Below are 55647 nucleotides of genomic sequence, written 5' to 3' on the forward strand. Positions count from 1 at the left end.
GGACGCGGGTGACAGAGTCATGCGGGGTGGAGTCCCACCGGCAGCCGTCCCCGTCCCTGGGGAAAACCACGGTGTCGAACCAGTTCACGCCCCGGAACCTGGGATAGCCGGGCTTCTCCCCGGCCTTCACCCGCCGGAAGAACGCGGCGAACGCCTTGTCCAGACGCCGCAAGGTCGCCTGCTGCGACGAGAACGACCACCGGCCCTGACACCCGGGGTCGAATGCCCGGATCTCCTTGAGCTGAGCGGACTGCTGCCTGTACGTGATGCTCGTCTTCGAGACGTGCCGGTAGGCGTCACGGCGTTCCTGCAATGCCCCGTTGTAGAGGGCGCAGTGATCCCGCAGCATCTCGCCGAGAGCTTGCGCCTGGCGGACGGTGGGGCGGAGGAGGAACTTATACGCCCGGTGCACGGTCGGCCCCCTCCTTCTGCTGTTTCTTCGTCCAGGGGCGTTCCCACTGGGTGTTGCTGTACTTCTCCACCGTGTCCGCCGAGACGGCGCCGGCTGAGGCGACGAAGAACCACGACGACCACAGCATGGGCATCCGGCTCTTGAGGTGCGGGAACTCCGAGCGGAGCACGCACGAGGTGAAGCCTTTGAACTGGTTCGCACGTGATCGGGCGTCACCTCTAGGGTAATGATCTCCCACCTCTTTTCCGCCGCCTTCACCTCGGTCAGCTCACGCAGCCGCACCGCGACCCGGCCACCGAGTACACGACGGCGGTACTGCTCACTACGGTTGCCAAGGAGCCGCCACTATGCCGACCATCGAGTACGAGGCCAAGGTTCTGGAGATCGACACCAGCGCCATGGCCGCCACGATTGAGCGCCTCGGCGGCAAGCACCTCGGCACCCGCCGGATGCGCCGCTACGTCTACGACCTCATCCCCCCGGTCGCCGGGCAGTGGATCAGGCTGCGCACGGACGGCGACACAACAACGCTCTGTGTCAAGGAGATCCAGTCCGACGCCGTTGACGGCACCCACGAGACCGAGACCGCTGTCACGGACTTCGACGGCACCCATGCCGTGCTGCTCGCGATGGGTTTCGCGGCCAGGGGCTACCAGGAAAACCTGCGCAGCTCCTACCTGCTGGCCGGCGCCCGGCTGGAGATCGACACCTGGCCGCTGATCCCGCCGTACCTGGAGATCGAAGGAGACAGCGAGGACCACGTGCTCTCCACGGCACAGCACCTCGGCATCAGCGTGGAGTCGCTGGTCTACCTCAACACCCAGGACGTCTATCGCCACTACGGCCATGACCTGAAGGCGATCAAGGAGCTGCGCCTCCCCGACTGATACCTCTGCACAGGAGGACTCATGGACCTGCCCCGGGACGGTCTCCCCCGCACCGTCCTGCCCGATCGCACCCTGCGCGTCAAGATCCTCGACCATTGCGGCCTGGCCTGCACCTTCTGCCACAACGAGGGAACGCCCGTCGCGGCGGACAGCCCGGACCGGCCCGGTGTCGTCACCAGCGGCCGGGTATCGATCTACGCCCATACCAACGGCGTCACCTTCCAGCCGGCCCGAATCGAACCGGGTCCCGATTTCGCCCTCGCTCTGGCGGCGGTGCGCGGCACGGTCGCAACCGACGAGGCACACTTCACCGGCGGAGAGCCCACGCTTCATCCCCGGTTGCCCGCGCTCATCGCCGATGCCAGGCGGGTGGGCCTCACGGTTGGCCTCACCTCCAACGGCGAGAACGGCGCCGCCGTGCTGCCCGCCTGTGCGGAAGCCGGGCTGGACCGGGTGAACTTCAGCATCTTCGGCACCACCGCCCGTGAACTGGCGGCGGTACAGGGCGGGAAATACCGCTCCGCCAAACTGGCGGAACGCAAACTGCGCGCGTTGGACGAGTCGATCCGGACGGCGGCGTCGTGCGGCATCGGTGTTTCGGCGAACATCGTCGTGCCCGGCCGTGATCACGTGGCGAGGGTCCTGCGGCTGGTGGCCCGACACGGCAGTACCGCGACCATCCGGCTGCTCACCTCGCTGGCGGATGGCCAGCGCTCCTCACTGGACGCGATCGCCCTCGTTCTCAAGGAACTGGATGCACAACCGGAGGAACACATCCTCACCGCCGGCGCCTCCGACTGGCGTACGCGCTACCGGCTTCCGGACGGCTCGCCGCTGTACGTCAAGCGCATCCGGCCGGTCCGGCTCCCGCAGACCTGCCGGAGCTGTCGCTTCAACAATGACACCGACTGCGAGGAGGGCTACTACGGAATCCGTCTCTACCGGGCCCGCAGCGGTCCGTTCATGGTCGGCGTGTGCATCCGGCGCATGGATCTGACGCTGCCGCTGGGCGAGTTCGTGATGAGCCAGGTGGGCCGAGAGATCAGCGGACTGCGAGAGGACGAAACGGCCGGCAGGCTGTCTGTCGACCCTGGGTAGACCGGCTGCGAGCAGCCCGCAGGCTAGAGGTTGTCGAAGTCCCCGAGCGCGATGCCGCCCTTGAAGGCAGCCCATTCGCCGGCCGTGAAGCAGAGGTGAGGACGGTCGGGGTTCTTCGAGTCCCGGACCGCCACGCCACCGTCCGGCAGTGGCGCCAGCTCGAAGCAGTCGCCGTTGTTCGCGGTGAGGCTGCTCTTCTGCCAGCTGAGCGAAGAGGTCTCTATCGCGTACAGGTCTGGCTTCTCCATCGTTAGTCTTCCCTGTTCTTGATGCGTGCGATCAGATCGCGTGACTGCCCGACGTTGAGGGCCGTGCCCGCAAGGTTCCGGAAGAGGCGGTGCAGACGGCGGAGGTCTCGGGGGTCCTCAAGGGCCACGTTACCCGCGACCGAGTCGGTGAACGCCATGTCCGGAAGTTCGTCGGGGAACTGGAAGATTTTGAAGGCGGAGATGTGACAGCCGTCCTCTCCTGTCTCGAAGGGCAGAATCTGGAGCGTCACACTGTCGTGGTGGGACAGTTCGAGCAGATGATCAAGCTGCTCCGCGTGCGCCTCCCGCCCGCCGATGTGGAACTCCAACGCTGCTTGAGTTATCACGTAGTGGCAGGTCAGCGGGCGTTTGGTCCCCAGAAGACGGTGCTTCTGCCGCGCCATTCTGACCTCTACCAGGCCATCCACCTGGTCCTCGCCAAGGGAGGCGAAGCCGACCGAGGTGACGGCCCGCGCGTACCTTTCTGTCTGAAGCAGACCGGGAACCATGCCCAGTTGGTACTCCAGCGTGCGGTCTGCCGCGTCCTCGAAGCCGATGAAGCGGTCGTAGCTCGCGGTCACCACCTCGCTGTACTTCGACCACCACGGCTGGCGCCGCCGTCGTGAGTCGGCATGGAGCTTCGCGAGTTCGTTTCGCTGCTCCTCCTCGACCTGGTACAGGTCCATCAACTGCGTGAACATCTCGTGCGAGCACAGCCGCTTGCCCAGTTCGATGCGGCTCAGCAGGGAGACATCACAGTCCAGTTTCTGAGCGACCTGGGTGAGCGTCAGCCCGTTCTCCTCGTCGCGGAGCCTTCGCAAGGCTCTTCCGAACGACAGCCGGTCCATGAGCAGGGTGTTCGTGAGGTTGACCATCTCAGCCCTCCAAGGGGCGTGGCGTTCGCCGGCGTTGCCCGAATCCCGAACGAGTGCCGGTGTGCGGAAGTTACGGCCATCGTTGTGTCAGGCCCACGAAAGTGTCAATGGACATGAGATGGGCTTGCTCTGGCCATCGGCATGGGTGCACTCTCCTTGTGTGACCTAGCGCACTCGATGCGTGACGGGCCGTTGCCTTCGTGCGCCCACGTGGCGCCGGAACGGGAGGTGTCAGGTGGACGCGGTATGCATCACCGCCGATCAGCACACGGTGGTCTGGAATCTCGCGGCCCGGCCGCAGGTGATCCGGCGCTGGCGGGACACCGCCTCGGCCGCCGTGGTGGAGCTGGGGGCGGGCGAACCCGTCGTGCAGGTGGTGCGGTTGGGGGTGTCGGAACTCCTGACGAACGTCGCGCGCCACGTGGAGGACCCGAACTGCCGGCTGGAGATCAGCAAGGTCGGCCCGGTGCTGTACGTACAGGTCAGCGACCGCTCGTTCGAGTTCCCCCGGATCGCGCGGGTCGCGCCCGGGTGGGACACGGAGGGCGGTCGGGGGCTGTGGCTGTTGCGAAGCCAGGTCAGTGCCCTGGGGTGCACACGCACGGCGGTCGGCAAGAACGTGTGGTTCCGCTGCGACCGGGCCGCGCGGTGGTGAGGGAGAGCAGGCCCGGTGTGGACGGGTTTCTCACCGGGCGCTGGGTGGACGGGCCGTGCTGGTTCTGGTGCGGCTTTCAGCGCACCCAGGTGGTGTGGGTCGGTGATGTCAGTAGCCCGGCCGGCGGGAACGCCCCGCAGTACGCCTGCCGACGCTGTGTTCTGCGTCTGCACGACATGGTGTGGGATTACCGCGACGCCGTACAGGACGTTCCTCCGCACCGGGACGGGCGCCGTACGCCCCTCTACCCGGTCCACGGTGCCCCCGCCCCCGGCCTCGCACCTTCTGTCCGGCAACCGCGTACCCGGTTCGGGCGGCGGCTGCGGGCAGGGGCTGAGTCCGTGCCCGTTCCCGGGCCGGGGATCGTGTTCGCTCAGACCTTCCTCGCCGTCCTCACCGTGGCCGGGCTGCTCGCCGTGCTCGGATACGCGGCCCTCGTGCCATCCGACAGATAAGGACGCCGGGGCCCGGCCCCCGGTCCGTTCCGGCGGCCCCGGCCGTCCCGTCCGCGTCCGGCCGTCTCACCCGAATGGCCGGGCGGCGGTGGCCCGGGGGCCGTTCGGGTGGCGCCATGGGAGGCATGCACCTTCCGCAGCGCACGGTCGTCCTCGCCCCCCTCGCCTCGATCGCCGCCCTCGGGCTGCTCGCCGGGGCCGCCCTGCCGCCCGGCGCTCCCGGCAGCGCCGGGGGCAGCACGGGCCACGGCACCCATGCCGCGACCGTCAGCGCCGGGGACGGCGCGCTGGACGAGGACCGGCTGCGCTCCGCACTGCTCGACCACACCGACTTCCCGCAGGGCTGGGCCGGTGACAGCAGCGAACAGGCCGAACGGCGCGGCATCGGCGTCCCCCGGCCCACCGAGGACGGCTGCCGTGAACTGTTCGAGCCCGCCGGGGACGGCAGCGGCACCGCGCGGGCCGGGTTCGCCCGTACCCACGCCGGACCCTTCGTGGTGACGGTCGCCGCCGCGCACGGCGACGAGGCCGGTGCCCGCGCCGCCATGGAGGGGTTCGCGCGCGCCGCCCGCGAGTGCGCCACCTTCCACGCCGAGGAGGGCGCCGAGCGGAACCCCACCACCGTCTCGTACACCGCCGACGGCGACGGCAGCAGCCCCGAAGGGCTCGGCGAGGAGGCCGCCGCGCTGCGTTTTACGCGCGAGAGCGAGGCCCGCGGGGAAGCAGCCGTCGTCGCCGAGGTGGTGATCGCCCGGGTCGGCGCCCACACCGTACGCATCGCCCAGGCAGGGCGGGATGACGCCGCGGCGGGCGGGCTGGCCGGCCTCGCCGAACGCGCCGTGGAGAAACTCCAGCAGGTCACCGAGGGCCACACCCCGCAGCCCCTGCCGGATCAGCCCGGGGCGACGGAGTTGTAGGGGGTGTACCGGCCGGGTCGCCCGGCACCCGGCGCCGCCGGACGGGCCGCACCGGGGGCCGCGCACAGCCCGTAAGCTCCTGGGTATGAGTGACGCCGAGGACCGCAAGATCATCACCCTGGCGCGCAGTGCCCGCGCCCGCAGCGGAGTGCCGCAGGGCGCGGCGGTACGGGACGAGACCGGTCGTACCTACGTCGCGACCGCCGTCGAGCTGCCGTCGCTGCGGCTGAGCGCGCTGCGCACGGCGGTGGCGATGGCCGCCTCCAGCGGTGCCACCTCCCTGGAGGCGGCGGCCCTGGTCACCGACGCGGACACCACCGAGGTGGCGGCCGAGGATCTGGCGGCCGTGCGCGACCTGGGCGGGGCGGGTACCCCCGTCCTGCTGGCTGGCCCCGAGGGCGACCTTCGTGCGACGATCGCGGCCTCATGAGTGACTCCCTTTCCCCGATGTCCGCGATGTTCGGCTCTGTGCCGCAGGGCCACCGTTCGGGCTTCGCCTGCTTCGTCGGCCGCCCCAACGCCGGCAAGTCGACCCTGACCAACGCGCTGGTCGGCACGAAGATCGCCATCACCTCCAGCCGCCCGCAGACCACCCGGCACTCGGTGCGCGGCATCGTCCACCGCGACGACGCCCAGCTGGTGCTGGTGGACACCCCCGGGCTGCACAAGCCCCGCACCCTGCTGGGCCAGCGGCTCAACGACGTGGTGCGCACCACCTGGGCCGAGGTGGACGTCATCGGGTTCTGTCTGCCCGCCGACCAGAAGATCGGCCCCGGCGACCGGTACATCGCCAAGGAACTGGCGGAGATCAAGCGCACCCCCAAGGTCGCCGTCGTCACCAAGACCGACCTGGTGGAGCCGCAGGTGCTCGCCGAGCGGCTGCTGGACGTCCAGCGGCTCGGCGCCGAACTCGGCCTGGAGTGGGCCGAGATCGTTCCCGTCTCGGCGGTCGGCGACTCCCAGGTCGGGCTGCTCGCCGATCTGCTGGTGCCGCTGCTGCCCGAGGGCCCGCCGCTGTACCCCGAGGGCGATCTCACCGACGAGCCCGAGCAGACGATGATCGCCGAGCTGATCCGCGAGGCCGCCCTCGAAGGGGTGCGCGACGAACTGCCGCACTCGATCGCCGTGGTGGTCGAGGAGATGCTGCCCCGTGAGGACCGCCCGGCCGACCGGCCGCTGCTCGACATCCACGCCAACGTCTTCATCGAGCGGCCCAGCCAGAAGGGCATCGTCATCGGCCCCAAGGGCAGCCGGCTCAAGGATGTGGGCACCAAGGCCCGCACCCAGATCGAGGCGCTGCTGGGCACCCCGGTCTTCCTCGATCTGCATGTGAAGGTCGCCAAGGACTGGCAGCGCGACCCCAAGCAGCTGCGCCGCCTCGGTTTCTGACGCGCTCGGGCCCCCGCTGTGGCGGGGGCCGCGCGGCCGGTCAGCCGGCCCCGCCCGCGTTCCCGTACGTGTACGGGACGGTGGTGCCCAGCACCTCGAAGCCCAGCCGGCGCAGGATCGGGCGGCTGTCGTCGGAGGCGTCCACCTGGAGGTAGCGCACCCCGTGCGCGGCGGCGATCGCGGTCCGCGCCGCGACCAGTGCCCGGTAGATGCCCCGGCCGCGCCACTCGGGCGCGGTGCCGCCGCCCCACAGCCCGGCGAAGTCGGTGCCCGGATGGCGCTCCAGCCGCGCCGCGCTCACCGGTTCGCCGTCACCGGCCACCGCCACCAGGACGTCGATCAGCTCCGGGGTGCTCGCCAGCTGCCCGCGCACCATGGCGCCCAGCCCCGCCGGGTCGGTGCCGAAGGCCCGCCGGTGCGCGCGCAGCATCAGCTCCACCCCCGCGTCGTCCGTCACCCGGTGCAGCGTGACCCCGTCCGGCAGTACGGGGACGGTGGGCAGCGCGGCCACCTCGGCGGCCATCAGGGTTTCCGGCGGACCGGGGACGAAACCGGCTGCCGCCAGCCGCTCGCCCAGATCGGCAGGCGCGTCGTGCGCGTACCACTTCCACTCGAAGCCGCGCCCCAGTTCCGTGAAGTACCCGGTCTGCGCGGCGATCGCGGCGTCCGCCGTCGCCTCGGTGAGGCCGGACCACACCACTCCGTCCCAGCCGCCGCGCTCCCGCGTCACCCGCACCACCGGGCCCGAGCGCTCGCCGCCGGCCGCGTGTTCCCTGAGCTGCTCGTCGAAGCGGGCCCGTACCGTTTCCGTGTCCATCCGGCCAGCAGATCACCGCCGCCCGGGCGCGGCCACCGGTTTTGCGCGGTCTCGCATAGTGATACGGGTCCGGCGGGCCGCCCGGCGCCCGGGTTAGGCTGGGCGGGCGATGCGTCACGGGAACCTTCTTCTCCTTAGCCGCCGCGGCGAGGGTCTGTAGTCGTACGGGCCGACCCCCTCCCCGCGGAGTTCGGCGCTGCCGTCGGCCGTTTCCCCACGATTCCCGTCGATCACTCGCATCATCCAGGAGCCCTCGTGCCCAAGCCGACGCCCATCACCGCCGCCACCGCCCCGCAGCGCGCCTCCGGCATGCCCGTCCACCGCTACGCGCCGTACGATGCGGTGGACCTGCCCGACCGCACCTGGCCCGGCAAGCGGATCACCGCCGCGCCGCGCTGGCTCTCCACCGACCTGCGGGACGGCAACCAGGCGCTGATCGACCCGATGTCGCCGGCCCGCAAACGCGCCATGTTCGACCTGCTGGTGAAGATGGGCTATAAGGAGATCGAGATCGGCTTCCCGGCGTCCGGGCAGACCGACTTCGACTTCGTGCGCTCCGTCATCGAGGAGGGCGCGATCCCGGAGGACGTGACGATCTCCGTCCTGACCCAGGCCCGCGAGGAGCTGATCGCCCGCACCGTGGAGTCGCTGGTGGGCGCGCCGCGCGCCACCGTCCACCTGTACAACGCCACCGCCCCCACCTTCCGCCGGGTCGTCTTCCGCGGCGGGCGGGACGATGTGCGGCGGATCGCGGTGGACGGCACCCGGCTGGTGATGGAGTACGCCGAGAAGCTGCTGGACGACCGGACCGTCTTCGGCTACCAGTACAGCCCGGAGATCTTCACCGACACCGAGCTGGACTTCGCGCTGGAGGTCTGCGAGTCGGTGATGGAGGTGTGGCAGCCGGAGGACGGCCGCGAGATCATCCTGAACCTGCCCGCGACGGTGGAGCGCTCCGTCCCCTCCACCTACGCGGACCGCTTCGAGTGGATGTCCCGGCACCTGTCGCACCGCGAGCACGTGTGTCTGTCCGCGCACCCGCACAACGACCGGGGGACGGCGGTGGCCGCCGCCGAGCTGGCGGTGATGGCCGGGGCGGACCGGGTGGAGGGCTGCCTGTTCGGGCAGGGCGAGCGCACCGGCAACGTCGATCTGGTGACGCTGGGCATGAACCTGTTCTCGCAGGGCGTGGACCCGCAGATCGACTTCTCGCAGATCGACGAGATCCGCCGCACCTACGAGTACTGCAACCAGATGGAGGTCCCGCCGCGCCACCCGTACGCCGGTGACCTGGTGTACACCTCCTTCTCCGGCTCGCACCAGGACGCCATCAAGAAGGGCTTCGAGGCGATGGCGGCCGAGGCCGCCCGCCGCGGCGTCGCGGTGGACGAGCTGGGCTGGGACGTGCCGTACCTGCCGATCGACCCCAAGGACGTGGGCCGCACCTACGAGGCGGTCATCCGGGTCAACTCGCAGTCCGGCAAGGGCGGCATCGCCTACGTGCTCCAGACCGACCACAAGCTGGACCTGCCGCGCCGCATGCAGGTGGAGTTCTCGCGGATCATCCAGGAGAAGACCGACGCGGAGGGCGGCGAGATCACGCCGGCCGAGATCTGGCGGGTCTTCGCGGACGAGTACCTGCCGGCCGAGGGCGGGGCGCCGGGCTGGGGCCGGATCGCGCTGCGCGACGCCCAGACCACCACCAGCGGCGGCGGCGTGGACGCGCTGACCGTCGAGGCGGTCGTCGACGGCGCCGACACGGTGCTGACGGGCGAGGGGAACGGCCCGCTGGCGGCGTTCTTCGACGCCCTGTCGCGGGCCGGGGTGATCGGCCAGGAGGTACGGCTGCTGGACTACGTCGAGCACACCATGAGCGAGGGCGCCGGCTCCCAGGCGGCGGCGTACATCGAGTGCGCCGTCGGCGACCGGGTGCTGTGGGGCATCGGCATCGACGCCAACATCGTGCGGGCCTCGCTGAAGGCGGTCGTCTCCGCCGTCAACCGGGCCGCCCGCTGATCCCCTGAACGTGCGCGGCCGGGCCGGCCCGCGCCCCCGGTGCGGGTGCGGGCCGGTTCCGGCCGTGCTTTTGGCCGGTCCGACTACTGCCGCGTGCGCCGGAGTGTGGTTAACATCACGTCTCACACTCGCAGTGTTGCGGGCGTGTTACGGAGGTCGGGCGTGCCGAGGGTGGCAGGGACAGGTATCCGAACGGCGTGGCGTGTCACCGACGACGGGGACTTCTTCTGCCCCGAGTGCGGTGGCGACCGCTGCTACCAGCGGCTGGCCGGACGGCGCCGGCTGACGGTCCTGGGCGTGCCGCTGCTGCCGCTCGGCGCGGCGGGGCCGGTCGTCGCCTGCGTGCTGTGCGGCACCCACCACCCGGTCGCCGCCCTGGACCATCCGACGACCACCGGGCTCGCCCTGCTGCTGCGGGACGCGTACCGGACGGTGGCGCTGGCCCTGCTGGCGCCGGGGGACCCCGCCGCCCGGGCGGCGGCCGAGGACTCGCTGCGCGAGGCCGGCTTCCCGCAGACGCCGGGGGACGTGCTGGTGGGCGCGCCGTCGGAGGCGGAGGTCCGGGAGGCGCTGGAGCCACTGGCCCCGCACCTGGCCGTGCCGGGCCGGGAGAGCCTGCTGCTGCACGGCGCGCGCATCGCGCTCGCGGACGGCCCGTACACGGAGGCGGAACGGGTCACGCTCACGCTCGTCGGCATGTCGCTCGGCCTGGCGGCGGCGGACCGCGAACGGCTGCTGGCGGCGGCGTAACGTTCCCGGGCCGGACTGGACCGGGCCGGACCGGAGCGGCGCCGGGCCCTGGCGCCGGGGCCCGCGCGGTCCTCACTCGTCCGGGCTCCGCCCGGCGCCTCACAGGGCGGCGAACGCCCCGTCCACCGCCGCGCAGGTGGCGGCCACCTCGTCCTCGGTCACCGCCGCCGCCACGAACCAGCACGCCGCCCCGTACGCGTTGACGTGCACCCCGCGCCGCAGCAACTCGTGCCGGAACACGTCGTAGCGGCCCCGGTCGGCGGCCAGCAACTCCCGGTAGTTCCGGGTCGGCGCACCGTCCGGAGTGAACACCACCTGGAACATCGCGCCGACCCCCTGCACGGCGCACGGCACGCCCCGGTCATGGGCGGCCCGCCGCACGGCCGCCATGATCCGGCGGCCCGCCTCCTCCATCCACCCGGTGGTGGCCGGGTCGGCCAGCGCCCGCAGCGTGGTGAGCGCGGCCGTGGCGCACAGCGGTGAGGCGTTGTACGTGCCGCCGTGTTTGACGCGGCCCTCCGCCAGCGGCTCCATCAGCGCGCGCCGCCCGGCGAACGCGGCGATCGGCACCCCGCCGCCCAGCGCCTTGGCGAACACCGCCAGATCCGGCACCACCTGGTACAGGCCCTGCGCGCCGCCGGGGCCGGTCCGGAACCCGGTGCACACCTCGTCGAAGATCAGCGGCACCCCGTACGCCGTGCACAGCTCGCGCAGCAGCTCCAGACAGCCGGGGGCGGGCATCGTGCAGGCGTTGTTGGCGACGATCGGCTCGCAGATGACCGCCGCGAGCCGGCCCCGGTGGGCGGCGAGCACGGTGCGCAGCGCGTCCGGGTCGTTCCACGGGCAGACGACCACATCGTCCACGACGCCGGGCGGGATGCCGGGGGAGTGCGGTACGGAGCGGGGCGCGGCGGCCGGTCCCGCCTGTTCGGGCGTCGGACGGTTGGAGACGGCCAGGGTGTCCGACCAGCCGTGGTAGTGGCCCTCGAACTTCAGGACCAGCGAACGCCCGGTGAAGCCGCGCGCGGCCCGCACCGCGCCCTGGACGGCCTCGCTGCCGGAGTTGGCGAACCGGACGAGTTCGGCGCAGGGCACCATCGCCTCGATCCGTTCGGCGAGTTCGACCTCCTCGGTGGTGCAGGTGCCGAACATCGTGCCGGTGGTGAGCAGCGGGGCCAGCGCCCCGGCGAGCAGCGGGGAGGCGTGGCCGAGCACCGCGCAGCCGTAGGAGATGAGGTGGTCGATGTACTCGTTGCCGTCCACGTCCCGCACCCGCGCGCCCGAGCCCTCGCGCAGATAGAGCGGGTACGGGTGCGGTCCGGTCGAGGTCAGCCGGGCGGGCGAGCTGATGCCGCCGGCCAGCGAACGCCGCGCGCGGTCGAACCAGGCGCGGCTGGTGTCGGTGGCACCGAGGGCGGGAATGGCGCCATTCATGGCTGCTCCCGTTTGCGGGGGACCGGCGGGGGACACGTACCGGGCCGTGCGGTGCGAACGGTGCCGCACGGGCCGGGCGGGCGAAGGGACGGGCGGGGCATGACGGAGCGGACGGCCGTGGTGACGGGTGCGGGCAGCGGGGTCGGCCGGGCGTGCGCGCTGGGGCTGCTCGCGGACGGCTGGACGGTGGTGCTGGCCGGGCGGCGCCGGGAACGGCTCCAGGCCACGGCGGCGCTCGCCCCGGCCGCCGACCGGGCGCGGCTGGCCGCCGTCCCGGCCGATGTGGCGCGACCGGAGTCCGTGGACGCGCTGTTCGCCGAGGTGACGGAGCGGTTCGGGCGGCTCGACCTGCTGTTCAACAACGCCGCCGAGAGCATGCCGTACCTGCCGGTGGAGGAGGTGACGGCGGCCGACTGGCACCGGGTCATGGACTCGATCGCCACCGGTACCTTCCTCTGCTCCCAGGCGGCGTTCCGCATCATGAAGCACCAGCAACCGCGCGGCGGGCGCATCATCAACACCGGCGCGCTGTCCGCACACGCCCCGCGCCCCGACTCGCCCGCCTTCACAGCCGCCAAGCACGCCGTCGCCGGCCTCACCAAGGCGTTCGCGCTCGACGGCCGCCCGTACGACATCTCCTGCGGGCAGCTCGACATCGGCAATGTGACCCCGGAGGACCGGCCGCAGCCGGCCGTGCGGCAGCCGGACGGGTCCCTGCGGGCCGAGCCGACCATGGCGATGCGGCATGTCGTCGACATGGTGCGCGCCATGGCCGCCCTGCCTTCCGGGGTCACCGTGCAGTCCGTCCAGCTCATCCCGAGCGCCATGCCGTATCTCGGCCGGGGCTAGGGGATGTCCTCCGGCGCCGGCGCTCAGTCACCGTCCAGCCCCGCCACGTACGCCTCGACCCAGCGGCCCGGGGCCAGCCGCCCGCTGTGCCGCCAGGCGAGCATCCGGTGCAGTCCGTCGAGATGGATCAGCCCCTGGCGTACGGTCAGCGCCGCGTAGTCCTCGCCCGGCACCGCGCGGGTGCTCAGGAACAGCGGCTGGGCGGGCGCGGTGCTGCGGCGGTGGTGCGCCAGCTTGGCCGCGCACACCGGGTTCGTCTCCCCGTACGAGTCGCCGAGGGCGGCGAGCCGGGCGGCGGCCCGCTCCAGGGTGAGACCGGTCGGCGGGATCAGCTCCACCGTGCCGTACTCGCCCAGGTGCCAGGGCAGGACGACCTCCAGCACCTCGGGGCCGTGCAGCAGGACCCGGTGCCAGCGGCCCCCGAGCGTGCGCTGGGCGGAGCGCAGGTGGCCGGCGGCCTCGTCGTTGGTGTTGCCGTCGTCGGCCGGGTCGTACGGGTGCTCGCGGTCGAAGTGCGCGCGCACCCGGTCGAAGGTGACGCGCTCCAGCACCCTCATGGCACGTACTCCGTGAACGGGGCGGCGTCGAACAGCCCCGGCCGGTGCTCCGCCCCCAGCCCGCGCCGCCGGCCGCTCGCCAGCACCTGCCGCCAGTACGGCGTGACCGGGGGCCACGGCTCGCCACCGGTGCGGCAGTACGACGCGTCGATCAGATAGCGGGCGGCGGTGGCCGCCGCGGCGCCGGGGGCCGGTGGGCGGCGGGTGTGGAAGAGCGCGGAGTGCAGGATCACCGTGGAGCCGGCGGGCAGCGCGCCGATCACCCGCTCGCCCGGCAGGACGGCCGTGCCGTGGTGGGCGAGCGCGTCCTTCTCGGCGACGGTGCGGTGCGAGCCGGGCAGCGCGGCCAGCGGGCCGAGGGAGGGACGCAGACCGTGCGGATAGGGCAGCGCGTGCACCATGGGGGCGTCGCGGTGGCGCTGCGGGCGCTGTTCGTAGTCGTGGTGCCAGCTCTTGCCCGGGCCGTTCGCCGGGCGGCGGTCGCTGTGCAGATAGTGGAAGACGAGCGACGGGCCGAGCAGCGCGGGATGGCTGAGCAGATCGAGCAGCGGGGGGAAGACGGCGAGTTCACCGTGCGCCTCCAGGTCCAGCTCCACGCGTTCCGGCGGCGCCACCTCGGCCGGCCGCAGCGCGGCGTCGATGGAGCGCTGCCGCAGCCCGGAGTCCACCCAGTGGTCCACCTCGGGGGTCAGCCGCGCGACGAGATCCGCCGGGAGGAAGCCGGGCAGCATCAGATGGCCGGACGCCGCGAAGCCGGATAACTGGGCCGTGAGGTCCCCGGAACCGGTCACCATGCCACTCACCCCCTTGTGTTCAGCACACCGCCGGTCTGTGTTTACCAACGGCCGTCCGGGGCCATGCCGGACCGGTCGGCGAATGACCGAAACGGGACAGTCCCGGCGGCGGCCCGCAGAAAGCGCTCGCTCCACTCCACGAGCAGATCGTGCAGCTCGGGCGGGCCGATCACCTCGAACTCCGCGCCGGTCATGCCGAGGGCCAGCAGCGGCCACTCCAGGGAATCGGTGGACATCACCACCCGGCAGCGGTCCCCATCCGGTCCCGGCCCCTCCCGCGGAACCTCCTCGACCGTGACCCAGCGGCCGATGCGGGCGCGGACCGCGCCGGCCGGCGCCCGTACCACTGCCTCGACCCGGTACGGGGTGGGCAGCTGCCCGATCCCGGCCCGGACGAACGCGGCGGCGTCGGCGGCCGGCAGCTCGCGGGGCCGGAACCGCGCCCCGGTGGGGCGGGCCGCGCCGGTGATGCGGTCCAGCCGGAAGCTGCGCCAGTCGTGCCGGGTCAGGTCGTAGGCCACGAGGTACCAGCGGCGGCCCAGCATGACCAGCCGGTGCGGCTCCGCATGCCGCTCGGTGCGCTCGCCGCTGCCCGCCGTGTAGCCGAAACGGACGCGTTCGGCGTCCCGGCACGCCAGGGCCAGGCCCGTCAGCAGATCCGGGTCCACCCCGTCCGGCGCGGCGGCGGCGCCGTCCCAGCCGGGCGCGGGGACGGTGACCTCGCGCAGGGCCTCCACCCGGTGCCGCAGCCGGGCTGGCAGCACCCGGACCACCTTGGCCAGCGCCCGTACCGAGGACTCGGCGACCCCCGCCACCGGGCCCTGCGCGGCGGCCTGGAGTCCCACCACCAGGGCGACGGCCTCCTCGTCATCGACCACCAGCGGCGGCAGCGCGGCACCGGCCGCAAGCTGGTAGCCGCCCTCGGTACCGCGCTGGGCCTCGACCGGATAGCCGAGGTCGCGCAGCCGGTCGATGTCGCGGCGCAGGGTGCGCACCGAGACCCCGAGCCGGTCGGCCAGCTCGGCGCCCGGCCAGAAACGGTGGGTCTGGAGCAGGGACAGCAGCCGGAGGGTGCGGGAGCTGGTGTTGGCCATGACCCCATTGTCCGGGTGCTTGCGGACAGGAAGTGGCCGCTGGGCTCCCTAGCGTGGGAGACGCCGGTGACGGACACCACCCCGAGGAGTACCGCCATGACCACCACCCCCGCTTCCCCGCTCTCCCTCTCCGCTGCCGCTTCGGCCGCTTCGGCCGCGGACGGCGAACGCACCGACCTCCTGGAGACCCTGCGCCTGCACCGCGACTTCCTCCGCTACACGGTGCGCGGGCTCACCGACGAGCAGGCCGGACGGCGCACCACCGTGAGCGAGCTGTGCCTGGGCGCCCTGATCAAGCACGTCGCGGCGACCGAGCGGCAGTGGACCGCCTTCGTCGTGGCCGGGCCGTCGGCGATCGGGGACTTCACCGAGGAGTCGGCGGAACTGCGTCAGGAGTGGGCGGACGACCTGCGGATGCTGCCCGGGGACACCCTGGCCGGGCTGCTGGCGGAGTACGCGGAGGTGGCGCGCCGGACCGAGGAGATCGTGGCGGGCCTCGACGGCCTCGGCCACTCCCACCCGCTGCCGGCCGCGCCCTGGTTCGCGCCGGGCGCGCGCTGGTCGGCGCGCCGGACGCTGCTGCACATCATCGCGGAGACGGCGCAGCACGCCGGGCACGCGGACATCATCCGGGAGGCGCTGGACGGGCAGAAGACGATGGGCTAAGGGGTGTCTGCCGTTCCCGTTCCCGTGGCGAAGCGCTTGCGGGATTCCTCGATGTGCCGCAGGTTCCGGTGGGTCCAGGAGCACATCGTGTCGACGGTGGCCCGCAGGCCGCGCCCGGGACCGGTCAGGGTGTACTCCACGCGCGGTGGCACGGTGGGGTGCACCTCGCGGTGGACCAGGCCGTTGCGTTCCAGCATGCGCAGGTTCTGGGTGAGCATCTTGTGGCTGATGCCCTCGACCTCGGCGCGCAGCTCGCTGAAGCGCAGGGTGCGCTCGCCCAGGGCCTCGATGATCAGCAGGGCCCATTTGTTGGCGACGTCGGAGAAGATCTCGCGGGCGAGCGAGTCGGCGCGCCGCAGGTCCGCCTCGTCGGGCAGGCCGCTGTACTGCTTGGTCACCATCGGGTTCCTCAGTCACGGAAAAGTGCGTTCTTCCAGGTCAGCGTTTACTCTCCTATGGTTTCCAAGGAACCGCAAGAGAGCGCAGATGCCGCTGAAAGAGGAAACGGAGCCACCCATGGCCATCACCCTGATCGACCCGCCCGGACTGCCCGCCGTCGACGCCTACCGGCAGGTGTCGATCGCGACCGGCTCGAAGCTGGTCTTCGTCGCCGGCCAGGTCTCCTGGGACGCGGACGGGACGACGGTGAGCGAGGGCGACCTCGCCGCCCAGGTCGAACGCTGCTACCTGAACGCGGCCACCGCGCTGGCCGCGGCCGGCGCGACCTTTCGCGACGCGGCGAAACTGACCGCCTACGTCGTGGACTGGACCCCGGACAAACTGCCGGTGTTCCTCTCCGGCGTGGCCCGGGCCGCCGACCGGCTGGGCATCACCCCGCTCCCGCCGGCCACGCTCATCGGGGTGGCCGCCCTGGACGTCCCCGAGCATCTGGTGGAGGTCGAGGTCACCGCCGTCCTCGACTGACGGCGCGAGGCCGTGTCCCCGCCGGTGCCGGTGCCGGGACGGGCGGCGGCCCCGGGCCCCGGCACCGGAGGACCCGGCCCGGGGCCCGGCCCCGGCTGAGGCAGAATGCGCACATGAGTCTGTTCCGCGACGACGGCATCGTGCTGCGCACCCAGAAGCTGGGCGAAGCGGACCGGATCATCACCCTGCTCACCCGCACCCACGGACGCGTGCGGGCGGTGGCGCGCGGTGTGCGGCGCACCAAGTCGAAGTTCGGGGCGCGGCTGGAACCGTTCTCCCACGTCGACGTGCAGTTCTTCGCGCGCGGCAGCGAGCTGATCGGCCGCGGACTGCCGCTGTGCACCCAGACCGAGACCATCGCCGCCTACGGGCAGCCCATCGTCGGCGACTACGCCCGCTACACCGCCGGCACGGCCATGCTGGAGACCGCCGAGCGCTTCACCGACCACGAGGGGGAGCCCAACGTCCAGCAGTACCTCTTGCTGGTCGGCGGGCTGCGCACCCTCGCGAGCGGGGAGCGTACGCCCGGCATGGTGCTGGACGCGTTCCTGCTGCGGTCGCTGGCGATGGGCGGCTACGCGCCCAGCTTCGAGGACTGCGCGAAGTGCGGGCTGCCCGGGCCGAACCGTTTCTTCTCCATCGCCGCGGGCGGGGTGATCTGCGGCGACTGCCGGGTGCCCGGGAGCGTCGTCCCCTCGCCCGAGGCGCTGCGGCTGCTCGGCGCGCTGCTGACGGGCGACTGGCCGGCGGCGGAGGCCGCCGAGAGCCGGCACGTACGGGAGGGGAGCGGGCTGGTCTCCGCGTACCTGCACTGGCATCTGGAGCGCGGGCTGCGTTCGTTGAGATTCGTGGAGAAGGGCTGAGCGGGGTTACGCTCGACCGCAGAGCATTCGAACCGTGGAGAGTCCCCTATGGCCGCCGTCCAGCGCCGGTTCCTGTCCCGGCAGCACCGTGAGTACCGGGCGCCCGATCCCCACCCCTCCGGCGCGCAGCCGCCGAAGCTGCCGGGTGAACTGATCCCGCAGCACGTGGCGATCGTCATGGACGGCAACGGCCGCTGGGCGAAGGACCGCGGACTGCCGCGCACCGAGGGCCACAAGGTCGGCGAGACCGTCGTCCTGGACGTGGTCAAGGGCTGCCTGGAACTCGGTGTCAAGAACCTCTCCCTGTACGCCTTCTCCACCGAGAACTGGAAGCGCTCCCCGGAGGAGATCCGCTTCCTCATGGCGTTCAACCGCGACGTGATCGACCGGCGCACCGACGAACTCGACGCGATGGGCGTCCGCATCCGCTGGGCCGGGCGCGAGCCGCGGCTGTGGAAGTCGGTGGTGACCAAGCTCAAGGCCGCCGAGGAACGCACCCGTGACAACGACGCGATGACGCTGTACATGTGCGTCAACTACGGCGGCCGGGCGGAGATCGCCGACGCGGCGGCCCGGCTCGCGGCGGACGCGGCGGCGGGGCGCATCGACCCGGCGAAGGTCACCGAGAAGACCGTGGCCCGGTACATGTACCACGCCGACATGCCGGACGTGGACCTGTTCATCCGGCCCTCGGGCGAACAGCGCACCTCCAACTACCTGATCTGGCAGAGCGCCTACGCCGAGATGGTCTTCCAGGACATCCTGTGGCCGGACTTCGACCGGCGGGACCTGTGGGACGCGTGCGTCGAGTACGCCTCCCGCGACCGCCGGTTCGGCGGGGCGCTGCCCAACGAGGTCCTGCTCGCGCGGGAGGCCGCCGCCCAGCGGCACGGGGACGTCAGCGGCTGAGGACGGGATCGCCGACGGCGAAGACCCAGTCGGAACAGTACGACTCGGGGAGCGCCTCCACCTCCAGCCGCAGCACGTCCGTGACATCGAGGTCGAAGCTCTCGCTCTCCCCGAACGTGAAGGTCCGGCTCGCCAGCACCTCGCCGTCCCCGCGCACGGTGAACCGTACGGTCTCCTCCACCGACGTGTCGTGGAACCCGGCGGTGAGGCGCAGCGACGCCCAGGAACGGCCCAGATTGTAGGAGACCGGCTCCTCCAGGATGCAGGTGCTGAAGCTGAGGGAGTCCGCGTACGGGGAGCCGTCGATGTGGACGGGCTCGGGCAGGACGCCGTAGGGCAGGGTCACCGGTTCGAGCGACACCAGGGGCGTCGAGTCGCTCTCCGGCGGATCCTCGACGAGCTGCCCGCCCCCTTCCTCCTCGTCCGCCTGCTCGCCGTCGTCCCCCGCCGGTCGCGTGACGGTCACCGTGACAGTGGCCTCCGGCGCGGCGGACGCGCCGTCCGCACCGGAACCGCCGGCGAGCAGATAGCCGCCGGCCCCGCCCAGCGCGATCGCCGCCACCGCCCCGGCGGCCAGCAGCGGCACCCCGCGTAACCGCCGCGGGGCCGGTTCGAAGGGCGGAGGCGGCGGCAGGGACGGCGGCGGGGACGGCGGCAACGGCGGGGACGTTCCGCCGCCGGTGGGCGCGCTCGCCGCCCGCAGCTCCCGCACCCACCCGGTGAGGCTGTGCGGCCGGCGCTCCGGCCGCGCCTCGAAGAGCCGCAGCAGCGGCGCGGAGGACCCCGCCCCCGGCAGCGCGCCGAACGCCGCCCGCAGCTCCTCCGGGGTGGTGGGCGGGGACTGCCCGCCGAGCAGGAAGTACGCCAGCGCCCCGAACGCGTACCGGTCGGCGGCCGGCGACCGCTTCCCCTCGTACACCTCGGGCGCCGCGAAGCCCGGGGTCAGCCACGGCTCGGCGGTGTGATGCTCGGTGGCCAGCTTGCTCAGCCCGAAGTCCACCAGCGTCGCCTGGCCGTTCGCGTCCACCATCACATTGCCCGGCGACAGATCGCCGTGGATGACGGTGCGCCCGGAGGGCGTGGCCGCGCCGGAGTGCAGCCAGTCGAGCACCTCGGCGAGCTGTTCGAGGGTCCGCAGCACGGCGCGCCGCTCGGCGGGCAGCGCCAGCTCCGCCGACAACTCGGCGCGCCAGTCCCGCAGATCGAGCCCGTCGACATGGTTCATCACCAGACACAGCGCCCGCCCGGTCGTCGACCCGCCCCGCCCGGCCGGATGGGGCGGCGGCCCCTCGAAGTGCTCCCGGACCCCGACCACCCCGACCCGGTGCGCGAACCGCAACAGCTCGGCCTGCTCGTTCCACTTGCCACTGATCTCGGCGAACCGCTGCCGGCTGACGGTCCGCTGCATGTCCAGCACCTTGACGACCACGGGCTCGGTACCACCGGACAACTCGATCTCGGCGAGATACAGCACGGCCTCGCCACCCCGCCCGATGGACCGCGCCAGCCGATACCGGTCCGCGGCCCCGTCCGGCCCCACGAACAGACTCCCCGCCACGCTGCCCCCATTTCCCCCGGCGACAAGGGCACCCACGTTACGCGCCGGGACGGTCAGCCGTCAGTCCCCTCCCCGGGCACGAACGCCCGCCGGATCTCCTCGGCGGCCGCGGGCCGGCGCGCTCAGCGTGACCAGAAGTACAGGTGCGCGCCGCGCAGGTCACCGTCGAAGTGGTAGCAGGCGCCGCCGGCCGGCCCCGGGTGTCCGTGCCGGGACGGCGGCCGGATGCCGCTGCCCCGGGAGGTCAGCGTGGGCGCGCAGTGCAGGACCTCGTCCGCTATGCGTTCCAGGTCGACCGCCGCGTTCCGGTGGTCCAGGCGCATGTACTGCCGTTCCGTGAGGAAGGCCAGATCCTCCGGAAGATCGGTGGCACGCAGCCGGGGCGTCTCCCGGCCCACCAGCACGGGGAGGACCGGGATGTCGTACTCCCGGGCCCGCAGTATCTCGTGGTGGGCCCAGTCGCGTTGCTGCCCCGCGGGCCCCGGTGCGCGCTCTGCGGACCGCTCGGCCCAGCGGGGGCCGATGACGGCCAGCAGGACCCGGCAGCGGCGCAGGGCGTCCTCGATACCGTGGGTGTAGTCCGTGCCGGGGGCGATGGACCGGCTGGCGAAGAAGACGTGATCGGGCCCGAAACGGTGAGCCAGTTCCCTCTGGACGAGGGCCGCGGCCATCTCCGCGTCACCCGTGCGGTAATTCACGAAGACTTCCGGGGCTACCGACATGCGGTGTCACCTCAGGGAGGACTCACAGGGTCGTCAGGGGTGTTTCCCGTTTCCTCTTGCCGCCGTGCATTCGTCGCAGGTGCCGAAGATCTCCACCGTGTGACCGACGTCCGTGAAGCCGTGGTCGCGGGCCACCGCCTCCGCCCATTTCTCCACCGCCGGGCCCTCCACCTCCACGGCCTTGCCGCAGATCCGGCAGACCAGGTGGTGATGGTGGTCGTCCGTGCTGCACCGGCGGTAGACGGCTTCGCCGTCGCTGGTGCGCAGGACGTCGACCTCGCCGGCGTCCGCGAGCGACTGGAGGGTCCGGTAGACGGTGGTCAGGCCGACCGAGTCGCCGCGGTGTTTGAGCATGTCGTGCAGCTCCTGCGCGCTGCGGAACTCGTCCACCTCGGCCAGCGCCGCCGCCACCGCCGCACGCTGGCGGGTCGACCGGCCACGGACCGGGGGTCCTGGCGTGTCCACGTCTACCACTGCTCCCTGCTCATGCTGGGCGTCCTTGTGCGCCCCAAGGGTAGCGGCTTCGCTAAGGCTGGGCCGCCAGGGCGTTCTCGGTGGCCGGGGACGGCTGTGCCGACCGGCGGGCTCGGTGCCGGGCCAGGGGCAGGGCCAGCAGCGACACCACCGCGAAGACGCCGAGGGCGATCAGGACGATCGTCGCGCCGGGCGGTACGTCCGCGTGGTACGAGGTGACCGTGCCGGAGATCGAGACCAGCACGCCCACGGCCATGGAGAGGATCAGGGTCGCCTTGAAGCCGCGGGTGACCGCCTGGGCCGTCACCACGGGGATCACCATCAGCGCGCTCACCAGCAGCAGCCCCACCACCCGCATGGCGACCGTCACGGTGGCCGCGGCCGTGACCGCCAGCAGGAGGTTCAGGGCGCGGACCGGCAGTCCGGTGACCCGGGCGAACTCCTCGTCCTGGCAGACGGCGAACAACTGCCGGCGCAGCCCCAGCGCCACGCACAGCACGAACGCCGACAGGACGCAGATCGCCGTGATGTCCTGCGGGGAGACGGTGGTGATCGAGCCCCACAGGTACGAGGTGAGGTTGGCGGTCGAGCCGCCCGGTGCCAGGTTGATGATCATGACGCCGCCCGCCATACCGCCGTAGAACAGCATCGCCAGCGCGATGTCGCCGCGCGCCCGTCCCGAGGAGCGCAGCAGTTCCATGGCGATCGCGCCGAGGGAGGAGACCAGGACGGCCATCCACACCGGGTTGGTCTGGAGCAGGAACCCCAGCGCGACGCCGGTCAGCGCCACGTGCCCGATGCCGTCGCCCATCAGGGCCTGGCGGCGCTGGACGAGGAAGATGCCGACCGCGGGCGCGGCCACCCCGATCAGCAGCGCGGCCAGCAGGGCCCGCTGCATGAACGCGTAGTCCAGGAGTTCCAGCATCAGAGGATCCCCGTTTCCAGCTCGTGCGGATGGCAGGCGTTGGTGGCTTCCACCAGGCCGGCGGACAGGGACACCGAGCGGGTGATCAGCGGCTCCAGCGGGCCCAGCTCGTGCAGGACGACCAGCGTGGACACGCCCTGGGCCAGCTGGCTGCGCAGGGTGTCCGCCAGGATGCGCTGGCTGGCCAGGTCCACGCCGGCCAGCGGCTCGTCCATGATCAGCAGCTCCGGTTCACCGGCCAGCGCCCGGGCGATCAGCACCCGCTGGTGCTGGCCGCCCGACAGCGCCTCCACCGGGTCCCCGGACCGGTCGGCGAGGCCGACCAGCTCCAGTGCCCGGTCCACCGCCGCCCGGTCCGCGCGTCCCAGGGGCCGCAGCCGGCGCCGGGCGAGCCGCCCGGCGGAGACCACCTCGCGTACGGTCGCGGGCACCCCGCCGGCCGCTGTGGAGCGCTGCGGGACGTACCCCACCCGGCGCCAGTCGCGGAACCGCCGCACCGGGGTGCCGAACAGCGCCAGCTCCCCGCCGGTGACCGGCACCTGGCCGACGGCCGCGCGGACCGCCGTGGACTTGCCCGAGCCGTTGGCGCCCAGCAGGGCCACCACCTCGCCCGGCCCCACGGTCAGGTCGATGCCGCGCAGCACGGGCCGGCCGCCCAGCTCGGCGTGTACGCCGCGCAGGGTGAGCGGGGTCTCGGCTATGGCGGAGTCCGCGGCCGGTTCCATGCGGGGTCCTTCCCTTTGTCCGTCAGGAGGCGCCGAGCGCGTCGCGCAGGGCCGCCAGATTGGCGCGCATGACCTCCAGGTAGTCAGCGCCGGCGGACTGGTCGGTGATTCCCTCCAGCGGGTCGAGCACGCCGGTCTTCAGCCCGAGGTCGTCGGCGAGGGTGCGGGCGGTGGCGTCGCTGGCGAGGGTTTCGAAGAAGACGGTGCTGACGTTGTCCTGCTCGGCGACCTCGTGCAGCTCGCGCAGCCGGGCGGCGCTGGGCTCCGACTCGGGGTCGATGCCGGCGATGGCCTCCTCGTGCAGCCCGTACCGCTCGGCGAGGTAGCCGAAGGCGGCGTGGGTGGTGATGAAGGTCCTGGTCTCGGTGTCGGCGAGGCCGGTGGTGAACTCCTCGTCGAGGGTGGTCAGCTCGGCGATCAGGGCCTCGGTGTTGGCCTCGTAGTCGGCGGCGTTGTCCGGGTCGGCCTCGGCGAGCGCGGTGCCGACGCCCTGCGCGACCTCCGCGTACTTCACCGGGTCCAGCCAGATGTGCGGGTCCTCGGCGCCGTGGTCGTGACCGTGGCCGTCGTCAGCGTGGTCGTGATCATGGTCGTGATCGTCGTCGGCGTGCTCGTCGTGCTCATCGTGCTCGTCGTCGTGCGCGTGGTCCTCGTCCGTCCCGTGCGCTTCCAGGGAGGTGAACGAGGTGGCCTCGACGATGTGCTGGACGCCGGACTGCGCGATCGCCTCGTCGACGGCCGGCTGGAGTCCCTTGAGGTAGACGATGACGTCCGCCTCGGTCAGCCGGGCGGTCTCCTTGGGGCTCAGATCCAGGTCGTGCGGCTCCACGCCGGGCTTGGTGAGCGTGGTGACCGAGACGTGCTCGCCGCCGATCCGCTCGGCCAGGAACTCCATCGGATAGAACGACGCCGTCACCTCCAGGGCGCCGTCCGCGCCGCCGTCCCCGGCCGTCCCGGAGTCGGATCCGCAGGCGGTCAGGGTGAGCACTCCGAGGGCCGCCGCGCCGGCGGCGAGAGTGCGGGCGGGGGATATCCGGGGGCGGCGTCGTCTGCTCATGACAGCCATTTTCAAGTGGGATGGAAACCATTGTCAAACGTTGGACCGGGTATGTGACCGGTACCTCCCGATGGCATCCCGATGGCCCCGATACCCGCCGGTGATCCGGCCCTCACGATTTGCTGCGGCCCCCTCGTACGCCGGTAATCTGGGGCCACTCCATCGTCGTCCTGAAGAGAGCACCGTGGCCGCCGACAAGATCGACACTATCGTCAGCCTCAGCAAGCGCCGTGGCTTTGTCTACCCGTGCAGCGAGATCTACGGCGGGCAGCGCGCCGCCTGGGACTACGGTCCGCTGGGCGTGGAGCTGAAGGAGAACATCAAGCGCCAGTGGTGGCGTTCGATGGTCACCTCGCGCGACGACGTGGTCGGGATCGATTCCTCCGTCATTCTGGCCACCGAGGTGTGGGAGGCATCGGGTCACGTCGCCACCTTCACCGACCCGCTCACCGAGTGCACCTCCTGCCACAAGCGCTACCGCGCCGACCACCTGGAAGAGGCGTACGAGGCCAAGCACGGCCACCTCCCGGCCGCCGGCCTGAGCGACCTGAACTGCCCGAACTGCGGCAACAAGGGCACCTTCACCGAGCCCAAGCAGTTCTCCGGCCTGCTGTCCACCCACCTCGGCCCGACTCAGGACTCGGGTTCGGTGGCGTATCTGCGCCCGGAGACCGCGCAGGGCATCTTCACCAACTTCGCCTCGGTGCAGCAGACCTCGCGCCGCAAGCCGCCGTTCGGCATCGCCCAGATGGGCAAGTCGTTCCGGAACGAGATCACCCCGGGCAACTTCATCTTCCGCACCCGCGAGTTCGAGCAGATGGAGATGGAGTTCTTCGTCAAGCCCGGCGAGGACGAGCAGTGGCAGATCTACTGGATGGAGCAGCGCTGGAACTGGTACCGGGGCCTGGGCCTGCGCGAGGAAAACATGCGCTGGTACGAGCACCCGAAGGAGAAGCTGTCGCACTACTCCAAGCGCACCGCCGACATCGAGTACCGCTTCAACTTCGGCGGCTCGGAGTTCGGTGAGCTGGAGGGCGTGGCCAACCGCACGGACTACGACCTGAGCGCGCACTCCAAGGCCTCCGGCCAGGACCTCAGCTACTTCGACCAGGAGGCCGGCGAGCGCTGGACCCCCTACGTCATCGAGCCGGCCGCCGGTGTCGGCCGGGCGATGCTGGCGTTCATGCTCGACGCCTACGTCGAGGACGAGGCGCCCAACGCCAAGGGCAAGCTGGAGAAGCGCGTCGTGATGCGCTTCGACCCGCGGCTGGCCCCGGTCAAGGTCGCGGTGCTGCCGCTGTCCCGCAACCCGCAGCTGTCCCCGAAGGCGAAGGGGCTGGCGACGGCGCTGCGCCAGCACTGGAACATCGAGTTCGACGACGCGGGCGCCATCGGCCGCCGCTACCGCCGCCAGGACGAGATCGGTACGCCGTTCTGCGTCACCGTCGACTTCGACACCCTGGAGGACAACGCGGTGACCGTGCGCGAGCGCGACACCATGAAGCAGGAGCGCGTCTCGCTCGACCAGATCGAGTCGTACCTGGCCAGCCGCCTGATCGGCTGCTGAGCGCCCCGCGTCCCCCCGTGGCCCGGTCCCGCGTCGGCGGGGCCGGGCCACGGCCGTGACGGTCGCTACCAGCCCGAGGTGTCCAGCTTGCAGTCGAACGGGCGGGGGACGGTGAAGCTGTCGCCGAACAGCAAGGTGTTGTGCCGGCGGTACCCCGTCCCGCTGGGGGAGTGGTACACCGTGACGGTGGATTCGAGCATGTCCACCAGCAGGTACACCGGAACCCCCGCCCTGCCGTAGGCCAGTACTTTGTCGACCCGGTCGATGTCGGCCGTGGCGGCGGAGGTCAGCTCGGCGACCAGGGAGAGGGATTCACCGGGGAGATGGATGCTGTCGACGAGCGTCGCGGACTCGTCCGACACATGGATGTCGGGACCGTACGCGCGTCCCTGCCCGGCGAAGGTGAACAGATGCGGGCCGGTGTCGATGACATGGCCTTCGGGCTCATGGCCGGAGAGCTGCTGGACGATGCTGCGCATCACCGGGCGGTAGGTCCCCTTCGACCACGGTGACACAACGATCTTCCCCTCGATGATCTCGGCCCGAAAGCCGTCCGGTACCTCCATCTCCTCCACCATGCGGCACAGTTCCTCGAACGATGCCGGGGTGCGAGCCCCTATCGATTCCCGTTGCTCCATCACCATCGTCATGATGCACCTCCTCGGGCGCCCGGGCCAGTAACCACACACAGTGTAGGAGCGGCTACCGACAGCCCGCCCCACCGTGGCCCGGTCCCGCGTCGGCGGGGCCGGGCCACGGCTGTTGCCGGGTTACTTCTCCCAGTCGGCGGTGTCGATCGCGCAGTCGAACGGGGCGGGGAGCGCCACCGTCGGGCCGAACAGCACGGTGTTCTGCTGCTGGTAGCCCTGGGCGGAGGGGGCCGTGTACACGGTGAGGCTGCCCTTCTGCATGTCCACCAGGAGGTAGACCGGGACGCCCGCCACCCCGTAGCACTCCACCTTGTCGTACCGGTCGACGTCCGCCGTGGAAGCCGAGGTCAGTTCGGCGACCAGGGACAGGGCGTGCCCCGGCAGCCGCGGACTGCGGATCCGGGTGGCCTGGGCGTCCGCCACATGCAGGTCGGGGCCGAACGCACGGCTCAGCTCGGGAAAGATGTAGAGACAGGGAGCGACACTCACCCGGTGCCCCGCGGGAAGGTGCGGCCGGAGCTGATCCGCCAGGGAGTCCATGATGTCCAGGTAGTACCCCTGCGACCATGGCGACATGATGATCTTTCCCCCGGTGATCTCCGCCCGATACCCCTCGGGCACCTCCATCTCCTCCAGCGTCTGACACAGCTCCTCGAACAGTGCCGGGGACGGTATCGCCATCGGTCGCTCTATCACCATCGTCATGATGCACCTCCTCGGGCGCCCGGGCCAGTAACCACACACAGTGTAGGAGTGGCTACCGACAGCCCCCCTCGGCCGCGGTGTTCAGGCCCGCAGGCCGCGCAGCAGCAGGGCGATGACCGTCGTGAGGGCGTCGGCGGTCTCGGGGTGCGACCACTCGGCGGCGTGTGCCGGTTTGTGGAAGACGGCGGTGGCCCGGTGGATGGCGTGTGCGGTGGTCTCGGCGTCCGGCGGGCCCGGGGCGAACTCGCCCGAGGCGCGGCCCGCTTCGATCAGCGTGGTGAGCTGGCCGATGAGATCCGCTATGTGTTCGGACACCACCTCGCGGTGCTCCTCGACCAGCACCTGGTACGTCGCGAACAGCTCGGGGTCGTCGGTCGCCTTGCGCCGCTTGGCCGCGAACAGCGCCCGCAGCCACGCCTCCAGCCGCTCCCCGGCCGGCTCCGGGCCGTCCGCGATCCGGGCCAGCCGGCCGGTGGTGGTGTGCAGCCAGCGGCGGATGACCGCCTCGCGCAGCGCCGTCTTGGTGCGGAAGTGCCGGTAGACGGTGCCGTGGCTGACCCCGAGGGCGCGCGCCACGTCCACCACGGTGGCCTTGGCCGGGCCGTAGCGGCGCAGCACGTCCTCGGTGGCGCGGAGGATGTCCTCGGGGGTCAGCGGCTCCGGCGGCATCGGGCGTCCTCCGCGTTCCGGCAGCTGGGGCGGTCAGCTGCTCTTCTTCTCGCTGTCCAGATGGGCCATCTGGGACTCCGGGTAGCGTTCGCCGGCCGCCGCTCCGGGCGGCACCGCCGCCTCGATGGCGGCCAGATCGCCGTCGTCGAGCGTAACGTCCAGCGCCCCCAGGGCCTCACTCAGCCGCTTGCGGGTGCGGGCGCCCACCAGCGGGACGATGTCCTCGCCGCGGGCGAGCACCCAGGCGATGGCGAGCTGGGCGACCGAGCAGCCGCGTTCGCCGGCCAGTGCCCGCAGCTGTTCCACCAGGCCGAGGTTGTGGCGCAGGTTGTCGCCGCGGAAGCGCGGGGTGGCGCCGCGGAAGTCCCGGGTGCCGAGCGGGCGGTCCGGCTGCCAGTGGCCGCTGATCAGGCCCCGGGAGAGCACGCCGTAGGCGGTGACGCCGATGCCGAGTTCGCGGCAGACCGGCAGGATCTCGTCCTCGATGCCCCGGGAGATGAGGGAGTACTCGATCTGGAGGTCGGTGATGGGCGCGGTCGCGGCGGCGCGGCGGATGGTGCCGGGGCCGACCTCCGAGAGGCCGATGTGCCGGACGTGCCCGGCCCGCACCAGATCGGCGATGGCGCCGACCGTTTCCTCGATGGGAACGTCCGGGTCGACGCGGGCGATGCGGTAGATGTCGATGTGGTCGGTGCCCAGCCGCTGGAGGGAGTAGGCGGCGAAGTTGCGGACGGCGGCGGGCCGGCCGTCGTAGCCGAGGAACGCGCCGTCCACATCCCGCAGGGCGCCGAACTTCACGCTGATGAGGGTGCGCTCGCGCAGGTCGGCGGAGAGGGAGCGCAGGGCCTCGCCGATCAGCAGTTCGTTGTGGCCCATGCCGTAGAAGTCGCCGGTGTCCAGGAGGGTGATCCCGGCCTCCAGGGCGGCGTGGACGGTGGCGAGGGATTCCGCGCGGTCGCTGTCGCCGTACATGCCCGACATGCCCATGCAGCCGAGGCCGAGGGCGGAGACCGGCAGGCCGGGGCCGGTACCGAGGGTGCGGACGGGAGTGGAGGGGGTCGTCGTCATGCCGCCGAGCGTGGCACATGGAATGACAGATTTCAATATCTGTCAGCCGATGCGGGGCGGCCGGTGCCGGCCGGGTACGGGACAATGGGCGGATGACCGCACCGCCCGTACCCTCCCTGCAGATCGGACCGCACACCGTCGACCCGCCCGTGGTGCTCGCCCCCATGGCCGGGATCACGAACGCGCCGTTCCGCACCCTGTGCCGGGAGTTCTCCGGGGGCCGCGGGCTGTTCGTCAGCGAGATGATCACCACCCGGGCCCTGGTCGAGCGCAACGAGAAGACCATGCAGCTCGTCCACTTCGACGCCGCCGAGAAACCGCGCTCCATCCAGCTCTACGGGGTCGACCCCGGCACCGTCGGCCGCGCCGTGCGCATGATCGCGGACGAGGACCTGGCCGACCACATCGACCTGAACTTCGGCTGCCCCGTCCCCAAGGTGACCCGGCGCGGCGGCGGCTCGGCCCTGCCGTACAAGCGCCCGCTGCTGCGCGCCATCCTCCGCGAGGCCGTCCGGCACGCGGGCGCCCTGCCGGTGACGATGAAGATGCGCAAGGGCATCGACGACGACCACCTCACCTACCTCGACGCGGGCCGGATCGCGGTCGAGGAGGGCGTCACGGCGATCGCGCTGCACGGCCGCACGGCGGCGCAGCACTACGGCGGCGAGGCCGACTGGTCGGCGATCGCCCGGCTGAAGGAGGCCGTCCCGGAGATTCCGGTGCTCGGCAACGGCGACATCTGGACGGCGGACGACGCGGTGCGGATGATGCGCGAGACCGGCTGCGACGGGGTCGTCGTGGGACGCGGCTGCCTGGGCCGGCCGTGGCTGTTCGGCGACCTGGTGGCCGCCTTCGACGGGCGCGGGCCGCAGGCGTACGCGCGCCCCTCGCTGGAGCAGGTCGCCGAGGTCATGGTGCGGCACGCCCGGCTGCTGGGGGAGTGGCTGGGCGACGAGGCGCGCGGCGTCATCGACTTCCGCAAGCACGTCGCCTGGTACACCAAGGGCTTCTCGGTCGGCTCGGAGGCGCGCCGCAGGCTGGCGGTGGCCGGCTCGCTGGACGAGCTGGCCGCGCTGCTGGGCGAGCTGGACCTGACACAGGAGTGGCCCCCGGGGGCGGACGGCCCCCGGGGACGCACCTCGGGCCGCAACCGGGTCGCCCTGCCGGACGGCTGGCTGGGCGACCCGTACGACTGCGCGGGCGTGGCGGCGGACGCGGAGCTGGACACCTCCGGCGGGTAGGGCCGGGCGGGCCGGTGGCGGAGGGCCCGGCCCTCATGCGTTCCGGGGCCCGCCGCCGCGGTCAGCCGGCCGGCGCCGGGGCCGGCTCGTCTCTGCCGTCCCGGTCGCCGCGCCGGGCGCGGGCGACCGCCGTCGCCGCCCCCGCCGTCGCCGCCGTCAGCAGCGCCGCCGTCACCAGCGCGGCGCTCAGCCACAGCGGGGCGCGCAGTCCCGCGCCCGCCGTGAGCGCGACGCCGCCCAGCCAGGGCCCCGCCGCCGCGCCGATGTTGAGGCAGGCGGTGGCGAAACTCCCGGCCAGCGTCGGCGCGTCGGCCGCCGCGTACAGCACCTGGGAGATCAGCGTGCCGCCCACCGCGAACGACAGCGTGCCCTGCACCAGGGCGAGCGCCACCACCGCCACCGGGTGCGCGGCGCTCAGCGCGAACACCGCCCAGCCCACCGCCAGCGCCACCCCGCCACCGGTGAGCAGCGGCAGCGGACGGGAGTCGGCGTACCGGCCGCTGATCCGCACCCCGAGGAACGCGCCGGTGCCGAACAGCATCAGCAGCGCCGGGACCGTACCGGCGCCGAGCCCGGCCACGTCCGTGACGACCGGCGCGAGGTAGGTGAACGAACAGAACGTCGCACCGTTGACCAGCGCGCCGAGCAGCAGCACCAGCAGCAGCCGGGGGCGGCGCAGCACCCGCAGTTCGGTACGGGCCCCGGCCGCCGGGGCGTCCGCGCCGCCGGGCGCCGCCGGGACGGACGCCAGCACCGCCACGATGGCGGGCAGGGTCACCAGCGCCACCGCCCAGAACGCCGCCCGCCAGCCCCACAGCTGGCCGAGCCACGCCCCGCCGGGCACCCCGGCGACGCAGGCGACCGTGGTGCCCGCGAGCAGCACGGCCAGGGCCCGGCCCTTGGCCCGCTCGGGGACGAGCGCGGTGGCGGTGCTCAGCCCGACGGCCAGGAACCCGGCGTTCGCCAGTGCCCCCACCACCCGGGTGGCGAGCAGGACGGCGAAGCTGCCGGTCAGCGCGCCGACGACATGGGCGAGGACGAAGACGGCGAGGAAGCCGGTGAGGGTGGCCCGGCGCGGCCAGGTACGGCTGAGCAGCGCCATCAGCGGGGCGCCGGCCGCCATGCCCACCGCGAAGGCGGAGGTGAGCAGGCCGGCGTCGGCGAGGGTGACTCCGAGGTCGGCGGCGATGTCCGGCACCAGGCCGGCCAGCATGAACTCGGAGGTGCCCTGGGCGAAGACCGCCAGGGCGAGGAGGTGCACGGCCAGGGGCATGCGGACCCTGGGTTCGTGGGACATGGAGAAGCTCCGTGGATGATCGGTGGGTTACCGGAGGGGTTCACGGCACCGGTCGATCGGGCGCGGGGCACGGCAGGCGGCACCGCCCGCGCCGAGGGGCGGGGGCGCGCACGGAGAACGGAGAGAGCACGGTGCGGCACGGAGCGTGCCGGGTTGTGGGAATCCGTCGAGAGGGCTCGGCCTGCGCCACCGGATGACCGGTGGTCAGGGCCTGTCCGGCGGATCTTGGCGGGCCCTCGACGCCGGCTACGGCCATCTGCTGCGTTGTCGCATCGTCCGAATACGACCCGGTATGAGGACGACGCTCCGCCTTGCAGCTGACCGCATCCGACGACGAGGGCTGATCCACCAAGATCCGCCGGACAGGCCCTAGCTTCTGGACGCCTCGGGGCTCGACATGCCGGTCAGGCTAGCAGCCTTCCCGCTCCAGTACGTCGAGATATCCGGTCACCGAGGCCCGGTAGCGGCTCAGATGGGGGGTCAGCGCACGCAGGGCCAGCAGCGCCGCCTCCCGGTCACGCCCCAGGTCGAGCAGCGCGAGCGCGGTGAAGGCACTGATCTCGTCCACCAGCGGCCCGCCCGCGCCCGCGGCGGCGCGTTCGGCGGTGAGCAGGTCCGCCCCCTCCTGGGCCCGGCCGAGGTTGCGCAGGGTGCTGGCGTACTGGATGACGGCCTGCACGCGCAGGTCACCGGAGAGCCCGGCGGCGAAGGCTTCCTGGTAGTAGCGGGCCGCCTCCTCCTCGCGGTCGGTGGCGTCGTGGGCGGAGGCCAGCTCGAACAGCGCGCGTGCCTCGCCCGGCCGCTCGGCCGCGAGCGCACCCATCCGGGCCCGGAAGACAGCCGGTTCGAGCTGGTCGATGGCATCCCACAGGGCTGCCAGCCGCTCGTCCCAGCCGCCGTCGTACGGGTCGTCGCTCCGCATGGCCCGACTCTCGCACGGCGCCCGCCCGGCCGTCACCCGGTTATGCCGTGGCGGCCGCCTCCCGTACCGGCCGCACCGCCGCGCCCACCGCCGTGCGCAGCGCCAGCGGGGCCGCCGCCGACCATGCCTGGGGGGAGCAGGCGTGCGGGTACGGGACGGGGCCCAGGCTGTCCTCGCGGTCGTAGCCGGCGATCACCTCGGCCAGCCGCCAGCCGCTGCGGGCGGCCACGTCCACGATCGCGCCGGCCACCGTACGGGCCTGCGCGTGCAGCCCATACCGGGCCAGGCCCAGCGCGGCGACCGCGTTGTCGTGCGGCCACACACCGCCCCGGTGGTAGGAGAGCGGGTGGTAGGCGCCCTGGCCGCCGGCCACGGTGCGGATGCCCCAGCCGGAGAAGAACGCGGGGGACAGCAGCCGGTCCGCGACCGCCTCGGCCCGTTCCCGGTCGAGGATGCCGGACCACAGCAGATGGCCCGCGTCGGAGCCGAGCGCGTCGGCGCGGCGGCCGGTGCCGTCCAGGGCGAGTGCGGGGAAGCGGTCGGCGGGCAGCCAGAAGTCGCGGAGAAAACGGTTCTGCAGGGCGGCGGCCGTCTCCTCCAGCCGGTCCGCGTAGCCGGGGTCGTCCCACACGGTGCGGGCCAGCCGCGCGGTACGGGTCAGGGCGTCGTACGCGTACCCCTGGGCGGTGGCGGCGCTGATGACGCCCTTGGCGGGGGAGCCGTCGGCGTAGCAGATGGCGCGGGCGGAGTCCTTCCAGCTCTGGTTGGCCAGCCCGCCCTCGTCCGCGCGGTAGCGCAGATAGCCGTGCTCCTCCAGGCCGCCGTCGGTCAGCATCCAGCGCACCGCGGCCCGCGCGTGCGCCTGGAGCCGGGCGGCCGGTTCCGGGTCGTGGGCGGCGGCGTACGCCTCCAGCAGCACCAGGAACAGCGGGGTGCTGTCGACCGAGCCGTAGTAGCGGTCGTAGGGCACCTGCCGGAAGTGGGCGAGTTCGCCGTGGCGCACCTCGTGGACGATCTTGCCGGGCTGGGCGATCCGCGCCGGGTCCTCGGTACGGGCCTGGGTGGCGGCCAGCGCCAGCAGGGTGCCGTGGGCCAGCTCCGGGCGGTCCCGGAGGGCGAAGAGCGAGGTGATCAGGGCGTGCCGGCCGAGCAGGGTCAGGAACCAGGGCACGCCGGCCGCCGGTACGGCGACGGTCTCGCCCTCGGGTCCGGTGGCGGCCATCCGCAGCCCGTCGAGATCGGCCAGGCCCCGGGCGCAGGCCAGGTCCAGCTCCGGCCAGCCGGAGGAGTCGGTGGCCGGGTCGGCCCCCGGCCGGTCGGGCGGCACGGGGACGGGCCGGGGCGCGGGGGTGGCGTGCGGGTGGGCGGTGACCTTCAGCAGCAGTTCGGCGGTGCCGTGCGGCGGCAGCCGCAGCAGCCAGCACAGCCGCCGGGCGCCGCTGCCGGTCTCCTCGACGGCGTCCGGGGCGGGTTCGGCGGTGACGACGGTGCGGGCCTCCCAGTCCCGCCGCCGGTAGCCGAACTCGACGCCGTCGGGGAGTAACCGGCGGGTGCGTACCGCGTGCGGTTTCTCGTACCAGCGGTGGTCGGCGCGCAGTTCGAACTGGTCGGCGAAGTCGGCGTCCACGGTCAGGGCCAGCATGACGGTCGACTCCTCGCCCCGGTTGCTGCGCAGCCGCAGCCGCTCGGTGAGGGCGCCGGAGCCGACGGTCTGCCGCCGGAAGACGGTGTGCGCGGGTGCCTCCGCGCGGCTGCCCTGCCGGGTGACGACCGCGGTGGCGGTGTCGGTCAGCTCGTCCGAGGGCGGCACCAGGACGGTCGGGGTGCTGCCGTCGATCGTCAGCTGCCAGCGGCTGAGGTGCCGGGCGTCCCGGGCGAACAGGCCGTCGGGCCGGACTCCGCGTTCGCCGGTGATGTCACCCGAGGGGCCCACCGCGGCGAAGGTCCCGTCATGGACGAGCTGTTGGTGATGCGTGGAGGTGGTCACGAAGCCCCCCTGCGGCATGTGGCCGCGGCTCGGTGTGTTCGGTTGTGGTGGTGCTCAGGCCCTCGGTGGCGCCCTGGGCCAGCAGGTCGATGGTGAGCGCGGCCGTCCAGCCGAACGCGCGGCTGCCGCGGGCGGCGCCGGTGTACGGGTCCACGTACTCGGTGAACCGCGAGTCGGTGGCGGCCCGCAGCATCGCGGCGCGCAGCGCGGCGGCGCGGCGCGCTGCCCCGTACCGGCGCAGGCCGCGTTCCAGCAGCCAGTTCACGTTGAACCAGGCGGGCCCGCGCCAGTAGCGGCTGGCGTCGAAGGCGGCGCCGGTGAGCGCGTAGCTGGGCACCAGGGTGGTGGCCGTGCCGAGGCCGAAGTGCGGGCCGGTCATGGTGGCGATGAGCGCGTCGCTGATGTGCTCGGGCAGCCCGGGGACGATCAGCGGGATCAGCCCGGCGGCGCTGCGTTCGCGCACCGGGGCGCCGGCTCGTACGTCGTAGCTGAAGAACTGGCCGGCCTCCTCGTCCCACAGCCGCTTGCGGAGCGCGGTGGTGGCGGTCTCGGCGCGCACCAGGTGGTCGGAGGGGTCCTCGCCGATCTCCATCGCGATCTCGGCGAGCGCGTGCTCGGAGGCGATGAGCAGGGCGTTGAAGGCCGGGTCCTCGACGGCGAAGGGGTGCGGGGCGAGGTCGTCGCGGTAGCCGTGGTCGCGGTAGTCGAGCGCGAGCCGGACGTACTTGCGGTAGTCGAGGTCGGTGGGCCGGTCGCAGGGCGCGCCGTGCGCGAGGTCGGCGCGGGTGAAGGAGCCGGGCGCGGCGGGCGGCACGGCGGCGAGCGGCTGGTCCCAGCTGGGGCTGTTGTCCATGCCGGATTCCCACGGATGGACGATGGCGGCCAGCCCGTGGCCGCCGAGGTCGCGGCGTTCGGTGAGGTAGCGCTGCCAGGCGACCAGCCTGGGGTGGACGCGGGGCAGGAAGCCGCGCCGCCGGGAGGTGTCGGGGTCGGCCCGGTGGACCAGCCAGGCGGCGAGCGCGTGGATGGGCGGCTGGACGATGCCGGAGGTCTCGACGTGGCGGGGCGCGCCGGCTCCGGCGCCGCGTCCCGCGGTGGTGCTGTGCCAGAAGTCGGGGCTGGGGAAGTAGGCGTCCAGCGGCACCTCGGGGTTGAACACGATGTGCGGGATGCGGCCGTCACCCCACTGGGCGGCGAGCAGCGTCTCCAGTTCCTGCTGGGCGCGCGGCGGCGACAGGTGGCGGCGGCCGATGGCGATGAACCCGGAGTCCCAGCTCCACTGGTGCGGGTAGAGGCCGCGCGAGGGCACGGTGGAGGAGCCGGTCCAGTTGTCGAGGAGTACGTGGCAGGCACCGTCGTAGGCGGAGATCGCGTCGGGGGTGAGGGGGTGTCGGGTGCTGGGCTGGTCGGCACGTTCCACGTGTACTCCGTGCAGGTCGGGGCCGCCGTTTTTGTCGATGACACCGTAGAGTTACGTCTACTTAACACGCAAAAGTAGCGCTGTAATATCTCCATCACAAGATGAAGTGGCGAACGTCATCAGATCGCTACCGGAGACGGACCGGTGCCCATGAGCCAGCCCAAGCCCGCGACCCAGGCCAGCGCAGGGCATCTGCTGCGGCTGATCCGGCGGGGGCAGGCGGGTACCCGGGGGGAGTTGCAGCGGGTCACCGGGCTGTCACGGTCCACCGTCTCCGCGCGTCTGGACCAGCTCTTCCGCGCCGGATGGGTGCGTGAGCACGCCGGTGATCCGGTGGCCGATCCGACCGGGGGGCGCCCCGCGGTCAGGCTGGAGTTCGACGGGTCGCACGCGGTGGTGCTGGTTGCCGATCTGGAGACCCGGCACGCGCGGGCGGCTGTCCTCGATCTGAACGGCGAGGTGCTGGCCGAGCACTCCGGCCGGCTGCTGATCGACGACGGTCCCGTGGTGGTACTGGACCGGCTGGCGTCCTGGTTCGTGGAGCTGCTGGCCAAGGCCGGCACCGGTCTGGGGCTGGTGTGCGGGGTCGGGCTGTCGGTGCCTGGGCCGGTCGATTTCGGCTCCGGGGAGATCGTCCAGCCGCCGATGATGCCGGGCTGGGACGGGTTTCCGGTGCGGGCGGAGCTGCGCGCGGCGCTGGTGCGGCACGGCGGGGAGCGTACGGCGGAGCGGCTGCCGGTGCTGATAGAGAACGACGCCAATGTGATGGCGTACGCCGAGCAGCGCCTGGGATTCCCGGACTGCTCGGCGTTTCTGCTGGTCAAGGTCGGTACCGGGATCGGCGCCGGGGTCGTGGTCGACGGGGAGATGTACCGGGGGATCGACGGCGGTGCCGGGGACATCGGACACATCCGGCTGAGCGGGTTCCCGGACGCGCTGTGCCGGTGCGGCTCCTACGGCTGTCTGGCGGCGGTGGCCAGCGGGCGGGCGCTGGCGGAGCAGCTGACGGCGGCCGGGGTGCCGGTGGCGTCCGGGTCCGGGGTGCGCGATCAGCTGGCGATCGGGCAGCCGGACGCGGTGCGTCTGGCGCGGGCGGCCGGGCGGCAGGTGGGGGAGGTGCTGGCCACGGTGGTGACCCTGCTGAACCCGGGGGTGCTGGTGATCGCCGGGGATCTGGCGGGGCCGCCGTTCCTGACCGGGGTGCGGGAGCTGCTGTACCAGCGGGCGATGCCGCGGATCACGGCGGAACTCCAGGTGGTGACCGGGCGGCTGGGGGACCGGGCGGGTCTCGCCGGGGCCGGGGCCATGGTCGTGGAGTACCTCTACGCCCCGGACCGGGCGGACGCGCGGCTGGGCCGCGTCTGAGAAACGGCGCCGGTCGGGCCCGGGGCTCCCCCCGGCCTGCGGCCGGCAGGGGCCCCGGGTGCGGTGCGTCGCACGGCGGAGGGGCGGACACGGGCACCATCGGGGCGCGCGGCAGCGGGAGAGCGCCCCGTTCGCGCGTACGGTCATCGGTTGATCGTCACGCCCATTCCGCCCTTCCGCCACGGCCGCAGCACATCCGGCCGGTACCGGAGGTCTTACGACCCGGTGTGGCCGAGGAAGCGCAGCAACTCCTCCGTGACGAATGCGGGATTCTCCTCGACCAGCCAGTGGCCCGCCCCGGGCACATCCACCGCCCGCACGATGTTGGTCAGGTGCCCGGCCACGGTGGAACGCACGCCCTCCAGCTGCCCCTGCGCCGTCATGAGCAGGGCCGGGACCTCCACCGGTGCTGCCGCCTCGGTGTCGGCGGCGTCCTGGTCGAGGCTGCGGTAGAGCTCGAAGCCGCCCGCCAGGACATCGGGCCGGCTGTAGGTGCGCGCGTATTCGTCGATCTCCTCGTCGCTGAACGGGGAGTGTTGCGCGGTGCCGCCGAACGACGATCCCTCGAAGGCGACCTGGGGGTAGAACAGTGCGAGGTAGTCGCGGACGTTGTCCCCGACGACGGTCTCGGGGACGCGGGGCTGGGAGTGGAAGGCGATGTGCCAGCTCAGTGAGCGGTACGCGGCGCCGTCCAGCGCGGGTCCGGGCAGCGGCAGATCGAGGTAGCCGAGGAGTTCGGTGTCCTGCGGGAACTGGGCGGCGTACTGGAAGGCGACCGCGGCGCCCAGGTCGTGTCCGACGATCCGGGCGTCACGCACGCCGAGCTGCTCGGCGATCAGCGTGTGCACATACCGTGCCAGGGTGGCCTTGTCGTAACCGGTCGGCGAGCCGGTGCTGTCGCCCAGACCGGGGAGGTCGACGGCGTAGACGGTGTGGTGCTCGGCGAGCTCCGGCATGATCTCCCACCAGCCGTACCAGGTCTGCGGCCAGCCGTGCAGCAGGACCACCGGCGTACCGCTGCCGCCCTTGACGTAGTGCATGCGGACGCCCTCGACGTCGGCGAACTCGTGCTGGAAGGTGCCGGTGAACTCCGGGTCCGCGTGGGTGGCGGCGGCGTGGGCGGGCACGCCGGTGTCCTGCGTGGCGCAGGCGGTGGCCCCGGTCGTCAGGGCCAGGGCGAGCGCGAGGGCGGTCAGGGTGCGGGCGAGACGGGACGAGGGGCGGCTGAAGTGCCGTTCTGCTGTGGTCATGTGTCCTGTGCTTCCGGTGCGGTGGTGGGGTCAGCGTCCGGTGGTGCCGTCGGTCAGCTCGCGCAGGATGTCCGCGTGCCCGGCGTGGCGACCGGTCTCCTCGATCAGGTGGACGAGTGCCCAGCGGACGCTGGGAGCGGGTCCGCGCGTCTGCGGGCGGGGCAGGGGTGCGCCGAGGCCGGTGCACGCGTCGAGGACGGCGTCGGCGCGCGCGACGGTCTCCCGGTAGCGGGCGACGACATCGGCCACGCTGTCCCCGGGCGAGGCGTCGAAGGTCGCCTGCCAGTCGGTGATCTCCTCGCCGAGGAACGTGGCCCGCTCGACGGCGGTGAGGTGGTGGAGCAGGCCGAGCAGGTTCGTGCCCGAGGGCGTTCTGAACGTGCGGACCTGCGGTTCGGGAGCGCCCTCGACCTTCGCGGCGATCGAGTCACGCAGGTAGCCGAGGAATCCGCGCAGGACCTCGGTCTCACTGTTCCCGGTGCGGGGCGGCGGGGTGTCGCGGCGGGTGGCGGGCATCGTGCCTTCTCTCGGTGGGCCGGGCGGGTTCAGCCGGCGCGGCGGATGATTAGGACGTGATCGGTGACCTCGGCCGTACGCCCTTCCGGTCCGGTGGCGGTCCTGCGGGGCGCGGCGGCACGCTCGATCGCCCAGGTCCCCGCGTCCAGGGCGATCCCGGCGGCGACCTCGTGGGGGGACGGGAAGCGGGCGTCCTGCTCCCATGACCAGGGAGCGACCGAACCGTGGTCGACGACCAGCAGCCGCCCGCCGGGGCGCAGTGCGTGCGCGGCTGCCCGCAGCACGGCCGCCCTGTCCAGCTCGAAGGGGGTGTGCAGGTAGTGGGCGCAGACGAGGTCGAACGCACCGCCGGGGAAGGTCTCGCCCAGATCGTGCCGCTCGGCCGCGACGCGCCCGGCCACGCCGTGCGAGGCGGCGAGGCCGGCCAGCCGTCCGACCGCCACCGCCGACACGTCGACGGCGGTGACCTGCCACCCGTGACGGGCGAGCCAGAGCGCGTCACCGCCCTCACCGCACCCCAGGTCCAGCGCGGTGCCGGGCGGCAGACCCGCTACCGTCTCGGTCAGCGTTACGTTCGGCTGCGGATCGCCGGGCGCCGGACGGCCCGTGTACAGGCCGTTCCAGAACGCGGCGGCGTCAGTGGTGCTCATCGAGCACTCCTTCTTCTCTCTCGCCGTTGCGGGGGAACGCGGCTCACTCTGGCCCGGCTCGTCGTGCATTGGCACGCCGTCTTGCAGTTCCTGCAAGATGGCGTGATGAACGGTGAACCGGAGGACGCGCTCGGCTCCGTGGGGCCCCGGCTGCGGGCGTTGCGCCGCGAACGCGGCATCACCCTGGCCGCACTCGCGGCGGTGACCGGGGTCTCGGAGAGCACGCTGTCCCGGCTGGAGAGCGGGCGGCGCCGGGTGACCCTGGAGCTGCTGCTCCCGCTGGCCCGTACCTACGACGTCCCCCTGGACGACCTCGTCGGCGCCCCGCGCACCGGCGATCCCCGTATCCATCTGAAGCCGATCCGGCGGTTCGGCATGGTGTTCGTGCCGCTGTCCCGGCGGCCGGGCGGCACCCAGGCCTTCAAGATGATCATTCCGGCGAGCCCGGAACCGCTGGTGCCGACGCCGCAGACCCACGAGGGCTCGGAATGGCTGTACGTGCTCAACGGGCGGCTGCGGCTGCTGGTGGGAGAGCGCGACCTGGTCCTGTCATCCGGTGAAGCGGCCGAATTCGACACCGCACTGCCCCACTGGCTGGGCAGCGCGGACGGCGGCGCGGTCGAGCTGCTCGTCCTGTTCGGTCCGCAGGGGACGCGTGCGCACCTGCGCGCCGGTCCCGGCCGGGCCGGGGCGGCCAAGCAGGGCTGACCGGTCGCAGCCGGGCTGCTCTTTACTCAATCTTTCCCTGTTTCCAGGTGTCGTTTCGCGGGAGTTGCTACCACCTCCGTCCCTTTTGTGCGCGCGAACTCCCCCACGTATGATGGAACTAACGCTCAGATGAGCGTGCGCCGGGGTACTCTCCCGCTGTCAGGGCAGACAGCACCAGCCCCCGGATCCCGTCCGGGGGACCCTCCAAGGAGTCGAGTCTCGTGACACAGACCGTGGAACCACCCTCGATATCTCCACCCTCCCCTCCGCCCACCCAGCCGGCGAAGTACGTCTACGACTTCGCCGAGGGCAACAAGGACCTGAAGGACCTGCTCGGCGGCAAGGGCGCCAACCTCGCCGAGATGACCCGGCTGGGCCTCCCCGTCCCGCCCGGCTTCACCCTCACCACCGAGGCGTGCCGGGCCTACCTCGCCACCGGCACCGAACCCGCCGGACTGCGCGACGAGGTGAGTGCGCACCTCGACGCGCTGGAGCGCCGGATGGGCAAGCGGCTCGGGCAGGGCGCCGACCCGCTGCTGGTGTCGGTGCGCTCCGGGGCCAGGTTCTCGATGCCCGGCATGATGGACACCGTCCTCAACATCGGCCTGTCCGACACCTCGGTGACCGCGCTCGCCGCCCAGGCCGGGGATGAACGTTTCGCCTGGGACTCCTACCGGCGCCTCATCCAGATGTTCGGCAAGACGGTGCTCGGCATCGACGGGGACCGCTTCGAACACGCCCTGGAAGAAGCCCGGCACGCGGCCGGGGCCACCAGCGACGTCGACCTGGACGCGGAACGGCTGCGCGCCCTGGTCGCCACGTACAAGCAACTGGTGCGCGAGGCGACCGGGCGCGACTTCCCGCAGGACCCGCGCACCCAGCTCGACCTGGCCGTCCGCGCGGTCTTCGGCTCCTGGAACGGCGACCGGGCACGGCTGTACCGGCGCCAGGAACGCATCCCCGACGACCTCGGCACCGCCGTCTCCGTCTGCGCCATGGTCTTCGGCAACCTCGGCCCCGACTCCGGCACCGGCGTCGCCTTCACCCGCGACCCGGCCACCGGCCACCAGGGCGTGTACGGCGACTACCTCCCCAACGCCCAGGGCGAGGACGTGGTCGCCGGCATCCGCAACACCGTGCCGCTCGCCGACCTGGAACGGCTCGACCCCGCCTCGTACCACGGGCTCCTGCGCATCATGGAGACGCTGGAGAACCACTACCGCGACCTGTGCGACATCGAGTTCACCATCGAACGCGGCACCCTGTGGATGCTCCAGACCCGGGTCGGCAAGCGCACGGCAGCCGCCGCGTTCCGCATCGCCACCCAACTCCTGGACCAGGGCCTCATCGACGAGCCCGAGGCGCTGCGCAGGGTGACCGGGGCGCAGCTGGCCCAGCTGATGTTCCCGCGCTTCGACACGACGGCCGTGGACACCGGGACCGCCGTGCTGGGCACCGGCATCGCCGCCTCGCCCGGCGCGGCGGTCGGCGCGGCCGTCTTCGACGCGGCGACCGCGGTGGAACGGGCGGCGCGCGGCGAGGACGTCATCCTGGTCCGCCGCGAGACCAACCCCGACGACCTGGACGGGATGCTCGCCGCCCGCGGCATCCTCACCTCGCGCGGCGGCAAGACCTCGCACGCGGCCGTGGTGGCGCGCGGCATGGGCAAGACCTGCGTGTGCGGGGCCGAGGGCCTTCAGGTCGACACCGCCGGGCGCCGGTTCACCACGGCGGACGGCCAGGTGATCGAGGAGGGCGAGATCCTGTCGGTCGACGGCGCCGGCGGCACCGTGTACCGGGGCCGGGTCCCGGTCGTACCGTCCGCCGTCGTCGACTACTTCGAGCACGGCACCGGCACCGGGGACGACGACCTGGTGCGCGCCGTGGACCGGATCATGCGGTACGCGGACCGGGTGCGGCGCCTCGGCGTGCGCGCCAACGCCGACACGGCCGAGGACGCGGCGCGGGCCCGGCGGTTCGGGGCGGAGGGCATCGGACTGTGCCGCACCGAGCACATGTTCCTCGGCGAGCGCCGGGCGCTGGTGGAACGGCTGATCCTCGCGGAGACCGACGCCGAGCGGGAAGCGGCGCTGGGCGCACTGCTGCCGCTCCAGCGCGGTGACTTCAGCGACCTGTTCGCCGCGATGGACGGCCGGCCGGTGACCGTACGGCTGCTGGACCCGCCGCTGCACGAGTTCCTGCCGGACCTGACCGACCTGTCGGTGCGGGTGGCCACCGGCGACGACCCGCACGACCGGGCGCTGCTGCCCGCCGTGCGCCGGCTGCACGAGCAGAACCCGATGCTGGGGCTGCGCGGGGTGCGCCTTGGGCTGGTGGTACCGGGCCTGTTCGCCATGCAGGTACGCGCCATCGCCGAGGCCGCCGCCGACCGGCGCGCGGTCGGCGGGGACCCGCACGCGGAGATCATGATCCCGCTGGTGGGCACCGTGCGGGAACTGGAGATCGTCCGGGAGGAGGCGGAGGCGGCCATCGCGGAGGTCGCGCGGCGGCGCGGCGTCGAACTGTCGCTGTCGCTGGGCACCATGATCGAACTGCCCCGGGCGGCGCTGACGGCCGGCCACATCGCCGAGTGCGCCGACTTCTTCTCCTTCGGCACCAACGATCTCACCCAGACCGTCTGGGGGTTCTCCCGCGACGACGTGGAAGCCGGCTTCTTCTCCGCCTACCTGGAGAAAGGCATCTTCGGCGTCTCGCCGTTCGAGACGATCGACCGGGACGGCGTCGGCGCCCTGGTGCGCACGGCCGCCCGCGCCGGCCGGGCCACCCGCCCGGACCTGCAACTCGGCGTCTGCGGCGAACACGGCGGCGACCCCGAGTCGGTGCACTTCTTCGACGAGGTGGGCCTGGACTACGTGTCCTGCTCGCCCTTCCGCATCCCCGTGGCCCGGCTGGAAGCAGGCCGGGCGGCGACGGCGCGCACGCACGACGCGTAACGCGGCCCGAGCCACCGGGAGTTCCGCCACCCCGACCCTCACCCGGCGGAACCCCGGCCCCTCACGGGGACCCCAGGGGGCGGCGCCTGTGCGGAGGCGCCGCCCCCTCTTTCCGGCGTTGGTGAGCCCGGCGCGGTCGGAGGGTGCCGCCGGGTGGTGGCGGCTCGGTCAGCAGCGGAGGGCGCTGACGGCCGTTCGCTGATCCCCCCGTCCCCCGAGGCGCCGGGCACCCCCACCTTCGTGGACGGACCACCGGTGCGGCCAACCATTTCGGCGTACGCTGAAACACCGAGGTCACACGCCTGGGAGGTGCTCAGTGCTGCGCATCCATGTCACGGGGGAGGACCTGGCCCGGATACGCCTGGCAGACCGGCCGGACCCGATGTGGGAGACCGTGCTCAGTTCGCTGCGCTTCCGGGACCGGCGCGGGCCGGGCGCGTACGGGCGGTGGCGGGAGCTGGCCCGCCAGCGGTTACGGGCGCTGCCGCCCACCCTGCGCGCCCTGGTCCCCGTCGGCGGCTACTTCCCGGACTTCCTCACCCCCGTGGCGGCCGGCGGCGGCTGGGAGGAGCGGGTCGAGCTGCTGCGCTCCACCCCGCGGCGCCGGCTGCGGGCCGACATGCTGACCCTGGAGGCCGAGTCGCCCCAGGCGCTGCCCGGCTGGGTGCGCGGCCTGGCCGACGGGGAGCGGGAAGCCCTCGACAAGGTCGCCGACGACCTCGACCGCTACCACCGCGCCGCCATCGCCCCGCCCGCCCTGTGGGCCGCCGTCCAGGCCCAGGTGGACGCCGACCGGGCCGTCCGCATCCGGCATCTGACCTCCGGCGGCGTCGAAGGACTGCTGCGCGGACTGCGCCCCGTACTGCGCTGGGAGGCCCCGGTGCTCGCCGCCGACTACCCGGTGCCGCGCGAACTGCGGCTGGACGGCCGTGGATTGCTGCTCATCCCGTCGTTCTTCTGCTGGCGGCACCCGGTGACCTTCTACGACGACGGGCCCAGGCCCGTCCTGGTGTACCCCATCCAGCACACCGCCGCCCCCGGACCGGCCGCCGCCGCGCTCGGCCGGCTGATCGGCGGCACCCGCGCCCGGGTGCTGCGCTGCGTGGGGCACGGCGCCACCACCGGCGAACTCGCCCGCCGGGCCGGGATATCCGCCGCCTCCGCCAGCGAACACGCCGGGGTGCTGCGGGAAGCCGGGCTGCTGGTCTCGGTGCGGCGCGGCAACGAGGTGCTGCACTCGCTCACCCCGCTGGGCACCGAACTGCTGCCCGCTCAGCCGACCGCCCAGTGGTAGCGGCGCTCGGGACGTCCGGTGGCCCCGTACCGCAGCCGCACCCCGACCTGGCGGGTGGAGACGAAGTATTCGAGGTAGCGGCGCGCGCTCACCCGGGACAGTCCGCTGCGGGCCGCGCACTCGGCCGCCGACAGGTCCTCGGCCGCGCCGAGCGCGGCCAGCGTCGCCCGGATCAGCTCGGCCGTCTGCTCCGACAGGCCCTTCGGCAGCCGGGGCGGGGTACGGCGCGCCGCGCCGCCGAACACCCGGTCCACGTCGTCCTGCCCGGGCACCGCGATCGCCGCCAGTTCCCGGGAGCGCCGCGCGTAGTCGCGCAGCCGCTCGGCCAGGACCGGCGGGTCGAACGGCTTGATGATGTAGTGCACCGCCCCGCCGCGCAGCGCGCCGCGCACCGTCTCGGCCTCCCGGGCGGCGGTGATGACCAGGACGTCCACGTCCGAGCCCTCGTCCGCGCGCAGTTCGCGCAGCACGTCCAGGCCGCTCATGTCCGGCAGGTAGATGTCCAGCAGGACGAGATCGGGCCGCAGCTCGGCGACCGCCGCCAGCGCCTCCGCGCCGGTACGTGCCTCGCCCACCACCGTGAACCCGGGCACCCGCTCCACCAGCTTGCTGTGCAGCCTGGCCACCATGAAGTCGTCGTCGACCACCAGCACCTCGATCACGGGGACACGGCTCCTTCCCGCTCGTCGTCGCGCGGCAGCCGGGCGGTGAAGACCGATCCGTCGACGGTGATCGAGCCACCGCGCCGGGTGCACACCAGCCGGGTGATGGCCAGCCCGAGGCCCCGGCCGGCCGCCGGGGCGGTGGCCTTGGTGGTGAAGCCGTGCCGGAAGATCTCCTCGGCCAGTTCCGGGGCGACCCCGGGGCCCGAGTCGCGCACCGTGAGCCGGACCTCCGGCGGGCCGGCGGAACCGGACGAGCCGGGGCCGGAGCCGGACGGGCCGGGGCCGGTCTCGGTGAGGGTGATCTCCACCCAGCCGTCCCGGCCCGCGCCGCGCACCGCGTCCAGGGCGTTGTCCACCAGATTGCCGACGACCGTGACCAGGTCGGAGGAGAGCGTCTCGGGCAGCGGCCCCAGCGCGCTGCCGGCGGTGACCCGCAGGGCGGCGCCCTGCTCGGCGGCCAGCGACGCCTTGGCGATCAGCAGCGCCGCCAGCGACGGGTCGGCGATCTTGGAGATCACCTCGGCGGCCCGCTCGGTGTGCGCGCCGCTCACCCCGCGCACGTACCGCGCCACCTCCGGGTACTCCCGCAGCTCGACGAGCCCGGCGATGACGTGCAGGTGGTTGGAGAACTCGTGCGCCTGGGCCCGCAGGGTGTCGGTCGCGCTGCGGGTGGTCTCCAGCTGGTGCTGGAGTGCGGCTATTTCGGTCAGATCGCGCATGGTGGTCACCGAGCCGGCGTACTGGCCCCGGGTCATCAGCGGCATCCGGTTGAGGGTCAGCACCCGGTCGGCAGTGAACACTACCTGGTCGTGCCCGGCGGACCGCCCGCTCAGCACCTCGTGCAGCCGGGGCTCGACGCCCAGCTCGCCGAGGGTACGGCCCGGGGCGTCGCCCGGCAGCCGCAGCAGCGCGCGGGCGGTGTCGTTGACCAGGGTGACCCGGCCCTGCCGGTCCAGGCCCAGCACCCCTTCCCTGATCCCGTGCAGCATCGCCTCCCGGTGCTCGGCCAGCGCCGTGATCGCCTCCGGCTCCAGGCCCAGCGTCTGCCGCTTGATCCGGCGGGCCAGCAGATACGAGCCGAGCGCCCCCAGCGCGCTGGCGATGCCCAGATAGGCCAGCATCTGCGGGGCGGCGGCGGCGATCCGCTCGGTGAGGCTCTGGTAGTCGCGGCCCGCCGAGACGATGCCGAGCAGCCGGCCGTCCTCGCCGAACACCGGGACGTGCGCCACCAGGGAGGTGTGCCCGCCCGCCGTGGTGATGCCGATCCAGGACCGGCCGGCGAGCACGTCCGAGCCGCCCAGCGGCAGTTCGGCGCCGATCCGGCGCGGGTCGGCCGCCGTCAGGATCCGGCGGTCGGTGCCGGTGATCTCCACCGTGGAGGCGCTGGAGACACTGCGGGCGTTCTCGGCCGCCGTCATCAGGATGCCCTGCCGCCGGGAATCGGCCAGCCCCACCCGTACCGCGTCCTGGGCCGCGACCGTCTCGGCCACGCTCAGCAGCCGGCCGCCCTCCGCCCGCCGGAACTCGGCGTCCGCCTGCGCCACGGTGACCGCCGCGATCACCACGAGCACCACCACGATCAGCCCCAGCTGGAGCACCAGGAACTGGCCGGCCAGGGTTAGGCGGGGGCGCGCGCGGAGACGGTGCCGTACGGATATCACTGGCTCCGCCTCCCTTCTTCGGACATGCGCTGGTGTTGCATCCTAGGTACCTCAATGGCGACCGGCGGAAGGGCGGGCGGTGAGCACCTCGCGGCGGACCCTGCTCACGGGCGGCGTGGGCGCGCTCGGCGGGCTGCTGCTCGGCGCGGCCGGCTGCGCCGCCAGCGGCCCCGTACCCCACCACGAGCTGCGGCTGATGGTGCCCAACACCCCCGGCGGCGGATACGACTACACCGCCCGCACGCTCGCCGTCACCCTCAGTGACACCGAGCTGGTGGACGCGGTCGAGGTGTTCAACCTGACCGGCGGCTCCGGCACGGTGGCGCTGACCCGGCTGGTGCACGAGGCGGGCAACGGCCGGCTGCTCCTCCAGATGGGCCTCGGCCTGGTCGGCAGCGTCAACACCCACGCCGAACTGAACCCGACCCGGATCGCCGACGCCACCCCGGTCGCCCGGCTGATGGACGAGGCGGAGGCGGTGATCGTCGCCCCCGACTCGCCCTACCGCTCGCTGGCCGCGCTGACGGCGGCCTGGCGGGACGGCGGCCTGCGGGCCGGCACCGGATCACGGCCCGGCGGCCCCGACCACCTGGCGCTCATGCTGACCGCCGAGGCCGCCGGGATCGCCCCGGACGAGGTGCGGTACTCCGTGTACGACGGCGGCGGCGGACTGCTCGCGGCGCTGCTCAGCCACGACGTGGACTTCGTCATGAGCGGGGTGAGCGAGTACCGGCACGCCATCGCCACCGGCGAACTGCGGGTGCTGGCGGTGACCGGGGAGCAGCGCCTGGCCGGGATCGACGCCCCCACCCTGCGCGAATCCGGCTTCGACCTCGCGGTCACCAACTGGCGCGGCCTGCTCGCCCCGCCCGGCCTCGCCGAACGGGACCTGGCCGAGACCACCGCCGTCCTGGACGCCCTGCACGCCACCACGCAGTGGCGGCGCGCCCTGCGCGACAACGGGTGGAGCGACGCGTACCTGACCGGCGACGCCTTCGGCCGCTTCCTGGCGGCCGAGGACCAACGGGTCGGGCGGCTGCTGCGCACCTTCCCCGCCGGAACCGGAGCCGGCGGCGGCTCCGGGGCGGACGCCGGGGCGGATCGGGACTGAGGCGGACCGGACCGAGGCGGATCAGGACCGAGGCGGGGCCGGTACCGGCGGCAGCGCCTCGTACCGTACGCCCGTCAGCTCCTCCGAGCGCCGCCACAGCCGCTCGGCCGGCTCGTCCCGCCGGGTCCACGGCGCGCGCCAGCCGGCGCCGGGGCCGCCGCGCAGCCGCCGTCCGCCCAGCACGCTCGGCCCGGTGAAGGAGTCCGCCGTCACCTCGGGGGCGGTCGCCGCGTACAGGATCGGGGCGGCGCCCACCTCCGGGCCGGCCGCGAACAGCCGGTGCGCGGTGCGCGCGAGCCGCTGCCCCGTGCCGCCCCCGGCGTCCCCCGCGTCCTCGCCGCCCGGCTCCGTCTCCGCGAACCCCGGGTGGACGGCGGCGGCCAGCAGATCGGCGCCGGCCGCCCGCGCCCGGCGGGCCAGTTCATGGGTGAACAGCAGATTCGCCGCCTTCGACCGGCTGTGGGCGCGCCACCGCCGGTAGCGGCGCTCGGGGTCCAGCACCCCCGACCCGGCCAGATGCAGCAGGCTGGAGACGGTCACCACCCGCGCGCCCGGCGTCGCCAGCAGCTGGTCCAGGAGCAGCCCGGTGAGCGCGAAGTGCCCCAGGTGGCTGACACCGAACTGCGTCTCGAAGCCGTCGGCCGTCCGCCCGTACGCGACGGGCGCGGGCCCCGCGTTGTTGATCAGGACGTCCAGCGGCCGGTCGCCGTACCCGGCGGCGAAGGCGCGCACCGAGGACAGGTCCGCCAGGTCCAGCAGCCGCAGTTCCGCCCGCGCCTCCGGCACCTGGGCCAGCAGCCGCTCCAGCGCCCGCGCGCCGCGCCGCCGGTCCCGGCAGGCCAGGATGGTGTGGGCGCCACGGCGCGCCAGTTCCCGCGCGGTGACGAAGCCCGGCCCGCCGCCGGCGCCGGTCACCACCACGGTGCGGCCCCGCAGATCCGGAATGTCGCGTACCGTCCAGCCCATGTCTCCAGCGTAGGCCGTCCCTTCCGGGCCACCGGAAACCCGGAAGGGACGGCCCGGCCCCGATCAGAGGGGCGTCACCTCGGCCGGGCAGCGCAGCCGGCGGTCGTGGCCCACCGTCCGTTCCGGCCCGGTGAGGGTGAGCGGCAGGGCGTGCCGGATGTCGCCGCTGGAGGCGGCCAGCCGCAGTTCGAGCGTGCCGGGATCGGTGATGCGGCGGCCCGGGGCCACGGTGTACGCGGCCAGGTCGGCGTGGAAGGCGAACCGCACCCGGGCGGCGGCGCCGGGGGCCAGGTCCACCCGGGCGTAGCCGATCAGCCGGTTGACCGGGCGGACGACGGCGGCGACCGGATCGTGCAGATACAGCTGCACCACCTCCGTCCCCGCGCGATCACCCGTATTGGTGACGGTGACCTCGGCGTCCGCCGTGCCGTCGGTGCCGGTGGCCGTGGTCGACAGGCGGGCGCCGGTCCACTCGAAAGAGGTGTACGACAGCCCGTGCCCGAACGGGTACAGCGGGGTGGGGTCGATGGAGCTCTGGTCGCCCACCTGCCCGAGCGGCGGCGCCAGATAGCCCGCCGGCTGGCCGCCGGGGTGGACGGGGACGCCGACCGGCAGCCGTCCGGACGGGTTGACCCGGCCCGACAGCACCCCGGCGACCGCGGGTCCCCCTTCCTCACCGGGGAAGAACGCCTGCACGATCGCGGCGGCCCGGCCCGCCCAGCGGCCCAGCGCGTACGGCCGTCCGGTGAACAGCACCAGGACGACCGGCGGCCCGTCCGCCGTCCCCGCGTCGTCCGCCCCGCCGAGCAGTTCGTCCAGCAGGGCGCCCTGGTTCTCGGGCAGTTCGAGGTCGGCGGCGTCGCAGCCCTCGCCGGAGGTGCCGCGCCCGAAGAGGCCGGAGCGGTCGCCGACGGCCACCACGATCACATCGGCGTCCCGGTCCGCGCCGGTGGTGATCTCGGCGTCCGGGAGTTCGGCGCGCAGCGACTCCAGCAGGGTCGGCACCGCGACGCCCAGCGGCAGCTCCGGGTACTCCAGGCCGACATGGCGCGGGAAGCTGTAGCAGCCGAGCATCGCCGCCGCCTCGTCGGCGAACGGGCCGGTCACCGCGATCCTGGCGCCCGGCGCCAGCGGCAGCGCCCCGGCGCGGTGCTCCAGCAGCACCACCGACTCCTCGGCCAGCCGGCGGGCCGCGTCCCGCAGGACCGGCGGGTCGAGATCGACCGGGCGGTCCTCGCGCACGGCCGGCGGCTCGGGCGACCAGCCGGGGTCGAGCAGCCCCAGTTCCGCCTTCTGGGTCAGCACCCGCAGCACGGAGCGGTCCACCACCGACTCGGGAACGTCCCCCGACCGTACGGCCTTCAGCAGCGGGATGCCGTACGCGCGGACCGCGGGCAGTTCCACGTCCACCCCGGCGGTCAGCGCGCGGACCGCCGCCTCGGCCGGGGAGCCGGCCACCCCGTGGCTGGTCTCCAGGAAAGTCACGCCGAAGTAGTCGGAGACCACCGTGCCGGTGAACCCCCACTCCTCGCGCAGCAGCTGGGTGAGCAGCCAGGAGTCGCCGTGCGACGGGACCCCGTCCAGATCGACGTAACTGGCCATCACCGAGCGGGCGCCGCCCTCGCGCAGCCCCATCTCGAACGGCGGCAGCACCACATCGGCCAGCTCGCGCGGCCCCATGGCGACCGGGGCGTGGTTGCGGGCGCCGCGCGAGGACGCGTAGCCGGCGAAGTGCTTGAGGGTGGCGACCACCCCGGACGACTCCAGGCCGCGCACATAGCCGGTGGCGATGGTGGCCACCAGGTACGGGTCCTCGCCGATGGCCTCCTCGGTGCGCCCCCAGCGCGGGTCGCGCACCACGTCGAGCACCGGGGACAGGCCCTGGTGGATGCCGACCTCCCGCAGCGAGGCGCCGATCAGGGCGGCGGCCTCCTCCACCAGGTCCGGGTCGAAGGTCGCGCCCCAGGCCAGCGGGGTGGGCAGTACGGTCGCCTGCCAGGCGGTGAAGCCGGTCAGGCACTCCTCGTGCGCGATGGCCGGGATGCCGTGCCGGTTGGCCGCGGCGATCCTGCGCTGCTCGGCGGCCAGCGAGCGGGCCCGCTCGGCGGGCTCGACGGGTGCGGTGCCGAAGGGGCGGGTCAGCTGGCCCAGGCCGTGCGGCAGCAAGGCGTCCAGGTCCATGTCGGGTTCGGTGAGCAGGCCCTGGAGCGGGGCGACATCCTCCCCGTCACCGTCCGAATTGGGCCAGATGCTGCTCAGCTGTGCCAGCTTCTCCTCCAGGGTGAGGCGGCCGAGGAGATCGGCGGCGCGTTCGGCGGCCGGACGGGACGGGTCCTGCCACGTCTGCTGCTCCATGAGGGCTCAGGTCTCCTTGTCGTGGTGCGGGGGAGGGGGCGTGCGGCGGCCGGTCAGCGACCGCCGACGCCCATCAGGCCGTTGATCAGCTGGCGGCGGGCGAAGAGATAGGCGGTGAAGATCGGCACGATGGACAGCACGACGGCGGCCAGCAGCGCCGGGATGTCCACCCGGAACTCGCCGATGTAGTCGTACAGGCCCAGCGTCAGCACCCGGTTCTCCCGCGACTGGGTGAGGATCAGCGGGAACAGGAAGCCGTTCCAGGCACCGAGGGCCGAGAACACGCCGACGGTGGAGATGCCGCCCCGGGTCATCGGCACCACCAGCTGCCACAGCACCCGGGCCGGGCCCGCGCCGTCCAGCGCCATCGACTCGTACTGCTCCTCCTCGATGTCGCGCATCGAGCCGACGAGGATCAGCACGCTGACGGGCAGCGAGAACGCGGCGGTGGGCAGGATGATCGCCAGCAGCGTGTCGTACAGCTGGAGTTCGGTGATGATCAGATAGATCGGGATGATCACCGCCTGGGACGGGATCGCCAGCCCCAGCAGGAAGATCTGGAACACCCGCCGGGAGAGCCGGGTCCGGGTGCGGATGATGCTGTACGCGACGGTGACGGCCAGCACGATCACGATCGCCGCGCAGGCGACCGTGACGATCAGCGTGTTGAGCAGATAGCGCGGGAAGTCGCCCTCCAGGACCCGGCGGTAGCTGTCCAGGGTGAACTCGCCGGGCAGCGAGAGCGGTCCGTTCTCCAGATAGGAGGAACGGGACTGCACGGTGGAGGCCACCAGGATGTACAGCGGCACGGCCACGATGACCAGCCAGAGGAAGGCGGCGGCCCCGGCCGGGATGTTGGCGCGGCGCCGGCGGCGCGCGGATGTGCTCATATCCCCTCCCGGGTGCTGCGCATCTTGCTGAAGCCGGTGAGCCGTACCAGGAGCAGGGAGACGGCGGTGGCGGTGATGACGAGGGCGGTGGCCACGGCGCTGGCGTAGCCGAGATCGAAGGCCTGGAAGCCGGTGCGGTACATCAGGAACGGCACGATGGTGGTCGCGTCGCCCGGACCGCCGCGGGTCAGGATCAGCACGGTGTCGAAGTAGGTGAGCGCGCCGACGACCATCAGCACCGAGGAGGTGACGATGGTGTTGCGCAGCTGGGGGAGGGTGATGGCGAAGAACTGGCGTACGGTGCCGGCGCCGTCGAGCGCGGCGGCGTCGTAGAGCGACTGCGGGATCTGCCGGGCGCCGCCCTGGTAGAGGAGCGTGTGCAGCGGGATGAACTGCCAGGCGGTGACGAAGAGGACGGCGGCGAACGCGCCGCGCGGGGAGCCCAGCAGATCGGCCGAGGAGAGGTTCAGCCAGTCGGCGATCTGGGCGTTGAGGCCGAGGTTGGGGTCGAAGATCGTCTTCCAGAGCAGGGCGAGCGCCACCGAGGAGGCGAGCAGCGGGAGGAAGAAGATCGCGGAGAGCAGGGCGCGGGTCCGCTGCCGGCCGGCCGCCCACACTCCCAGCAGCAGGGCGATGGGGGTCTGGAAGAGCCAGGTCAGGACGGTGAGCAGCAGGCTGAGCGCGATCGCCTGGCGCATGGTGTCGTCGTTCCACAGCCGGTCCCAGTTGTCGGTGCCCGTCCAGGACGGGTTGCTGAGACCGTCCCACTGCGTGAAGGACAGGTAGCCGACGATGAGCATCGGCGCAGCGGCGAAGAACAGGAAGAAGAGCAGGCCGGGGACCGCCCAGGCAATGCCCGGGCGGCCGGTACGGCGTCGGGGGGCGGTGGTCACGTGAGCCGTCCCGCCTTACAGGTCCTGCATGGCGGCGACGAAGTCCTCGGGGCTCATCTGGCCGCCGAACAGCTTCTCGATGTTGTCGTGCAGGGCGGGCGCCTTGCCGGGCGGCAGCGCCTGGTCCCAGGAGAGCGTGAAGGACGGCGCCTCGGCGACCATGTCGTACTGGAAGCGGGCGAACTCCGGGCTGGCGTGCGAGTCCAGCAGGCTCTCGGCGTTGGCGGTGGTGGGGATGTCGCCGTTGTCGATCAGCGCCTGGGCGTACTCGGGCTCGGCGTGCATCCGCAGGAAGTCCAGGGCGGCGTCCAGGCGTTCGCCCTCGACCTCGGAGTTGATGGACCAGTAGTTGGTGGGGTTGCCGACCAGGGCGCCCGGGTCACCGGTGCCGTCCGGGACGGTCGGGAAGGCGGCCCAGCCCAGGTCCTCGGCGGCGAACTCGGGCTGCTGGGAGAGCTGGTTGGCGTACTCCCAGCTGCCCATCAGGTGCATCACGCCGCCGCCCTGGGCGAAGAAGGTGGAGGCGCCGTCGGCGGTGTAGTTGACGGAGCGGAAGTTGTTGCCGAAGGTGCCGGCGTCCACCAGTTCCTTGACGGTGTCGGCCATCCAGCGCACCGCCGGGTCGGACCAGGCGCTCGCGTCGCCGTTGCGGATCCGGTCGAAGATCTCGGCCCCGCCGCGCCGGTCGAGCAGGTACTCCAGCCACATCAGCTCGGTCCACGGGTCGGCACCGGCGACGACGGCCGGGACGGTGTCGCGGTCCAGGAAGACGTCGATGACGTGCAGCATGTCGTCCCAGGTGGCGGGCGGTTCGACGCCGGCCTCGGCGAAGGCGGTCTTGTTGTAGAAGAGGATGACGGGCTGCACGCCGCGCATAGGTATGCCGTAGTAGCGCCCGTCGACGGCGCCCGCGTCCAGGATGGTGGGAATGAAGGCGTCTTTGAGTTCGGGCTCCTCGTCCAGGATGGGCGTGAGATCGACCAGCATGTCCTGCTCGACAAAGTCGGCGATGGAGCCGCCGCCCCAGTTGAAGAAGACATCGGGCGCGTTGGGGCTGCCCATGGCGGTGCGCATCCGGTCGGTGTAGTTGTCGCCGGGGATCTGCACGAGATCGATCTTGATGTCGGAGGTCTCGTTGAACTTCTCGACGAACTCTTCCTGGATGACGGTCGAGCCGTCCTGATAGACCCACACGGAGAGGGTGTCGCCCCCGCCGCGGCTCGGCCCGCCGCTGCCGCAGGCGGCCAGAGTGGTCGTCGCCACGGCACAGGCCGCCGTGGCGGCGAGGAGACGCAGGGTACGGATACGCATCGCACACCTTCCGGAAAGTCGCCGAAAATTATCGGAGCAAGTGCCGAAGAAAGTTACGGCGGCGGGGCGTTGGCGTCAACGGTTTGCACACGACTGCCCGGTGGGAGGGCGCCCGCGCGGAGCGCGCGGCGGCCCGGGCGCGGGGCGGAAGCGGCCCGGTGCGGCCCGGTGCGGCACGGGTGGCAGGATCGCCGGTACCACCACCGGCGTACGGCCGCCTTCCGCCGGAACATCCGACCGAGGAGGTCACCGTGCTGTTCGTGCTCCGGCTGCGCTACACGGCGACGGAGGAGGACGCCGCGCCGTTCGTCCCCGGACACGTCGCCTTCCTGGAACGGCACCACGGGACGGGCACGTTCCTGCTCTCCGGGCAGACGGTCCCCACCTCCGAGGGCGGGGTGATCCTGGCACACGGCCCGGAACGCGCGGCCGTGGAACGGCTGGCCGCCGAGGACCCGTTCGTGACCAACGGCGTGGCGGCGTACACCATCACGGCCGTCACCCCCGGCCGCGTCCACCCGGCCCTGGCCGAGGTGCTGGCCCGCCCCGGCGACTGACCGGGCAGGACCGGGACGGGAGGGGACGGGACTCAGGACGATCCGGGCCGGGCCCGCTGGCCGGCTGCCGCCTGGCCCCCGCTGCCCGCAGGCTGACCGCTGTCCGGCTACCGTCCGGCCCGTGGCCGGCGTCTGCCGGCCGTCACCCGCTCCGTCCGGTCCCTGGCCGTCCGGGCCGCCCAGCTGCCCGCAAGCCGTCCACCGCCCAGCCGCCCGCAGTGGCCCCCGCTCAGCGCGCCGCAGGCGGTGCCGTGCTGGCGCGGACGATCAGTTCGGTGGCCAGTTCCAGCCGGGGGGAGTCGATCTCGTCGCCCTGGGCCTGGCGCAACACCGTGCGGGCCGCCATCTTGCCCATGTCGGCCAGGGGTTGCCGCACCGTCGTCAGCGGCGGCGCCGCCCAGCGCATCTCGGGGAGGTCGTCGAAGCCCACCACGCTCACGTCCTGCGGAACCCGCAGCCCTTTGCGGCGCAGTGCCTCGATCGCGCCGAGCGCCATCTGGTCGCTGGCCGCGAACACCGCCGTGGGCGGCTCGGCGAGCGCCATGAGTGTCTCGCAGCCGGTGAACCCCGACTCGTGGTAGAAGTCGCCGGGCGCGATCAACTCGTCCTCCACGGGTATCCCGGCGCTCTCCAGCGCCGCCCGGTAGCCGTCGAGCCGGGCGCGGCTGCACAGCAGCCGGGGCGGGCCCGCGATCAGTCCGATGCGGCGGTGGCCGAGTTCCAGCAGGTGCTCGGTGGCCGCCATGCCGCCGGCCCAGTTGGTGGCGCCGATCGTCGGCGCGTCCAGGGCGGGGGAGCCGGCCGGGTCGATGACCACCAGCGGGACGCCGAGCCGGTGGAGTTCCTTGTGCAGGACCGGCTCCAGGGCGCTGGTGACCAGGATGACGCCGTCGGAGGCGCGGGCC

The 55647-nt window shown here is 72.9% G+C and carries 55 protein-coding genes and 1 pseudogene (1 of these 56 only partly in view); 21 read left to right on the forward strand and 35 right to left on the reverse strand.

Annotation, left to right across the window (positions count from 1 at the left end; genetic code table 11):
* Nucleotides 1–412: helix-turn-helix domain-containing protein (locus BM385_RS07730; RefSeq protein WP_175542944.1), on the reverse strand; the 412-nt coding region annotated here is incomplete at its 3' end.
* Nucleotides 396–730 (reverse strand): annotated as a pseudogene (locus BM385_RS07735) (transposase); the annotation flags it as partial. The pseudogene BM385_RS07735 and the gene BM385_RS07730, both read right to left, overlap by 17 nt.
* Nucleotides 731–759: 29 nt before the next feature.
* On the opposite strand from BM385_RS07735, the gene BM385_RS07740 reads away from it, so the two are divergent.
* Both BM385_RS07740 and BM385_RS07745 read left to right on the forward strand, forming a co-directional pair.
* The gene (locus tag BM385_RS07740; protein WP_093842590.1) at nt 760–1299 is read left to right on the forward strand and encodes a class IV adenylate cyclase; all 540 of its coding nucleotides are present in this window, start codon (nt 760–762) and stop codon (nt 1297–1299) included.
* A 21-nt stretch (nt 1300–1320) separates the two neighbouring features.
* Nucleotides 1321–2397, forward strand: coding sequence for a radical SAM protein (locus tag BM385_RS07745; protein ID WP_093842591.1), 1077 nt, complete (start codon nt 1321–1323; stop codon nt 2395–2397).
* Nucleotides 2398–2420: 23 nt separating this feature from the next.
* Here the strand turns inward: BM385_RS07745 and BM385_RS07750 are convergent, their stop codons facing one another.
* Nucleotides 2421–2645: a DUF397 domain-containing protein gene (locus BM385_RS07750; protein ID WP_093842592.1), complete on the reverse strand. Its 225-nt coding sequence runs from the start codon at nt 2643–2645 to the stop codon at nt 2421–2423.
* Between the two features lie 2 nt (nt 2646–2647).
* A complete protein-coding gene (locus tag BM385_RS07755) occupies nt 2648–3520 on the reverse strand; it encodes a helix-turn-helix domain-containing protein (RefSeq protein ID WP_093842593.1) in 873 nt (290 codons plus the stop codon).
* A 235-nt stretch (nt 3521–3755) separates the two neighbouring features.
* On the opposite strand from BM385_RS07755, the gene BM385_RS07760 reads away from it, so the two are divergent.
* The 4 genes from BM385_RS07760 (at nt 3756) to era (ending at nt 6936) form a co-directional block, all read left to right on the forward strand.
* Nucleotides 3756–4175 (forward strand): ATP-binding protein, encoded by a 420-nt coding sequence (locus BM385_RS07760; protein WP_093842594.1) that lies wholly within the window; start codon nt 3756–3758, stop codon nt 4173–4175.
* 580 nt (nt 4176–4755) lie between these two features.
* Nucleotides 4756–5547, forward strand: coding sequence for a hypothetical protein (locus BM385_RS07770; protein ID WP_217650943.1), 792 nt, complete (start codon nt 4756–4758; stop codon nt 5545–5547).
* Nucleotides 5548–5632: 85 nt separating this feature from the next.
* Nucleotides 5633–5977 (forward strand): cytidine deaminase-like protein, encoded by a 345-nt coding sequence (locus BM385_RS07775; RefSeq protein ID WP_019432917.1) that lies wholly within the window; start codon nt 5633–5635, stop codon nt 5975–5977.
* A gap of 17 nt (nt 5978–5994) precedes the next feature.
* The gene (era, locus tag BM385_RS07780; protein ID WP_093842597.1) at nt 5995–6936 is read left to right on the forward strand and encodes a GTPase Era; all 942 of its coding nucleotides are present in this window, start codon (nt 5995–5997) and stop codon (nt 6934–6936) included.
* A 40-nt stretch (nt 6937–6976) separates the two neighbouring features.
* Here era and BM385_RS07785 read toward each other — a convergent pair whose 3' ends face one another.
* Complete coding sequence (locus BM385_RS07785) at nt 6977–7753, reverse strand: GNAT family N-acetyltransferase (protein WP_093842598.1); 777 nt, start codon at nt 7751–7753, stop codon at nt 6977–6979.
* A 309-nt stretch (nt 7754–8062) separates the two neighbouring features.
* Between BM385_RS07785 and leuA the strand changes: the two genes are divergently transcribed.
* Nucleotides 8063–9769 (forward strand): 2-isopropylmalate synthase, encoded by a 1707-nt coding sequence (leuA, locus tag BM385_RS07790; RefSeq protein WP_237751265.1) that lies wholly within the window; start codon nt 8063–8065, stop codon nt 9767–9769.
* Nucleotides 9770–9940: 171 nt separating this feature from the next.
* The gene (locus BM385_RS07795; protein ID WP_019432921.1) at nt 9941–10519 is read left to right on the forward strand and encodes a hypothetical protein; all 579 of its coding nucleotides are present in this window, start codon (nt 9941–9943) and stop codon (nt 10517–10519) included.
* A gap of 99 nt (nt 10520–10618) precedes the next feature.
* Here the strand turns inward: BM385_RS07795 and BM385_RS07800 are convergent, their stop codons facing one another.
* Nucleotides 10619–11953 carry an aspartate aminotransferase family protein gene (locus tag BM385_RS07800; protein WP_093842599.1) on the reverse strand — a complete coding sequence of 445 codons (1335 nt, stop codon included), beginning with the start codon at nt 11951–11953 and terminating at the stop codon, nt 10619–10621.
* A gap of 99 nt (nt 11954–12052) precedes the next feature.
* Between BM385_RS07800 and BM385_RS07805 the strand changes: the two genes are divergently transcribed.
* Nucleotides 12053–12802, forward strand: a complete 750-nt coding sequence (locus BM385_RS07805; RefSeq protein WP_019432923.1) for an SDR family oxidoreductase — start codon at nt 12053–12055, stop codon at nt 12800–12802.
* A gap of 23 nt (nt 12803–12825) precedes the next feature.
* Here BM385_RS07805 and BM385_RS07810 read toward each other — a convergent pair whose 3' ends face one another.
* Genes BM385_RS07810 through BM385_RS07820 form a run of 3 tightly spaced genes read right to left on the reverse strand, consistent with a single transcriptional unit; the run spans nt 12826 to nt 15247 of the window.
* Entirely contained in the window at nt 12826–13359 is a 534-nt protein-coding gene (locus BM385_RS07810) for a DUF6309 family protein (RefSeq protein WP_093842600.1), read from the reverse strand.
* The gene (locus BM385_RS07815) at nt 13356–14153 is read right to left on the reverse strand and encodes a phytanoyl-CoA dioxygenase family protein (RefSeq protein ID WP_093842601.1); all 798 of its coding nucleotides are present in this window, start codon (nt 14151–14153) and stop codon (nt 13356–13358) included. The genes BM385_RS07810 and BM385_RS07815 overlap by 4 nt, the downstream gene beginning before the upstream one ends.
* Before the next feature lie 41 nt (nt 14154–14194).
* A complete protein-coding gene (locus BM385_RS07820) occupies nt 14195–15247 on the reverse strand; it encodes a helix-turn-helix transcriptional regulator (RefSeq protein ID WP_093842602.1) in 1053 nt (350 codons plus the stop codon).
* Between the two features lie 96 nt (nt 15248–15343).
* Here BM385_RS07820 and BM385_RS07825 point away from each other — a divergent pair, with 96 nt between their 5' ends.
* A complete protein-coding gene (locus tag BM385_RS07825; protein WP_093842603.1) occupies nt 15344–15913 on the forward strand; it encodes a DinB family protein in 570 nt (189 codons plus the stop codon).
* On the opposite strand, the gene BM385_RS07830 is transcribed toward BM385_RS07825, so the two are convergent.
* Complete coding sequence (locus BM385_RS07830; protein WP_093842604.1) at nt 15910–16314, reverse strand: winged helix-turn-helix transcriptional regulator; 405 nt, start codon at nt 16312–16314, stop codon at nt 15910–15912. The genes BM385_RS07825 and BM385_RS07830 overlap by 4 nt on opposite strands.
* A 115-nt stretch (nt 16315–16429) precedes the next feature.
* Here BM385_RS07830 and BM385_RS07835 point away from each other — a divergent pair, with 115 nt between their 5' ends.
* The 3 genes from BM385_RS07835 to BM385_RS07845 all read left to right on the forward strand — a co-directional run bounded on the left by BM385_RS07835 (nt 16430) and on the right by BM385_RS07845 (nt 18609).
* On the forward strand, nt 16430–16837 hold the full coding sequence (locus BM385_RS07835; RefSeq protein WP_019436217.1) for a RidA family protein: 408 nt from the start codon (nt 16430–16432) through the stop codon (nt 16835–16837).
* Between the two features lie 113 nt (nt 16838–16950).
* Nucleotides 16951–17700, forward strand: coding sequence for a DNA repair protein RecO (gene recO / locus BM385_RS07840; protein WP_019436216.1), 750 nt, complete (start codon nt 16951–16953; stop codon nt 17698–17700).
* A gap of 48 nt (nt 17701–17748) precedes the next feature.
* On the forward strand, nt 17749–18609 hold the full coding sequence (locus tag BM385_RS07845) for an isoprenyl transferase (protein ID WP_019436215.1): 861 nt from the start codon (nt 17749–17751) through the stop codon (nt 18607–18609).
* On the opposite strand, the gene BM385_RS07850 is transcribed toward BM385_RS07845, so the two are convergent.
* From BM385_RS07850 to BM385_RS07875, 6 genes are all read right to left on the reverse strand, one after another.
* Nucleotides 18599–20167 carry a protein kinase domain-containing protein gene (locus BM385_RS07850; RefSeq protein ID WP_093842605.1) on the reverse strand — a complete coding sequence of 523 codons (1569 nt, stop codon included), beginning with the start codon at nt 20165–20167 and terminating at the stop codon, nt 18599–18601. The genes BM385_RS07845 and BM385_RS07850 overlap by 11 nt on opposite strands.
* A 122-nt stretch (nt 20168–20289) precedes the next feature.
* Nucleotides 20290–20889 (reverse strand): toll/interleukin-1 receptor domain-containing protein, encoded by a 600-nt coding sequence (locus BM385_RS07855; RefSeq protein WP_051131250.1) that lies wholly within the window; start codon nt 20887–20889, stop codon nt 20290–20292.
* 33 nt (nt 20890–20922) lie between these two features.
* Complete coding sequence (locus BM385_RS07860; RefSeq protein ID WP_026047845.1) at nt 20923–21354, reverse strand: Fur family transcriptional regulator; 432 nt, start codon at nt 21352–21354, stop codon at nt 20923–20925.
* A gap of 61 nt (nt 21355–21415) precedes the next feature.
* Entirely contained in the window at nt 21416–22288 is an 873-nt protein-coding gene (locus BM385_RS07865; RefSeq protein ID WP_175542945.1) for a metal ABC transporter permease, read from the reverse strand.
* On the reverse strand, nt 22288–23013 hold the full coding sequence (locus BM385_RS07870; RefSeq protein ID WP_093842606.1) for a metal ABC transporter ATP-binding protein: 726 nt from the start codon (nt 23011–23013) through the stop codon (nt 22288–22290). Before BM385_RS07870 ends, BM385_RS07865 begins: the two co-directional genes overlap by 1 nt.
* A 22-nt stretch (nt 23014–23035) precedes the next feature.
* The gene (locus tag BM385_RS07875; protein WP_380979850.1) at nt 23036–24079 is read right to left on the reverse strand and encodes a metal ABC transporter substrate-binding protein; all 1044 of its coding nucleotides are present in this window, start codon (nt 24077–24079) and stop codon (nt 23036–23038) included.
* Between the two features lie 175 nt (nt 24080–24254).
* Here BM385_RS07875 and BM385_RS07880 point away from each other — a divergent pair, with 175 nt between their 5' ends.
* A complete protein-coding gene (locus BM385_RS07880; RefSeq protein ID WP_019436209.1) occupies nt 24255–25637 on the forward strand; it encodes a glycine--tRNA ligase in 1383 nt (460 codons plus the stop codon).
* A gap of 65 nt (nt 25638–25702) precedes the next feature.
* Here BM385_RS07880 and BM385_RS07885 read toward each other — a convergent pair whose 3' ends face one another.
* From BM385_RS07885 to BM385_RS07900, 4 genes are all read right to left on the reverse strand, one after another.
* Nucleotides 25703–26287, reverse strand: coding sequence for a Uma2 family endonuclease (locus BM385_RS07885; protein ID WP_093842608.1), 585 nt, complete (start codon nt 26285–26287; stop codon nt 25703–25705).
* Between the two features lie 120 nt (nt 26288–26407).
* The gene (locus tag BM385_RS07890) at nt 26408–26992 is read right to left on the reverse strand and encodes a Uma2 family endonuclease (protein ID WP_093842609.1); all 585 of its coding nucleotides are present in this window, start codon (nt 26990–26992) and stop codon (nt 26408–26410) included.
* 81 nt (nt 26993–27073) lie between these two features.
* Nucleotides 27074–27661 (reverse strand): TetR/AcrR family transcriptional regulator, encoded by a 588-nt coding sequence (locus BM385_RS07895; protein WP_093842610.1) that lies wholly within the window; start codon nt 27659–27661, stop codon nt 27074–27076.
* A gap of 33 nt (nt 27662–27694) precedes the next feature.
* The gene (locus BM385_RS07900; protein ID WP_093842611.1) at nt 27695–28729 is read right to left on the reverse strand and encodes an aldo/keto reductase; all 1035 of its coding nucleotides are present in this window, start codon (nt 28727–28729) and stop codon (nt 27695–27697) included.
* Nucleotides 28730–28821: 92 nt separating this feature from the next.
* On the opposite strand from BM385_RS07900, the gene dusB reads away from it, so the two are divergent.
* A complete protein-coding gene (dusB, locus tag BM385_RS07905; protein ID WP_019436205.1) occupies nt 28822–29970 on the forward strand; it encodes a tRNA dihydrouridine synthase DusB in 1149 nt (382 codons plus the stop codon).
* Between the two features lie 61 nt (nt 29971–30031).
* Here dusB and BM385_RS07910 read toward each other — a convergent pair whose 3' ends face one another.
* The 4 genes from BM385_RS07910 to BM385_RS07925 all read right to left on the reverse strand — a co-directional run bounded on the left by BM385_RS07910 (nt 30032) and on the right by BM385_RS07925 (nt 35596).
* Nucleotides 30032–31243 carry a Cmx/CmrA family chloramphenicol efflux MFS transporter gene (locus tag BM385_RS07910; RefSeq protein ID WP_093842937.1) on the reverse strand — a complete coding sequence of 404 codons (1212 nt, stop codon included), beginning with the start codon at nt 31241–31243 and terminating at the stop codon, nt 30032–30034.
* A gap of 433 nt (nt 31244–31676) precedes the next feature.
* Entirely contained in the window at nt 31677–32189 is a 513-nt protein-coding gene (locus tag BM385_RS07915; RefSeq protein ID WP_019436203.1) for a tetratricopeptide repeat protein, read from the reverse strand.
* 40 nt (nt 32190–32229) lie between these two features.
* Nucleotides 32230–34194 carry an amylo-alpha-1,6-glucosidase gene (locus tag BM385_RS07920; RefSeq protein ID WP_093842612.1) on the reverse strand — a complete coding sequence of 655 codons (1965 nt, stop codon included), beginning with the start codon at nt 34192–34194 and terminating at the stop codon, nt 32230–32232.
* The gene (locus BM385_RS07925) at nt 34139–35596 is read right to left on the reverse strand and encodes an MGH1-like glycoside hydrolase domain-containing protein (RefSeq protein WP_019436201.1); all 1458 of its coding nucleotides are present in this window, start codon (nt 35594–35596) and stop codon (nt 34139–34141) included. Before BM385_RS07925 ends, BM385_RS07920 begins: the two co-directional genes overlap by 56 nt.
* 150 nt (nt 35597–35746) lie before the next feature.
* On the opposite strand from BM385_RS07925, the gene BM385_RS07930 reads away from it, so the two are divergent.
* Nucleotides 35747–36961 (forward strand): ROK family transcriptional regulator, encoded by a 1215-nt coding sequence (locus tag BM385_RS07930; RefSeq protein WP_019436200.1) that lies wholly within the window; start codon nt 35747–35749, stop codon nt 36959–36961.
* 215 nt (nt 36962–37176) lie between these two features.
* Here the strand turns inward: BM385_RS07930 and BM385_RS07935 are convergent, their stop codons facing one another.
* The 3 genes from BM385_RS07935 to BM385_RS07945 are packed head-to-tail and all read right to left on the reverse strand — an operon-like array spanning nt 37177 to nt 39377.
* A complete protein-coding gene (locus BM385_RS07935; protein WP_093842613.1) occupies nt 37177–38211 on the reverse strand; it encodes an alpha/beta fold hydrolase in 1035 nt (344 codons plus the stop codon).
* Nucleotides 38212–38241: 30 nt separating this feature from the next.
* Nucleotides 38242–38727, reverse strand: a complete 486-nt coding sequence (locus tag BM385_RS07940; RefSeq protein ID WP_019436198.1) for a DinB family protein — start codon at nt 38725–38727, stop codon at nt 38242–38244.
* A 29-nt stretch (nt 38728–38756) separates the two neighbouring features.
* Nucleotides 38757–39377 carry a class I SAM-dependent methyltransferase gene (locus BM385_RS07945; RefSeq protein ID WP_019436197.1) on the reverse strand — a complete coding sequence of 207 codons (621 nt, stop codon included), beginning with the start codon at nt 39375–39377 and terminating at the stop codon, nt 38757–38759.
* A gap of 105 nt (nt 39378–39482) precedes the next feature.
* On the opposite strand from BM385_RS07945, the gene BM385_RS07950 reads away from it, so the two are divergent.
* From BM385_RS07950 to BM385_RS07960, 3 genes are all read left to right on the forward strand, one after another.
* On the forward strand, nt 39483–40085 hold the full coding sequence (locus BM385_RS07950) for a helix-turn-helix domain-containing protein (protein WP_093842614.1): 603 nt from the start codon (nt 39483–39485) through the stop codon (nt 40083–40085).
* Between the two features lie 233 nt (nt 40086–40318).
* A complete protein-coding gene (gene ppdK, locus BM385_RS07955) occupies nt 40319–43039 on the forward strand; it encodes a pyruvate, phosphate dikinase (RefSeq protein ID WP_254791510.1) in 2721 nt (906 codons plus the stop codon).
* A gap of 316 nt (nt 43040–43355) precedes the next feature.
* Nucleotides 43356–44333 carry an ArsR/SmtB family transcription factor gene (locus BM385_RS07960; RefSeq protein WP_093842615.1) on the forward strand — a complete coding sequence of 326 codons (978 nt, stop codon included), beginning with the start codon at nt 43356–43358 and terminating at the stop codon, nt 44331–44333.
* Here the strand turns inward: BM385_RS07960 and BM385_RS07965 are convergent.
* Both BM385_RS07965 and BM385_RS07970 read right to left on the reverse strand, forming a co-directional pair.
* Entirely contained in the window at nt 44312–44995 is a 684-nt protein-coding gene (locus tag BM385_RS07965; protein ID WP_019436193.1) for a response regulator, read from the reverse strand. The two genes, BM385_RS07960 and BM385_RS07965, sit on opposite strands and share 22 nt — an antisense overlap.
* Complete coding sequence (locus BM385_RS07970) at nt 44992–46659, reverse strand: sensor histidine kinase (protein ID WP_093842616.1); 1668 nt, start codon at nt 46657–46659, stop codon at nt 44992–44994. Before BM385_RS07970 ends, BM385_RS07965 begins: the two co-directional genes overlap by 4 nt.
* Before the next feature lie 79 nt (nt 46660–46738).
* Here BM385_RS07970 and BM385_RS07975 point away from each other — a divergent pair, with 79 nt between their 5' ends.
* Complete coding sequence (locus BM385_RS07975; protein ID WP_093842617.1) at nt 46739–47770, forward strand: Bug family tripartite tricarboxylate transporter substrate binding protein; 1032 nt, start codon at nt 46739–46741, stop codon at nt 47768–47770.
* 21 nt (nt 47771–47791) lie between these two features.
* Here BM385_RS07975 and BM385_RS07980 read toward each other — a convergent pair whose 3' ends face one another.
* The 5 genes from BM385_RS07980 to BM385_RS08000 all read right to left on the reverse strand — a co-directional run bounded on the left by BM385_RS07980 (nt 47792) and on the right by BM385_RS08000 (nt 54185).
* Nucleotides 47792–48736: an SDR family NAD(P)-dependent oxidoreductase gene (locus tag BM385_RS07980; protein ID WP_093842618.1), complete on the reverse strand. Its 945-nt coding sequence runs from the start codon at nt 48734–48736 to the stop codon at nt 47792–47794.
* A gap of 63 nt (nt 48737–48799) precedes the next feature.
* The gene (locus BM385_RS07985; RefSeq protein WP_093842619.1) at nt 48800–51091 is read right to left on the reverse strand and encodes a beta-xylosidase/alpha-l-arabinosidase; all 2292 of its coding nucleotides are present in this window, start codon (nt 51089–51091) and stop codon (nt 48800–48802) included.
* 53 nt (nt 51092–51144) lie between these two features.
* On the reverse strand, nt 51145–51981 hold the full coding sequence (locus BM385_RS07990) for a carbohydrate ABC transporter permease (protein ID WP_093842620.1): 837 nt from the start codon (nt 51979–51981) through the stop codon (nt 51145–51147).
* A complete protein-coding gene (locus BM385_RS07995; protein ID WP_019436187.1) occupies nt 51978–52874 on the reverse strand; it encodes a carbohydrate ABC transporter permease in 897 nt (298 codons plus the stop codon). The genes BM385_RS07990 and BM385_RS07995 overlap by 4 nt, the downstream gene beginning before the upstream one ends.
* A 15-nt stretch (nt 52875–52889) precedes the next feature.
* Nucleotides 52890–54185 (reverse strand): extracellular solute-binding protein, encoded by a 1296-nt coding sequence (locus tag BM385_RS08000; RefSeq protein WP_093842621.1) that lies wholly within the window; start codon nt 54183–54185, stop codon nt 52890–52892.
* Nucleotides 54186–54436: 251 nt separating this feature from the next.
* Here BM385_RS08000 and BM385_RS08005 point away from each other — a divergent pair, with 251 nt between their 5' ends.
* The gene (locus BM385_RS08005; protein ID WP_093842622.1) at nt 54437–54742 is read left to right on the forward strand and encodes a YciI family protein; all 306 of its coding nucleotides are present in this window, start codon (nt 54437–54439) and stop codon (nt 54740–54742) included.
* A gap of 229 nt (nt 54743–54971) precedes the next feature.
* Here BM385_RS08005 and BM385_RS08010 read toward each other — a convergent pair whose 3' ends face one another.
* Nucleotides 54972–55647 carry the 3' portion of a LacI family DNA-binding transcriptional regulator gene (locus tag BM385_RS08010; RefSeq protein ID WP_019436184.1) on the reverse strand. It continues 362 nt past the right edge of the window, so the window shows 676 of its 1038 coding nt (coding positions 363–1038); its start codon lies beyond the right edge, outside the window; it ends in the stop codon at nt 54972–54974.

Source organism: Streptomyces harbinensis (assembly GCF_900116145.1).
GTDB classification, from domain to species: Bacteria; Actinomycetota; Actinomycetes; order Streptomycetales; family Streptomycetaceae; genus Streptomyces; species Streptomyces carpaticus.

Coding starts and splice junctions, on each gene's coding strand:
- BM385_RS07740 (WP_093842590.1), top strand. CDS start 760: ATGCCGACCATCGAGTACGAGGCCAAGGTTCTGGAGATCGACACCAGC.
- BM385_RS07745 (WP_093842591.1), top strand. CDS start 1,321: ATGGACCTGCCCCGGGACGGTCTCCCCCGCACCGTCCTGCCCGATCGC.
- BM385_RS07750 (WP_093842592.1), bottom strand. CDS start 2,645: ATGGAGAAGCCAGACCTGTACGCGATAGAGACCTCTTCGCTCAGCTGG.
- BM385_RS07755 (WP_093842593.1), bottom strand. CDS start 3,520: ATGGTCAACCTCACGAACACCCTGCTCATGGACCGGCTGTCGTTCGGA.
- BM385_RS07770 (WP_217650943.1), top strand. CDS start 4,756: ATGCACCTTCCGCAGCGCACGGTCGTCCTCGCCCCCCTCGCCTCGATC.
- BM385_RS07775 (WP_019432917.1), top strand. CDS start 5,633: ATGAGTGACGCCGAGGACCGCAAGATCATCACCCTGGCGCGCAGTGCC.
- era (WP_093842597.1), top strand. CDS start 5,995: ATGTCCGCGATGTTCGGCTCTGTGCCGCAGGGCCACCGTTCGGGCTTC.
- BM385_RS07785 (WP_093842598.1), bottom strand. CDS start 7,753: ATGGACACGGAAACGGTACGGGCCCGCTTCGACGAGCAGCTCAGGGAA.
- leuA (WP_237751265.1), top strand. CDS start 8,063: ATGCCCGTCCACCGCTACGCGCCGTACGATGCGGTGGACCTGCCCGAC.
- BM385_RS07800 (WP_093842599.1), bottom strand. CDS start 11,953: ATGAATGGCGCCATTCCCGCCCTCGGTGCCACCGACACCAGCCGCGCC.
- BM385_RS07805 (WP_019432923.1), top strand. CDS start 12,053: ATGACGGAGCGGACGGCCGTGGTGACGGGTGCGGGCAGCGGGGTCGGC.
- BM385_RS07810 (WP_093842600.1), bottom strand. CDS start 13,359: ATGAGGGTGCTGGAGCGCGTCACCTTCGACCGGGTGCGCGCGCACTTC.
- BM385_RS07815 (WP_093842601.1), bottom strand. CDS start 14,153: ATGGTGACCGGTTCCGGGGACCTCACGGCCCAGTTATCCGGCTTCGCG.
- BM385_RS07820 (WP_093842602.1), bottom strand. CDS start 15,247: ATGGCCAACACCAGCTCCCGCACCCTCCGGCTGCTGTCCCTGCTCCAG.
- BM385_RS07825 (WP_093842603.1), top strand. CDS start 15,344: ATGACCACCACCCCCGCTTCCCCGCTCTCCCTCTCCGCTGCCGCTTCG.
- BM385_RS07830 (WP_093842604.1), bottom strand. CDS start 16,314: ATGGTGACCAAGCAGTACAGCGGCCTGCCCGACGAGGCGGACCTGCGG.
- BM385_RS07835 (WP_019436217.1), top strand. CDS start 16,430: ATGGCCATCACCCTGATCGACCCGCCCGGACTGCCCGCCGTCGACGCC.
- recO (WP_019436216.1), top strand. CDS start 16,951: ATGAGTCTGTTCCGCGACGACGGCATCGTGCTGCGCACCCAGAAGCTG.
- BM385_RS07845 (WP_019436215.1), top strand. CDS start 17,749: ATGGCCGCCGTCCAGCGCCGGTTCCTGTCCCGGCAGCACCGTGAGTAC.
- BM385_RS07855 (WP_051131250.1), bottom strand. CDS start 20,889: ATGTCGGTAGCCCCGGAAGTCTTCGTGAATTACCGCACGGGTGACGCG.
- BM385_RS07865 (WP_175542945.1), bottom strand. CDS start 22,288: ATGCTGGAACTCCTGGACTACGCGTTCATGCAGCGGGCCCTGCTGGCC.
- BM385_RS07870 (WP_093842606.1), bottom strand. CDS start 23,013: ATGGAACCGGCCGCGGACTCCGCCATAGCCGAGACCCCGCTCACCCTG.
- BM385_RS07875 (WP_380979850.1), bottom strand. CDS start 24,079: ATGGCTGTCATGAGCAGACGACGCCGCCCCCGGATATCCCCCGCCCGC.
- BM385_RS07885 (WP_093842608.1), bottom strand. CDS start 26,287: ATGACGATGGTGATGGAGCAACGGGAATCGATAGGGGCTCGCACCCCG.
- BM385_RS07890 (WP_093842609.1), bottom strand. CDS start 26,992: ATGACGATGGTGATAGAGCGACCGATGGCGATACCGTCCCCGGCACTG.
- BM385_RS07895 (WP_093842610.1), bottom strand. CDS start 27,661: ATGCCGCCGGAGCCGCTGACCCCCGAGGACATCCTCCGCGCCACCGAG.
- BM385_RS07900 (WP_093842611.1), bottom strand. CDS start 28,729: ATGACGACGACCCCCTCCACTCCCGTCCGCACCCTCGGTACCGGCCCC.
- dusB (WP_019436205.1), top strand. CDS start 28,822: ATGACCGCACCGCCCGTACCCTCCCTGCAGATCGGACCGCACACCGTC.
- BM385_RS07910 (WP_093842937.1), bottom strand. CDS start 31,243: ATGCCCCTGGCCGTGCACCTCCTCGCCCTGGCGGTCTTCGCCCAGGGC.
- BM385_RS07915 (WP_019436203.1), bottom strand. CDS start 32,189: ATGCGGAGCGACGACCCGTACGACGGCGGCTGGGACGAGCGGCTGGCA.
- BM385_RS07920 (WP_093842612.1), bottom strand. CDS start 34,194: ATGCCGCAGGGGGGCTTCGTGACCACCTCCACGCATCACCAACAGCTC.
- BM385_RS07930 (WP_019436200.1), top strand. CDS start 35,747: ATGAGCCAGCCCAAGCCCGCGACCCAGGCCAGCGCAGGGCATCTGCTG.
- BM385_RS07935 (WP_093842613.1), bottom strand. CDS start 38,211: ATGACCACAGCAGAACGGCACTTCAGCCGCCCCTCGTCCCGTCTCGCC.
- BM385_RS07940 (WP_019436198.1), bottom strand. CDS start 38,727: ATGCCCGCCACCCGCCGCGACACCCCGCCGCCCCGCACCGGGAACAGT.
- BM385_RS07945 (WP_019436197.1), bottom strand. CDS start 39,377: ATGAGCACCACTGACGCCGCCGCGTTCTGGAACGGCCTGTACACGGGC.
- BM385_RS07950 (WP_093842614.1), top strand. CDS start 39,483: ATGAACGGTGAACCGGAGGACGCGCTCGGCTCCGTGGGGCCCCGGCTG.
- BM385_RS07980 (WP_093842618.1), bottom strand. CDS start 48,736: ATGGGCTGGACGGTACGCGACATTCCGGATCTGCGGGGCCGCACCGTG.
- BM385_RS07985 (WP_093842619.1), bottom strand. CDS start 51,091: ATGGAGCAGCAGACGTGGCAGGACCCGTCCCGTCCGGCCGCCGAACGC.
- BM385_RS07990 (WP_093842620.1), bottom strand. CDS start 51,981: ATGAGCACATCCGCGCGCCGCCGGCGCCGCGCCAACATCCCGGCCGGG.
- BM385_RS08000 (WP_093842621.1), bottom strand. CDS start 54,185: ATGCGTATCCGTACCCTGCGTCTCCTCGCCGCCACGGCGGCCTGTGCC.